This window comes from Hahella sp. HNIBRBA332, assembly GCF_030719035.1.
GTDB lineage: Bacteria > Pseudomonadota > Gammaproteobacteria > Pseudomonadales > Oleiphilaceae > Hahella.
The window spans coordinates 3,802,632-3,857,500 of the sequence record NZ_CP132203.1; the positions used below are offsets into that span (position 1 = coordinate 3,802,632).

The following is a 54,869-nucleotide window of genomic DNA, read 5'->3' on the forward strand; positions in this document are numbered from 1 at the left end:
GGCGTAAAAACGGCGGATGGCAAGGACTACCTGGTTGTAGCCACAACACGTCCGGAAACCATGCTGGGCGACACCGCCGTAGCCGTTAACCCGGAAGATGATCGCTACCGCGACCTGGTCGGCAAGTCCGTGATTCTGCCGGTAGTGAACCGCGAGATCCCGATTATCGCCGACAGCTACGTAGATATGGAGTTCGGCACGGGCTGCGTAAAAATCACGCCTGCTCACGACTTTAACGACTATGAAGTGGGCAAGCGCAATCAATTGCCAATGATTAACGTCTTCACCATTGACGCCAGCATCCGCGACGAAGGCGAAGTGGTGAACAGCGACGGCACGCCCAACACAGACATGCAAGCAGCGATTCCCGCTGGCTATCCCGGCCTGGACCGCTACGAAGCGCGCAAGAAAATTGTCGCCGACTTTGAAGCGCTGGGCTATCTGGAAGAAATCAAAGATCACGCCCTGAAAGCGCCTCGCGGCGATCGTTCCGGCGTCGTGATCGAGCCTTACCTGACCGACCAATGGTTCGTAGCGGTAAAAGCCCTGGCGGAGCCCGCCATCAAAGCCGTTGAAGATGGCGATATCCAGTTCGTGCCCAAGCAATACGAAAACATGTACTTCGCCTGGATGCGCGACCTGCAGGACTGGTGTATCTCCCGTCAGTTGTGGTGGGGCCACCGTATTCCCGCCTGGTATGACGACCAAGGCAATGTTTACGTCGCCCGCAACGAAGAAGAAGTACGCAGCAAGTACAGCATTGACGCCAGCGTCGCGCTGCATCAGGACGAAGACGTTCTGGATACTTGGTTTTCCTCCGCGTTGTGGACATTCGGCACGCTGGGCTGGCCGGAGAATACCCGCGAGCTGCAAACCTATCACCCTACTTCCGTGCTGGTGACCGGTTTCGACATTATTTTCTTCTGGGTGGCGCGCATGATCATGATGACCATGCACTTCATCAAAGACGAAGACGGTAAGTCTCAGGTTCCCTTCAAGACCGTTTACGTTCACGGGCTGGTGCGGGACTCGCAGGGCGCCAAAATGTCCAAGTCCAAAGGCAACGTGCTCGACCCCATCGACCTGATTGACGGCATCGAGCTGGAGTCGCTGGTCACCAAACGCACCAGCGGCCTGATGCGCCCTCAGGATGCGCCGAAAATTGAGAAGGCCACCCGCAGCGAATTCGCAGAAGGCATCGCTTCTTACGGTACTGACGCCTTGCGCTTTACCTTCTGCTCCCTGGCTTCCACCGGTCGCGACATTAAGTTCGATGTGGGCCGTATCGAAGGCTATCGCAACTTCTGCAATAAGATCTGGAACGCAGCGCGCTATGTGCTGATGAATACCGAAGGTCAGGATTGCGGCCAGAATAACGAAAGTTACGAGCTGGGTCTGGCGGAGCGCTGGATCATCTCCCGTCTACAGGAAACGGAGCAGCAAGTGGAGAAAGCGGTCGCAGCTTTCCGCTTCGACCAGGCCTCTCAGGCTATTTACGAGTTTATCTGGAACGAATACTGCGACTGGTACCTGGAGCTGTCCAAGCCGGTGCTGTGGGACGACACTGCTTCCGCCGAACTGAAGCGCGGCACGCGCCGTACACTGGTGCGAGTGCTGGAAACCGCTCTGCGCATGGCGCACCCGTTCATGCCTTACATCACGGAAGAAATCTGGCAAAAGGTGAAAGAGCTTGCCGGCAAATCCGGACCCACCATCATGCAGCAGCCGTATCCGGTGGCGGACGCCTCTCGCATCGACCCGGAAGCCGCCGCCTCTATTGAATGGCTGAAGGGCGTCATCTTGGCCGTGCGAAACATTCGCGGCGAAATGGACATCTCTCCCGCCAAAGCCATCAACGTCATTCTTGCGCAAGGCGATGACAGCGACAGAGCCCGCCTGCAAGCCAATCAGTCATTCCTGATGAAACTGGCCAAGCTGGAATCCATTCGCTGGCTGGCGGCGGACGAAGAAGCGCCTATGGCGGCCACTCAGTTGGTTGGAGCCATGCAGGTGCTCGTCCCCATGGCGGGCCTGATCGACAAAGAAGCCGAGCTGGCGCGCCTGGGCAAGGAAATTGACAAGCTTTTGAAAGAACAACAGCGCCTGCAAGGCAAGCTGGGCAACGAAAGCTTCGTCAGCAAGGCGCCCGAAGCCGTTGTAGCGAAAGAGAAAGAGAAACTCGCGGAAGCAGAAGCTGCGCTGGCTCAGCTACGCGAACAAGTCTCCCGCATTGAGTCGATCTAACTCTCACAGATCAAGAGGCGGCGACTGACGCACCAAGGACATACCGGTATGAGACACCGGATACATATACTGGGGAATGGATCGCTGGGAGGCCTACTGGCCTGCCGGCTCTCCCCATTCGCTGATGTGCGCCTGATTCTACGCAGCCCCCCTTCCCTTCACTCCCATGACGAGTTCATTGCATTAACGCTTAACCAAGCAGGCGAAAGCAAAACAAGGCGACTAAATTGGGAAACCGCAAACGCGGCGGAACCGATTTCCGCCCTATTTATCACCACCAAAAGCTATTCCGCCGCGGCCGCCTTGGACTCAGTTAAACACCGACTCACTCCGGCAAGTCGTATTCTGCTATGGCAAAACGGCATGGGTAGTCAAATGCAGATTGCACAGGAATACGCCAACATGGCGGTTTACGCCGCCTCCACAACAGAAGGCGCGAATCAGCCAAAGGCAGGACATATTATCCACGCCGGCCATGGTCAGACCTGGCTTGGCCCCCTCACAGCCAAAGCTACATTCCAGGAAGCGCAACACCTGACCTCCCTGTTGCAACAAGCGGGTTTCCGCAGCGATGCAACGGCGGATATTGGCGAACAGCTCTGGCGTAAACTCAGCGTGAATTGCGGCGTAAACCCCTTTACTGCACTGTTGAACTGCCGCAACGGAGACATTCTCGAACATCACTACTTCCAAGAGCGCATCGATGCGCTTTGTGAAGAGCTGTCGGCAGCGCTATTCGCGGCGGGATACGGCGAGCCCGCCGCCAGCATCAAAGCGCGAATCGTCGCAGTCGCTGAGGGCACTGCGAACAATATCTCATCCATGCTGCAGGACATTCGCGCCGGCAGACAAACGGAAATCAACGCCATCAACGGATTCATTTGCGATTATGCGGACGCACATGGCCAGCCTCATCCTGTCAATAGCGAGCTGACCGCAGGCGTCCTCGCTCTGAGCAACCATTCGGACCAGAGTGCGTAGACCACAATATTAATCAGGCAGACAAATAGCTTTCTTCTATTTGTCTGCAACGACAGGGCCTACACATGTCAGGCCCTGTCTCCCGCGGCTAACCGCCGCGCAGGCGCATCCATGCGCCTGATTATTAACATGCCAATATCATTGTCATATTAATAATTTCATCCAAGGGGGACATATGGGTAACAGGCTTTCCAAGATTTACACCCGAACAGGGGACAAAGGAACAACCGGACTGGGCAACGGCGAGCGTATCGCCAAAAATGCATTGCGGGTGGAGGCGATGGGCGCCGTCGACGAAACCAACAGCGTCCTGGGAGTGGTCATCTGCGAACTGACGCAGGACGACGTGCTTCACGCCCAGCTGCAAAGCATTCAAAATGATTTGTTTGATCTGGGTGGCGAACTGTCCATTCCAGGTCACCTCATTATTATTGATAAACACATTACACGACTGGAGGAGTGGCTGGACCAGCTAAATGAAGAACTCCCGCCCCTGAAGAATTTTATCCTGCCGGGAGGCGACCGCGCCGCCAGCCATTGTCATATGGCGCGCAGTATCTGTCGCCGTGCGGAGCGCACGGTCGTCAGCCTGGCGCAGCAAGAACAGTTAAACCCTTGCCTGCAGGGCTACCTGAACCGCCTCTCCGACTACCTCTTCGTCGCTGCGCGGACACTGGCGCGCCGCAAAGGCGGCGAGGAGATATTGTGGACCCAAACTAAATGGGAAGCGTAGCGCGCTATATTTTGAATCCTCCCAGTAGATCGTGAAGCGCCCCAGTGAGCGCTGACAGTTCACGACTGGACGCCAGGGTTTCCTTGGCGTTCTCCGCGGTCTCTCGCCCCAGACCACTGATGTGGCCGACATTTTCATCGATGGTCTTGGCGACGGCGGTTTGTTCCTCCGCCGCCTGAGAAATCTGATGACTCATATCCACAATACTGGCGATGGCCGTCACAATGTGATCCAGAGCCGCAGCGACATCACGGGATTGCGCCACCGTGGCGTCCGTCGCTGAGCGGCTGCTTTGCATCGAACTCACCGCTTCCTTAACGCCGGTCTGCAACTGCGAAATCATGGTCTCAATCTCCTCCGTGGATTTCTGCGTGCGTTGCGATAACGTGCGCACTTCATCCGCCACTACGGCGAAACCACGTCCCTGCTCACCGGCTCGCGCCGCTTCAATGGCCGCATTCAGCGCCAGCAGATTGGTTTGCTCCGCAATCGCCTTGATTTCCACCAGCACCTGAGAAATATTTTGCGAATCACGGGCCACGCGATTAATCGTCTCTACCGACGCCGCAATTTCCCCCGATAAACGGCTGATCGTCTGCAACGTCGCGTCTACAACCTGCTTGCCTTTGGTCGCTTCGGTGTCCGCCTGTTGCGCGGCATCTTCAACACTTTGCGAACTGCCCGCCACTTCCGCAACCGTATCCACCATCTGATGCATCGACTCGGATATCTGCCGGGTTTCCTGCATTTGCTTTTCCGAGGCTTCACTGCTCGACACCGCCACCGCATTAACCCGACGCGCCTGCTGGTCCACACTGCCCGCCGTCGCCACCAGATTGGTCATAAGGGTGTGCACTCTCTCTGTCATATGATTGAAAGCGCGAGTCAGATCGCCCATTTCATCCCGGTTATCCAGCTCTAGACGCGCGGTCAAATCTCCGTCGGACACTTTTCTGGCGCCGAGGGAAAAATGCTCGATGGTGGATTTCACCGACACAAAGAAGCCCATATACAAGTAAACAATGATCAGCAACAGAACGCCCTGCACCAGAAATATCCACAACATGGCGACCTCACGCTCCTGTAAACGCTGATCCAGGATAGTTTCAGTCAGGTTGTAAATGCGGTCATTAAATTGCAGCAGCGCATCAATGTTCGCAGTCAGCGCCTTGTCGAACACGGGCCACTCAATTTCAGGCGCCACAGGCGTGACAATGTTCTGATCCAGATAATCCCGGGTTTCAATAATCACATTGCGAACGCTGTCAGCGTCCGCCGCCAACCTCTCGCGAATCATGGGGCTGGCGTTGAGCGTGACCTCCAACTGATTGGAAAAGCTGTCGCCGAGAGAGGTCAAGTTATCGAAGATTTTGTTCAGGACGTCGCCCACGTCAAACCCCACTTGCCCCTCCAGCGCTGCATAAACGCCACTGGCGCGGGCGCGGGCCATGACATTACTGGCGCGAATGATCTGCCCGTCCGACAACTTCATTAAAAACTGCACTTCACGTGACAGGTCCTGCGCCACGCCGGAAACCTGGGTTGCGCTGCTGAGAAAACTCTCGACTTTGCTGACAAAAGAATTGAAGTAGGTAATCTGCGGATCAAGCGACATCTGGTTCTCATCCCCCTGAATCAGGCTGCGCCAGGAGGCGGTGAGATCTTCCAGTTGCTTACGCAAGTCATGATTAACGTCGAAGTGTAACTCCGCAGCATCCAACTTCGCCAAAACGTTATCGATAGAGGAACGGATTTCCATCGTGCGCCGCTCCAGCTCAGGCGCCTGTCGCAGCTTCGCCACGCTGCGATAGTCCCTGTACTGTTGCGCCAACTTCAACAGCTCAGCGGACTGCTTAATGACAGTCATACCTTCGACTTCATTTTCGATTTGTCTGACATCATCGTAGAGCTGACTGACCAGGCTATAACCCAACGCGATTATCGGAAGAAGAAACAGAATGCTGATCAGCAAAAATTTGTAGACCAGTTTCAACTGGTTCATGAGCCTGATGGCAGGCCAGAGAATCCGCCTCACTCGATCACCTCTCCGCCTTCTTAATATATGCAAGGACTTATTATTGGCCGCATTTCGACGCTCATTACGCGCCGCTTAGGTGTATCCGTATTTTTATCATTACTTCCTTTCTGCAAAGTTTAGCTTAAATATTGGGAGGAACTTGCAGGATCCCGGCGAGTCCTGCATTCTTTCGCAAGTTTTTTGTAATCTAACGCATCTTTAGAAAGGTTATATGGGCCAACATGAAGTTACTGCGCGCCTTGGCGAGCTGACCAATACGTTTATCGAGCGCCACCACTCTTCGTCGCGACAACGTCCCTGCATCCCACTCAATGAGGAGACTCGCTACATGCTGGATTCTCCCTGCGTGGAGCAAGTCGATGAAGAGGCCGGCGTGTTCTACTGGACGCCCAAGCCGCACATGGACTTCACTCTATTCGACGGGTTGGAGCAAGGCCTGGAAGTCGCCATTCATCCCTCCATCATCGCGTTTTACGGCAGCTATTGGAGCGATGGCCTCTGGTGCTCAAGTCCGTTTGGAGAAATCAGTCTGATTCAACTGTGGAATGAAGAAGACATGGAAACCCTGCGGGAAAATCTATTGGGACACGCCTTTCAGAAAAGCAAACGCCGTCAGGGATTAACTCTTTTCATCGGGCTTACTGCCGACGACCGTATCGTCACAGTGGATAATCATTCCGGCGAAGTCTATCTGGAAGAAGCCGGTCGGCCGCCGCAACGCACGCTCGCCGCCAGCCTCGGCGAATTGCTCAAAGAGCTGGAGCCGACGCTGACGCCCTACACAGCGTAAGACGTCCTCATCTGCGGGCCATTCACCCCATATGTCCCGCCACCGTCAGCAGCGCGATTAGAATAAACCAGATAATCATGGCGCGATTGAGCAAATCTCTAATCGCGCACATTTGCTTCACTTCCAAATCGACATCCTGAGCCGCCCCTGCGCTGGGCGCCCCCACCGGATAAATCTCCACTGCGCCGCCGGCCGCCTTGCGCAAAACGGTGAAAGCATCCGCATGGGGATCGATCATATCATTGGCGGATTGCTTAATGGCGCCGCCAAAGTTACCCGCCAGGGCAAAACTCAACGCCAACAGCCGGGAAGGTATCCATTCCAGCGCCTTGTATACGGTCGTCATCTGCTGCGGCACATAGACAGAAGGATCGCGCCCGGCGACGTGAGCCAGCCTTGCGAGCAGCGCCCCAACAGGTCCAATCGCCATATACCAGAAAATCACCATGAAATAACGCACAAAGGTTTGATACAGATACTGTGAACAGGCGGCGTAATGAAGCTGTGCAGGGCTCATATTCTGGGCGTCGTCAATGTGAATCTCCGCCTCTTCCAGAGTTCGAAAGGCCGACTGAAAACGGCCCTCCCGCCACTGCTGCAGGTAGATGTCCACCGACTGCTTAAGAAACCCGCATCCCAGACAGAGAAACAGCATGACAATGTGCACAAACAAAGTCAGAAAACCGAAGAATACCTCATCAGTCAGGCGCAGAACGATAAACAACGCCAACGCCGGCGCCGCCAGTGCGATCAGCAGATAGAAAGGCGCGCTGTTGCGAATTACCGGCAGGCGCAGCTCGAAAAAGGTCAGGAAGCTTTTCGCCCACTGGTCGTGCCGCCGACTCAGAGTCAGATTCAGCCTCTTCTGCATGATGTACGTCAGCAGCAAAACCAGAAATTTCATTTGATTATCCTTCTTCGTTCGACATCAGTTTTCTAAGTTTAGGCCAATCAAACTCGGGTCCGGGATCGGTTTTACGGCCCGGCGCAATATCGCTGTGGCCAACCACTCTATCCGTCGTTATCAGAGGAAAGGCCTTGCGTACGGCCTTCGCAATGCGGGCTAGTTGCCGATATTGAATCGCCTCATAAGGAATATCGTCCGCGCCTTCCAGCTCAACGCCAATGGAATAGTCGTTACAGTTATCCCGCCCAAGCCAGGACGAGCGTCCCGCATGCCACGCCCTGTCATGCAGAGACACGAACTGAATAACCTCGCCATCACGACGGACGAACAAATGCGAGGAAACCTGTAAATGACTGATCTCCCTGAAATAAGGATGAGCCGCACAGTCCAGACGATTCAGGAAGAAATCACAGACAAACTCGCCACGAAACTGAGCAGGAGGCAAGCTGATATTATGAACCACCAACAGACTGATCTCCGCATCTGTCGGTCGTTGATTGAAATTAGGCGAAGGCATTCGCTTCACCAGACTCAACCATCCCTGAGCGTCTATTGTAAATTCAGAATTTTCCACAGGTTTTGGCCCAGCTTAGGAAGCGCAGCGAAATCAGAACTTTAGATAGAGTTTAGGCGTGGATCAAGCCTGTCGAAAGAATTAGGCTGAGGAGAGCGGGTATGAGAGGGAATGCAATGAGGATAAAATATCACTTTTATGCCGACACCGATCCCCTCAATGGGACCGGTGGGCGAACTAGGATTTCTTAGGGGTTTCCTTGCGCAAGGTGCCGATAACGGACTCCAGCGCGCGGTCAAACAGCAGGCCGTCATCCAGCAGCGACATACCTCCGCTCTTCAGAGCGATCGCCAGCCCCATACGGCTCTTCTCCGCCACTTTAACACCCATGCGGTTTACGAAGATGTACTTGCCAGTTGTCTGAATAATCGCTACCAGCTTGCAGCGATACTTCTTGTCTTCGCCTTCGTTGATCTCCACCCAGGTGCCGATGTTCAGGCGATCAACCAGTTTCAGACTGTCTTCATCCGCTTCTACTTCCACCGCCGGCTCTTCGTTGTCTTCTTCAATCAGGACAATACGGGCTGGCGCTTGCGCCACTGGCTCAGGCTGCCTAACTTCAGCGACTTCCGTAACCGGTTCAGGCGCAGTTTCTGGCATCGGCTCCTGGGCTTTGCGTAACGCCACCGGCGGCTCTGGCGTTTTCAACACTCGCATGGCGGCCTGGATGTAAGCGTCTTCGTTCTTAACAGCAGGCGCGGACGTCACTTCCAGCGTTTCCACCTCCACCATGTCTTCATCATCCAGCGTCATCTCTTTCGCCAGACGTTGCTGTGTGGTTTCCGACAACACCTTCTGCAGCTGACGCAGGGTCTTATCCAGCTCGAACGGCTTGTATGCAGTTTGTTGCAGACCAGTGCGCAGTTCCTCCATCAACTTATCCACCGCCGCGACTTCCGGCGCTTCCGCGCTTGTATCTTCAGGATCGCACCCCTGAATCAGTCGCGCCGCCACAGATTGAGCCTGCAGCCAATCGGGATGCTCTCTACCGCTTTTCAGCTGCAGCAGCACCATATAATTGCTCCAGCCTTCCTTTAATACTTCCATCACCAGAGCAGGAATGTTCTTGCCGGCCAGCATATCGTTCAGAACATCCTGCACCACTTTCTTGGCGGCGTCGGATTTGGCGCGCCCGACTTCCGCGTCGCGAGTGCGCTGCTCCAGCAGGTGCCGACGCTTTTTATCGCTCTCGCGGAAACGGATGAAATCTTCCAGCACTTCGTCAAAGATGGTGATGTCGTTGTCGAACTCCGTCACCAGACGCTGCACCACTTCCTCCAGCTTGGCGAGGAACGGGTCAGGTTCGCCTGGCGCTTTTTCAGTCCAGCCAATAGAGGCGGTGGCCATTTCATTCAGCAATCTACGCGCAGAGTGACCGCCCTGATTAAAAAAGGTGCGATCCAGCAACGCCACTTTCAGAATGGGAATCTGCAAACGCGCAATCACCGCGCGAATCGCCGCCGGCAATTGACGGTCATCCAAAATGAATTCGAACAACATGGTGACCAGGTTCATCACATCCTGGTCCAAACGACCCACGGATGCGCGGGGCTGTCCTTCCTTGCTGAGGACCGCACGCTCCATCAAACTCATGAAGTTGATCAAGCCATTATCAGACAACGCCGCCGCCGGAGCCTTATTGTTTGTCTGCAGACGGGACAGTAAATTTAATAACGCAGTTTGCTGAACAACAGGCAAATTGGCCGCCGCTCCCGCCGCGCCCGCCAATTGAGCGTCAGAAAATTGACGCATATATTGCAGCGGATCAATTTGTGGATCCCACCCGCCTTCATTGTACTCACCCACCGCGCCGGTGTTCTGATCAATCACCGAGCCGCTGGCATGAGGCAAATTAACGCCAGTGCGACGCACGCTGCGGCTGGCGCTCAGATCAGGCATCACGCCCTGCTCCGCCAGGAATTTGTTAGCGGCTTCCAGCACGGCTTTATTCTGCGTCAGCACGTGTTTTTCAAATAGTTTGAAGAACACCAGCTTGGCGCGAATCCCCATATCCAGTTCGGCGCAGGCGGTAACGAAATTGGTGACCATGCGCTGGGGGCCAAGCGGGTTGTTTTCCTCTTCCACGCTGACGTCAAACAACAGCGAGTCCAAACGAATGGTCAGGTGCTCAAGGTCACGGCCAATTTCGCTTTTAAAGCGGTTCACCATATTGTCGATGGCGACCTGCTCCTCCAGCTTATCGTCCTGCACCAGCGTCAGATTTTGAGGATCGAAGTTGGCCTTCAGCATTCCAGGGGTTTGTGCGTCGGGAAACTGAAAGTCGCGATTGTAATACTGCATGAAAAGCGCAGCGATACGCTCTTTCTTCAGGCGGATTTCACGCATGGCGTCAAAGAACAACGCCTGCTCAGAGTTAGTCGCGGATTTGTCCGCCAAGTCAAAAAACGAGTCGTCAACTTGCTCAAATAACCTGTCCAGGAGTTTACGGTTGTGCTCGCCACAACGGTCGCGTAATTTGATTAACAGTGCCGGTAACTTCACACCCTTGACAGCCTCTTGCTGACTCCTTGAAACGTCAAGACGGACAACTTTTGAACTCGTTGACATACTTTCTCCCAACTAGCACTTCCTGACAACAGGTAACCACATGCATTGCTTGACAAAATACGTCACAAAGCGACGTAATATTGTCCACGGTGCAAGTATATACCGTCACCATACCGTCTTTTGTCACAAATTGTTGCCGGGTGACACTGATCACACATTAACCGATACCGCTTTGAAACCCTTGAATTAATTGCCTCTTGTGAGACTCCGTTTATAGGTTATTATGACCTGCCTTGAAGAATTATCCGGTATCCAAATCAAGCCCGCAGTTATGAGTCAAAATAATCCCTCACAGGTCCGCGGAATCGGAAAAGGAATGTTCATCGCCGCATGGATCGTCGGCATTCTCCTGCTAACCCAGTTTTTCGACTTTTGGGAAAAGAAGAGGCAGAATCCCAATCAGTCCCCCGTGATAATCCAGTCCGCCAATGGAGCGCAGGAATTGGTCTTACAATCCAATTATCAGGGCCACTACCTGACTACTGGACTCATCAACGGAGAGCAAGTGGACTTCCTGCTGGATACCGGCGCCACTACCGTGGCGGTGCCCGCCGAGTTGGCGGAGCGCTTGAAGTTGCCCAAGCTGAGCCGGGGCTACGTACAGACCGCCAACGGCGCCGTCGAGGCCACTCGCACCTATCTGAAAACGCTCACCATCGGCCCCTTCGAGTTGCATAACGTTGAGGCCAGCATTCTCTCTTCCATGACGGAAGAAGACGAAATCCTGCTCGGGATGAGCGCTTTGCAACGATTATCGTTCACTCAACGTAACGGCACGCTGATTTTATCGCCGAATTCACACACCACACTTTGAGCCTTTATATATGTTGGAACAACTCATTCAACCCGCCATTCAACAAGACGTAGAGAAAGCCCTTGCGGAAGACATCGGTTCAGGCGACATCACCGCCATGCTGATTCCTGCGGAACAGCGCGCCGAAGCAAGAGTCATTACTCGTGAAGACGCTATCATCTGCGGTGTGGAGTGGGTTAACGCTGTTTTCGCCAAAGTCGACCCGGACTGCAAAGTGGACTGGAAATTCAAAGACGGCGACCAGGCCCGCGCCAATGACGTATTGTTCACCGTCAGCGGACGCGCACGGTCACTGCTGACGGCGGAGCGCACCGCATTGAATTTCCTGCAAACCCTGTCCGGTGTGGCGACCCAGGCGCGCCAATACGCCAATATGGTCAGCCACACCAAAGCCAAAGTGTTGGACACCCGCAAAACACTGCCGGGCCTGCGGGTCGCGCAAAAATACGCGGTCTCCTGTGGCGGCTGCCGCAATCACCGCATCGGTCTGTGGGACGCGTTCCTGATTAAGGAAAACCACATCATGGCCTGCGGCTCCATCCATAACGCAGTGGAAGAAGCCCACCGCATCGCCCCCGGCAAACCGGTGGAAGTGGAAGTGGAAACCATGGAGCAACTGCAGGAAGCCCTTAACGCCGGCGCCGATATCGTCATGCTGGACAACTTCAGTATTGATCAAATGGCGCATGCTGTCGCCGTTAATAAGGGGCGCGCCAAACTTGAGGCGTCCGGTGGCGTCACTTCCGAAACCCTGGCGGCGATCGCTGAAACTGGCGTGGACTTCATCTCCATCGGCGGCGTCACCAAACACTGCCGCGCCATTGACCTTTCCATGCGCCTGATCTGAGGCGACAGCGCCAGCAAGCTCCCGACGACACACTGCAAATCCCTTTACGTTCAGTTACATGAGGATACATATCGTTGCAGTCGTGATGTCGTCGGAAGCAGTCTGATTACACTATAGTTTCCTTACACGGTCGCAAATTCGCGCTCAAACTGACTCAGGGACACAGGGAACAGCAGCATCCGGTTCCTAATACAACATGCCAGATGACAACGGCCTGATAAGCAACGACTCCCCATCATCGTCGGGACGCGGCGAATGGCGAACTTTGCTTATTATTGGCGCAGTCGCTGTTGTCAGCGCGCTTTCCGCCGGCTTATTCACTTCCGTTGAATCTCTTCCCTGGATCTGGCCCAGCGCCGCCGTTTGCGCCATTGCCTATTTCCGTTACGGGCTGCGCGCCCTGCCGGTTATCATTATCGCCACGTTTACCGGCGTGTTGGCGTTATGGCGCCAGGAAACCTCTCATCCGCTGATTGCCGCACTCCCCCTTATCGTCGCTATCAGCGCCGCGCTTTGCGCACAGCCAATACTATTGAAGCGCCTGTATCTGCTGTTGCAGACAAACGTCACTCCACCCCACTCGGAAACCCGGTTATGGAATCTGCTGGCCAGTCTGTTCCTGAGCGCCTTGGCGGCTGGCCTGCCTATCGCATTACTGGTAGGTGGAGCTATGCCTGGGGAAGTACTGCTGCAAACGACGCTTTATCTTCTGTACAGCATCGGCATGCCCATTCTGCTGACCGTCCCGATTTATACCCAGTGGCGTCGCAGGAAAGAGTTCTACGCTCTCGCCATCGCCCGGATCTGGGAGGTGCTGACATGGATCGCTTTACTCCTCATGGCGGGAGGTCTGCTGATTAAAAACGGCGGCATGGCTTTATTCTTACTCCTGCCACTATTCGCCTGGTCGAGCTTGCGCTTTGGCCGTTTCGGCGGGGTGCTCGCGATCTCTCTGTCCGGACTGGCCGCGCTGCTGGCTTATGGTTACGGCGATACCGGATATGGCTCTCTCGCCCGCTTTAATCTGTTTCACAGCGAAGTGGCGGTGATGACCATATTCAGCCTCTACCTGTCTGCGCTCGCCGATGATCGCTCGCGAGTGGAAGACGCTATTGAGCAACTGGTGCAGCGACGCACCCGCGAGCTTGAGGCCATCAATCAGGAGTTGCAGGACGAAGTACATATTCGCAAGCAGGCGGAGCGCTCATTCCGCACATCAACCCGTCGCTACCGCGCCATTATTGAAACAGCGGGAAGCCCCATCATTGTCATGGACAAGAACTTCCGCATCGTTCAGTGGAATGGCGCCGCCAGTCGACTATTCGGGTACCACCGGGAAGATATCTACGGCAAGAATTACATCACCTGCTTCGTGCCGAAGGCGTTTCAGGATGAAACCGCCTGGAAAATCACCAAGGTGCTGGAAACCGGCGTCCCGGTGGAAAATCTGGAAAGCGAAATGACTGCGGCGGATGGCGGCTCCCACGTCATGCTGTGGAACATCAACCGCGTGGTGGATGTGGACGAGGAGCTGACCCAGGCGATCATTATCGGCCAGGACATCTCCACCATCCGCGAAACCCAGAACCAACTGCACTTTCTCGCCCACTACGATGTACTGACGGGCGCCGCCAATCGTCGCCTGTTCGAGGATCGCTGCCGCCAGGCTTTGAAGCAGGCCTCCCGCCGGCAACATGACGTCGGCTTGATCAGCTTGGATATAGACCACTTCAAACGCATCAACGACACCCTGGGTCACGACGCCGGCGATACGCTGCTGCAGGAGATCTGCCGTCGTCTGGCGTCCTGTGTGCGGGAGGAAGACACTATCGCCCGTCTTGGCGGCGATGAGTTCGCCATCCTTCTGAACCGGGTCAACGGAGCCGAAGACTGTGAATTGGTGGGCCGCAACCTGCTGGAAGCCATTACCAAACCCGTCGAGCTGCCTGGACAGCAACTGGTGATCACCACCAGTATCGGCGTCACCGTGTCGCCCAGGGACGGCGTGGAATATTCTGTGCTGCTAAAAAACGCTGACATGGCCATGTACCGCGCCAAGAAAGCCGGTCGCAACAACATCCAGATTTATCAGAAGGAAATGAACGACGAGCTCACGCACCAGATCAATACAGAGCAAGAGCTGCGCGCGGCCATATCCGGACATCAGTTCGATATCTACTATCAGCCCCAGATCGACCTGGAAAACCAGCATATTGTCGGACTGGAGGCCCTGCTGCGTTGGCGTCACCCCAAGCGGGGCGTGCTGGCGCCGCATGAATTCATCACAGTGGCCGAACAAACCGGTCTACTGCCCGCCCTGGGCGAGTGGATCTTCTACAACGCCTGCCTGCAATGCAGGGCGATTCAGGCCATGAGCCGCTCTCACGTACAAGTGGCGATCAACATTTCCGCACGCCAACTGCATCACCCTCAGATGGTGGAGACGTTGAAGCGAGTCATCGCCGAAATACGCGTCAATCCCGCATTTCTAAACCTGGAGATCGGCGAGCAGGTGTTGGTGAACAATCCTGCAGAAGCAGCGGATATATTAGGCAGGCTCAAGGAGATCGGCGTCAATATCACCATCGACAGCTTCGGCTCCGGCCTTTCTTCACTGTCCAACTTGGCCCGGCTACCGGTGGACGCAGTAAAAATCGACCGCGCCCTCACCCGCAACGTACCGGGAGACGACTATGACGCCGCCATTCTTGAGACTTTGCTCAGTATCGCCAGCCGCATGAATATGCGCGTCATTGTGGAAGGCATAGAGAGAACAGAACAAGAAACCTTCTTCCGTAATCACAATGTTCGTTACGTACAGGGACATCTATACTCCCTGCCCATGCCTTCCGATCAATTGCCGGAGTTCTTTAACGCCCTGAAGCAAGGCGTGCTTAACCCTGAAGGAGGTCAGATCGGCCTCCCGCTGAACTGAGACGAGCCTTCAAAGCGAGTCGCTTATGCCCAAACGCTGGCCACCGTCAACGCCCCCACAAGATTGGTGGAGCGGCGCAAGCAAAGCCCCAAGCCAAACCGACGCCGACGGCGAACCCGCCAACCCTTGCGTGCGTAACTGCTGCCTCGATGAACATGATGTCTGCTGCGGATGTAAGCGCACATTGCAGGAAATCCTGGACTGGAGCAGCTATTCCACCGCGCAAAAGTGGGATCTGCTGAAGCAACTACAGCAACGCAAATAACCCTACAACCGCCATGAGATGCTTTTTTACCCTGGTTCCACCCCTTAGCGTCAAAGAGCGTCTGCTCTTGGACATGGAGCGCCTGCAAACACTGCATCCAGAGCTATCGCGCCACTATCGCTGGCAAACAAGGGAGCAGCTGCATATCACCCTGCATTTTTTTGCTGACCTTCACCCTGAGGTAGCGCAGCGTCTGGTGGAGGACGTCCGCGAGTGTTTACAGGGCTTCCCGCCTTTTTCTATTGTGTTCGAGACCATTACCCCCTTTCCCAGCGTCCAGCGCGCGGGATACCTGACTGCGCAGATTAGAGCCAATGATCGTTTGCTAGCGCTGCATGAACATATCAAATCCCGCATAGCACATGTTGGGGAGCCCGTCGACGAACGTGTTTTTCGCCCTCACCTTACCTTGGCCAGAGGACGTTCCCGACGTCAGCGTCTGGATTTGCGAGCCAACCTGATCGCTCCACTCCAATTTTACGTAGAGGCTGTTGAACTTTATCAGAGCACACAGGGAACAAACGGCTCCATCTATCACAGCCTGGCGACCATGGACTTGTGTACCCGCTCTGACGGTTGTGAGTTACAATCGGTTGTGAGTTACAATGGCGGGCTGAAACCTTAAAAGTGGCTCCGTCCCACACCATTTTTACCCGGAATTAACAGCAATGTTGTACCTGCTTTCAAAACTCCTTTTCAAATTCAGCGGCTGGACTTATGACGAAAAACCAGAGCTGTGGGAAGATAAGCAAGTGGTGATCGGCTTTCCTCACACCACAAACATGGACGGGGTGCGTATTCTGGCGCTGTTCTGTATTTACCGCCGCAAACTGCACACACTGGTCAAAAAAGATCTGTTTGTGTGGCCATTCTCCTGGTTCCTATCCAAATTCGGCTGTATCCCTGTAGACAGAGGCTCCAAAACCAATCTTGTCGATCAGATGCGTACGGAGTTCGCCAAACGCGCCACCTTTACCCTGGCCATCGCACCAGAGGCCACCCGCAACAAAATGCGGGAAGAGCGTAAACCCATACGCACTGGATTCTGGCATATCGCCAAAGCAGCCGGTGCGCCGATCATCCTGATGATGTCGGACAGCAAACGTAAGCGCGGCCGCATTCTGGGCAAAATCTTCCCCTCGGAATCCCTGCGAGACGACCTGCTAAAGATCAAGCAGATATATGCGGATCAGGGCGTAGATGTCATGATAGGCGCCTGAACCAACTACTGAGCGAGAATGCGCAAGCCCCTTTCCAGGAAAAGCCTTCGTTGTATGGATAATCGGGTTCGCCAATAACGAAGCCTTTATACCCCTGAGACGATGACACAAAGACGGATAGATACAACAGATAACGATAATGAATTAAGCCTGCTGTTGCGGGAGGTCCGGGCGTGCAGGCTGTGCGAACAGCACTTGGATCCCAACCCTGTTGTGAAAGTGGGCGCCGCCGCCCGTCTGATGATTATCGGGCAGGCGCCGGGGACTCGCGTGCACGCAACCGGCATTCCCTGGAATGATCCCAGTGGCGACAGGCTGCGCGCCTGGCTCGGTTTGGACAAAGGTATCTTTTACGACACCAGCCGGATCGCCATCATGCCGATGGGATTTTGCTATCCCGGCAAAGGCCGCAGCGGCGACCTTCCTCCGCGAAAAGAGTGTCATCAACACTGGCACCACAAAATTCTGGCGCACCTGCCTCGTCTGGAGACTTTCCTATTGGTGGGACAGTACGCGCAGCAAGCTTATTTGCCGAATGCTTACAAAAGCTTATCGGAAAACGTTATGCATTGGCGCGACTGGTTTCCCCGACTGGTTCCACTACCGCACCCTTCTCCTCGCAACACTTTATGGTTGAAGCAACGGCCCTGGTTTGAAGAAGAGGTGATTCCTCAGGTGCGGAATCACGTGCACGATTTACTTAGTTCCGACTGAATCCCTGACCATCCGGCAATACGTCCCGCGCGTTGTTGATGGCTTCGTCCACCTTGCGCAATGAAGCTAAAAGGCCAGCCACTTTACTCAGTTGCCCTTGATACGCCATTTCCGCCGCCGGCTCAATTCCACTACGCATAGGCGGCATGGGCGCACGGTATTCCACAATCACTTTCATGCGTTCAATAAATATGAATTGCAGCCACTCATGGAACTCCAGCGTGTCTGCGCAAAATGGCGTCACACTGGCGAGAGCCTCCTCGTGCGGCGGGTCTTCCCGCCACAAACCTAAATTTCGGAGTTCCAATTCCAGCCCCAACAGGACATCCGCCAACTCTACGTATACTCGATCTGTCACTACTGCCTACTCTTACAACAATTACGTGCTCAAAAAAACAATGCTCTGACACACGCTGATCAAGCCTCGGACAAGACAGACGCTCCTTGGAGCATCGTGTGCAATTCCTGAAACTGCTGTGTCAGCGGATGCTTGGGAGCGAAATGTATCAGAGGCTCATGCGCCTGATGAGATTCCTTCATCTTCACGGAGGCGTTCAGGCGCACCGGCAGTACCGGCAAGCCTTCTTCCTTCATGGACTCAATAATCTGCGTCGGCAGATTCGCTCGCGGTTGAAACTGATTCGCGACAATCCCTTCCACTTTAAGATCTTTGTTGTGGTCCTCCTGCAAATCCTGGATCTCCCCAAGAATGGAGTACAAGGCCTGCCGGGAGAAGTCGTCGCAATCAAACGGAATCAGACATCGCTGGGCGGCGATTAACGCCGATCGGGTGTAAAAATTCAAGGCTGGGGCGGTATCAATATAAATTCGGTCGAATACGTCACCCAACTTCACCAGCGCATCGCGCAGCTTATAAATCTTGTGCCGCGCCTCCAGCTTACGCTCCAAAAACTCCAGCTCAGGACTGGCGGGCATGACAAAAAGATTGGGATAACGAGTAGCGTGAATGAAATCATCCACCTTTTTATTGAATAAGTTGAAAGCCATGGTCTGCTCAAAAAAGTCCGCCACCGTGTCCTTCAACTCCATGACGTTGCGGCTCAGCAGATAAAGGCTCGAATTGCCTTGCGGGTCCAGATCCACAACCAAGGTCTTGGAGCCCTGCGCGGCGCTGATGGCGGCCAGATTACAGACAATACTGGATTTACCCACTCCGCCTTTTTGATTAAAGACTACTCTGCGCATAATCCCCCCGCTTATTTTTATATCCTGAAAATTCTTACTGATCAGGGGGGATTTTGCCAGCCAAACAGGCAAAAAGTTAGACCTTAAGGCCTGGAAGGGTCACCAATTCATCACAGATTTGACGAAAGGCACGGTTATGGGCCGTTTTTCCACCAGGGAAGCCTTGTCCAGTCGCTCCAAAATCAGAGAAAGCGAGCTTAAATCCCGTGGGGCGCGGCGCATAATGTACTGCTTAACCTCATCCGAAAGACGAAAGCCAATATTCGCCGCCTTGATATCCAGAACGTTAATGCGTTGCACCTCGTCCAGCTCAGGAAGGCGCACGCATTCTCCCCAAGCCAAGCGAGTCTTTAGGTCAGGTAACAAAAATGAGGTCTGGGAAGGCGCTTCCGCCGACGTGATCAGCCACTTGCAACCGCGATCGCGACAACGATTAAACAAATGGAACAACGCCTCTTCCCACTCCGGCTGCCCGGCGATGGCGTCAATGTCATCGAAACACAGTACATCGAAAGATTCCAACCCGGCCAGCACATCCACGCCAAAGTCCGCGTACTCACGCAAAGACAGATAAAAGCATTTCGCGTTGTGAAAGCCGTTACAGGCGGCCATCAGAAGGTGGGTTTTACCTTGAGCGGAGGCGCCGCAAATGGAAAACACGGTATCTTCAGACGCAGTGAGAAAGCGTTGAATGGACTGCACCACAACGCCGGAGGGGGGCTCGAAAAAGTTTTCCAGCGTAGCGCTTTCGCCATTCGACAGCCGCAGCGCCATTTGTGTGTTTTCTGATTTCCGCATCTTCTACGCAAAGTCTAATAAGCAGTTACAGCGCCTTCACTTGGCCAGTCCGTTGCGAGCGCGATAAAATCTGCCTCCCCACAGAATCACGTAGTGCGCGCCGCTGATGCAACTGGTCAGCGCGACAACCCAGACTCCGCCCTCAAGAGCCCATGGAGGCATGGCTATTCCCGCGAGATTCAAAATCACCGCAAGGATAAAGGTTATCTGGCTCAGCGTACTGAGCTTGCCCCACAGCGAGGGCTGCATTTTATAGGCGCCGACCAGTTTGTGGTAGGTCAAGGCTCCCGCCACTATGATCACATCCCGGGCGAAGACCAACAAGGTCAACCAAAGTGGTAGAACCTGATTGTAAGTCAACACGATAAACACCGTGACCAGCAAAGCTTTATCCGCCAACGGATCGGTCACGGCGCCGAAACGACTTGACCATTTGCAGGCCCGCGCCAGGAAACCATCCAACGCATCAGAGACGCCTGCGACAAAAAACAGCCACATGGCTTCCCGATATAGTTCACGGGCCAGACAGTATGCGATCGGCCCAATCAGGAAAATGCGCAACACGGTTATGACATTAGGGATATGTCTCCACTCTAATCGCAAATCCTGCTTTCCTCCGGCCATGAAAAAATCTGAAGTTATCCGGAAACCTGTTGCGTCGTCATTCCGTGTGACGGCCCGGCGTACGGGCGTCGCTCTAATTGAATACTGCTCTCTAGCTCACCCTGACGAAAGAGACCGCAGCTTGGGGAAACGCCAGGGCCTCTAGTCAGCCTAGCGGTCGCCCGCCCAGGAATAATAAAGTCTGCGTCCGACCTCTTCCTGAGTAGAAGGACCTAACTCAGGACGCAGTCTTGGCTGTAGCGCCAGATGTTCCGCCAGCTGTTCGGGGTAACCATTCAGCTTCAATTGAAAACGTACGATGTCTTCACCGACATACACAGGCTCCGCTTTCTTAACTGGAGCCAGTTGACGCATATACTTGAGAATATCCGCATAAGCGCGGAAATCCGTAACATTCGACACTTCCACGGTCACTTCATCACCCTGGGCGTCCACCCCCAGGTTAACCGCATACTTATGGGCCAGCGACAGCGCTACGGACTCCATCATCTTATCCGCCATAGCGCTGATTGTGTCCGCTTCGACATTCTCTTCCGCGATTTTCTGGCCACTGACGCGCAACTGCCACATGCCGCTCCAACGACCGCTTCTCGGATAGGCTCGCACCATCAGGATAGAGTCATGACTGTAACGCGTGGAAGACGCCTCAACAGGCTCCGCGAAAAAACCCCATAAATCCGAAGTATTCAGACTGGACGCATCCTGCAGATCCATCAACGGCAACAATAGAGGCACACCCCAACGCTGCGCGGAATATTTCACCGCAGCCACCAAGTTGTGAGAAGCGCCTTCGCCCAGGATCTCACGTCCGCGATCGCCTTCCACCGCCATCCATACCAGCACCTGCGGCCGATTGCGGCCCCATACGGGTACTTTGTACTGACTGAGCAGGTTCTCAAACCCCTGTGCGGAGTAATGCGCTTTCAATACAAGCAGACGACGCGGACCGGAACCTGAATCCACTACCGCGTATCCATAACTGTATTCCTCCAACAGACGCGGCGCCTGCTCCGCCAACACCGCCACATCCAAGACATTGCGCCAGCCGCCATTACCTGCGACGCGATCCATGACCATGCCTGCGCCTTTCTCGACAGCTTCGGCGCGTTCTTTCGGGTTCTGTCCGGAAACTGGCACTTCCACGTCATAAATATCGCTGATCGCGACAGCGTGGGCATATCCGCACAGTAAGAATAAAGATAAAAACGACAGTATCCGGCGTTTCAGGACGATCGCCCGGAACAACAATCTAGCGGCCTGTTTCAAGCCATCCTCCCGTATTTTTCAAACTACGGACGACCCGACGCAATCGCCCGGGAGCGCCCTTTTCGCCCCTTCCACCACAGTATCGTCAGGCGGGTGATATACGGAGCCTAAGCACGACAGGCAAGGATACACCATTTAACTTTTCTCCACTATTAAAGCCGATTAACTTCAATGCCGCCCGACTCTTCAGTCGAATAGCCGCTACGACTTATTGTTTACTGCATTGGCGCTGGGGGAACTGGGCTGTTAAAATACGCCTCCTTTCCGTGGACCTACGCTATAGGGCAGACACCTATTATGACCGCTTCCAATGACAAGCCTTCTTTAAGTTATCGTGACGCTGGGGTTGATATCGACGCTGGCAATGCGCTGGTGCAGCGCATCAAGGGCGCCGCGCAGGCGACGCGCCGTCCGGAAGTGATGGCCGGACTCGGCGGATTCGGCGCCCTGTTCGAACTGCCGAAAGGCTATCAGGAGCCGGTTCTGGTTTCCGGCACCGACGGCGTGGGCACCAAGCTACGACTGGCCATGCAAATAAACAAGCACGACACCATCGGCATCGACTTGGTGGCCATGTGTGTCAACGATCTGATCGTACAGGGCGCCGAACCTTTGTTTTTCCTGGATTACTACGCCACCGGCAAACTGTCCGTGGACGTGGCGGCGACCGTCGTCACCGGCATCGGCGAAGGCTGTCGTCAGGCGGGCTGCTCACTGGTCGGCGGCGAGACCGCAGAAATGCCCGGCATGTACGAAGGCGACGACTATGATCTGGCCGGCTTCTGCGTTGGGATCGTTGAAAAGTCCAAAATTATTGACGGCAGCCTGGTCAAACCCGGCGATGTACTGCTTGGACTGGCCTCCTCCGGCGTTCACTCCAATGGCTACTCTCTGGTGCGCAAGATCGTAGAAGTCAGCGGCGCAGATTTGAATCAGCCGTTTGGCGACGCCACCCTGGGCGAAGCGCTGCTTGCGCCCACTCGCATCTACGTTAAACCGTTGCTGGAACTGATCCGTCAGACTCCTGTCCACGCGCTATCCCATATTACTGGCGGCGGCCTGCTGGAAAACCTGCCCCGTGTACTGCCTGCGCATGCGAAGGCTGTCGTCGACGTCAGCGCCTTCGCGATTCCCGCACTATTCAGTTGGTTGCAGGAAAACGGCAATGTCGCTTGGAACGAAATGTTCCGCACCTTCAACTGCGGTATTGGCATGGTGGTTTGCGTACCCGCGGACAGCGCCGAAAAAGCGCAGGAGTTACTGAGCGCAGCAGGAGAGACAGTGTTTCGTCTGGGAACGATAGAAGCCCACACGGAAGAAGAACCCGTTGTCGAACTGAAAGGCTTGGTTGACTAAGCGTGACTATTGCAACTGAATCCGCGCCGCGGCGAATCGTCGTTTTAATTTCTGGCTCTGGCAGCAACCTGCAGGCATTGCTGGACGCCGTCACCGCAGATACCGTTCACGGCGAGATTGTCAGTGTCATCAGTAATAAAGAGAACGCCTACGGCCTTGAGCGCGCCGCCAAGACGGGCGTTCCCGCGACAGTAATCGACCATAAGCAATTTGAAACCCGGACCGACTTTGACCAGGCGCTGATGGCGGAAATAGACCGCCACACTCCTGATCTGGTGGTGCTGGCGGGCTTCATGCGCATTCTTACAGTCGAGTTCGTGCGCCATTATCATGGGCGCATGCTCAACATCCACCCTTCACTGCTGCCCAAGTATCAGGGGCTCAACACACATCAAAGGGCGCTGGAAGCTGGCGACACAGCACATGGCGCCACAGTGCATTTTGTAACGGAAGAACTGGACGGCGGCCCCAACATTATCCAGGCGGTCGTTCCCGTTCTGCCCGGCGACGATCCCAAGCGCCTGGCGGATCGCGTACAATTGCAGGAGCACCTTATATATCCGCAAGCCGTGCGCTGGTTCTGCGAAAGCAGGCTGGTCATGCGCGACGAGCGCGCCTATCTGGATGACGCCGAACTTCCTCCCGCCGGATTACAAATCAGCAATGCGATAACGCCTGGGGACGCTTGATCCCAGGCGCCTGAGCGCTTAATGTTGATCTGTCAGTTAAACAACGGAGAACCATATATGCGGGGACACCTCAGGGCGCTCGCAGATACACTAAGGCTTCCTGTTGCATGTTCGTTATTTTTAGTAGCGGCCTCTGCAGTAACAGCGCCGAGTCAGGCCTACGCAAATCAGGAGTTGATCCCCACCAAGGCGGAATATAAAGCTTCTTACAAAAAAGGCATTCCCATTCGCGGCACCGCCGTTAGAGAGTTAAAACAGCTTGAGGATGGCTCCTGGTCGTACAATTTCGATGTGAACTCGTTCATCGTGGATATTAATGAGCGCGTTAATTTCCAATGGGTTAACAACTACATCCGCCCCACCAACTACTCCTATGAGCGGAGCGGCTGGGTTAAGGACAAAAAAGCCACCGTGGATTTCAACTGGGACAAGATGTCCGTTCGCAACAATGTTGAGAACAAGCCATGGAGCATGACCATTCCAGAGCAGACACTGGACAAGCTCAGCTACCAGTTACAGCTACGTCTGGACTTGGCGAAAGGGATGACCGACCTAGTTTATAAGGTCGCAGATGGCGGACATCTCAAGGAATTCGTCTTCAGTGTAGTTGGCGAAGAAAAGCTGGACACCCGCCTGGGGAAAATCGACTGCATCGTCGTGGAAAAAGTTCGCAAGCCGGACAGCGATCGACAAACCCGCCTCTGGTTCGCTAAGGACTGGAATTACCTGTTGGTGCAAATGGTGCAGATTGAACCGGATGGAGAGAAATACGAAATCTATCTGGAAAAGGCCAAAGTGGGCGACCGGGTTATCAAACCCTGACGCACCACTCTTAGTTACTCATCCGTACAGAGCGAAAGCGCTCGCTCCGTACGGATTTCATCAATCAGGACTTTTCTGCGTAAAGGCGACGGATCTCTTCCGCCATAATCTTCAAGCCCTTCTCCACCAACTCCTCGTCCTGCGAATAAGTAATACGCAGACACTCATGAGTATGCTCCCACTCTTCCTGCAATCCCGGGAAGAAATAGTGGCCAGACACCACCAACACACCCTTTTGCTTCAGGCGCTGGTAAAGCTCATGACTGGAAAGCGGGAAATCGCGCAGCCATAGCCACAGAAACATGGCGCCCTCCGCTTTGTGCAACGCAAAAGGCAACCCATCCAACTCTCGATGCAGCGTCGCCACCGCCTTCTCAGCCTTAGCCTGATAGCATGGCTTAACCACTTCACGGCTGATTCGCAGAATTTCGCCGCTGCGGACAAAGTCTTTGGTCAACATAGCGCCGAAGCTTCCTGGCGCCAGATTAACGATGGCATTAACCGACGCCACAGCTTTGATGATTTCCGGTTGAGCGATCACGATCCCCGTTCTGACCGCCGGCAAGCCCAGCTTGGACAGGCTCAAGCACAATATCAAATGCTCATCCCAAACGGGTTTGGCGTCGATGTACACCAAGTCAGGGAAAGGCAGGCCGTAAGCGCCGTCGACAATGAGCGGCACATCATGCTCCTTCGCCATAGCGATCAAGCGCGCCATTTCAGTGTCGGTCAATACATTGCCCGTCGGGTTGGTGGGACGGGATACGCACATGGCGCCGACATTCTCGTCAATATTGAGATGGTCAAAATCAACGTGGTATTTAAAAGTATGCTCATCCAGCATTTCGATGGTCGGCCTGGATGAGATAAAGAAATCTTCACTGAGTCCAGCGTCCGCATAGCCAATGTACTCTGGCGTCATCGGCAACATAATGCGTTTATGACCACCATCGGGATAACGCCCGGCGAACATGTTGAAGAGAATAAAAAAGGCGGACTGACTGCCATTGGTAAGAGCGATGTTTTCCGGCTTGATCGGCCAACCGTACTCCCGGCTCAACAACTCCGCCAAAGCGGCGATAAATTGCTTCTCCCCTTGAGGCGGGTCATAGATGCCAGTCAATTTACGGAATTCGTCTGCGTCAGCGCTGATGCGCGCCAACTGGTCTTGGAACGCGGCTTGAACTTCGGGGATGTTGCCTGGGTTGCCGCCCCCCATCATGATCATGTCGCCTCCGGCAAGGGCGTTCCCCAAATCCTCCATTAACGAATTGATGCCAGCTTCCCTGGTAAACTTGGTTCCAAATTCCGATAACAACATGACACTCCCCTTACGCTCGACTCATTATTTTAATGGCGTCCGGCGACCGGAAAACTTCGCCGAACCGATAATAGTTTAAGGCTTTTTCCCGCAGAGAACCTCTACGGGGAGCGTCAGAGACTACAATTTTTAGCTGAATGCAGACAATTGTATTTTTACGGATGCGCTTGCTGGCACGAACGATTATCCATCCAGAGAAATACCAATATTACTCACGCCACCCTGGCGACTGAGCTTACGTATCTCCGCCAGCCCTTCGGCAGTGGGCGCGCGTAGCTCCTGCAGTTTGGCGTAAAGTTCATCATGAAATGCTAATTCATCCTTCACCAAGGGATGTTTATCCCACAAGGCCACCAGCTCGTCGTCGGAAAGCCCCTCGCCTTCGGAGAACTCAACAAAATCCGTCACTGTGCGGAAGGAGATTTCAGAAGCTTCGCGCGCCTTTTTGGTTTTCTCATCATCCCACAACTGCAGCCCAAGCAGGAGCAACTGGGCCCAGTCAGACGCCGGGCGCGCGCCATAGGCGTCAATGTCGCTGAGTTGATCGAGGAACTCTTCCAGCTTTTCCACGTAGGGCAAAGTTTGCAGCTTGGCGTTTTCCTGCACCGTTTTCCACAATGCGCCCAGAACCCCTTTCACTTCACGGGACAGCGCCAACTCCTGAGACTCGACGAACAACTTCAGGTTCGGGGTCGCCCGTTCCGCCAAAGATAAGACAAATACAACTTGCCGCCAGCCACGCAGACTTTCGAGTTTTTTAAAATGCTTTAAAGACGCCACCAGGAGTCTCCTTACCGGGAATAGTTAGTCAGAGTTAAATGAATGGGCCGAATGCTTCGGCTCCAGTATAAGGGAAATCAAAGACGGCGGTCGCCGCCGGGTGAGGTTGGAACGCCGAATATTGCTTGGTGATGAGCGTTCAAAATAATACCGGTCGCCGCCCTTAACGAGGATCCGAAAGCCACCACGCCATCCTGGTGTCCCAGCATGACAAAAACGCCGGGCGTCTTCAGCTTACCGTCACGCCACAATGACTTAATGGCGTCGACCAGATCCATACTGCCATACTCCGCGCTTTCTGGCGTTGTCGTCAGACCAAGAGCCGCTGCGTTATGCCAGATTTCCGGCGAATGCACATGCGCCACCGCCTTGATCTCGGGGTCAAGCGCATACAACAACGCATGGGTCAGGGATTCTGAGGAAGGTTTTATTTCACCAAGTGACGTCAGGCGATTGGCGTCCACTTCAGCTTCCGTCACGAGGGCATACTGGTTCGCCTCAAGCTGAGAGGCGCCTCCCGTTTGGCTGCCTGTGACGATAAACGCCCCTTCCGGGCTGGCGCGCATACTGATGTTGCCGTAGCCCAAGCCGTCATAACGAAAAGGATCCTGCCCGATCAGACCATGCTCAAACAGCACGCCCCGCCAGGCTTCAAGCTCGCTAAGATCCAAATGCTCAGGCAGCGTTTGCTGCGTGTGCCGCAGATCAAATTTAATGACACCCTCTTGCGCCATGTTGCGAACCAATTCTTCAGAGATACACCAACACCGCAGGCGGCGAACCAACGTGTCGTCGGCGCGCCGCCTGCATCATAGAAAGGGATCAGGCTTTCGGTAGCGTAACGCCAACCTGCCCTTGATACTTGCCGCCGCGGTCCTTGTAGCTGACGTCGCACACTTCGTCTGACTCAAAAAACAGCATCTGCGCCACACCTTCGTTGGCGTAGATCTTGGCGGGCAGATTGGTCGTGTTGGAGAACTCCAATGTCACGTGCCCTTCCCACTCCGGCTCCAGCGGAGTGACGTTGACGATAATGCCGCAACGGGCGTAGGTTGATTTGCCCAGACAGACAGTCAGCACATTGCGGGGAATACGGAAGTATTCGACTGTGCGCGCCAGGGCGAAAGAATTGGGAGGAATAATGCACACGTCCCCGACGAAATCCACAAAACTCTTCGAATCAAAGGCCTTGGGATCAACGGTGACAGAATGGACATTGGTGAAAATTTTAAATTCGTTACTGCAGCGGACATCGTAGCCATAACTGGAAACGCCGTAGGAGATGATCTTGCCATTCTCCGACTCGCGCACCTGGTTCCCTTCGTACGGCTCGATCATGCCATGCTCCAGGGACATTCTACGAATCCACTTATCCGACTTAATCGCCATAACTCTTACTCATTCTGCACTGGTTGATCGATAAGCGCGCAATCATACATGGATAGCCGGTTTTAGACAAAGGTCCCATACCGGAACAGCGCGCTATAGCAACTATTAACGGGACATCAGTCCGATTTGATAATGATCTCAGGAAACATTTGCGCCTGATTTTTGGCCCGCTGCGACAATATCGCCCCCAGCTTGCGCGCTATATCCCGATAAATCAGGCCAACTTCGGAGTCCGGCTCCGCCGCCACGGTCGGCGAACCGGAATCCGTTTGCTCGCGGATAGTCATGTGCAAAGGCAACTGCCCCAGCAACTCCGTATCGTATTCTTCCGAGACGCGCTCGCCGCCGCCGGCGCCGAACAGGGGCTCGTGGTGACCGCAGTTGCTGCAGATATGAATGCTCATATTTTCTACGACGCCCAGCACCGGAATATCCACTTTACGGAACATTTCAATGCCCTTCTTGCAATCCAGCAGCGCGATGTCCTGAGGCGTGGTGACAATGACGGCGCCGGTCACTGGCACTTTTTGCGCCAGCGTGAGCTGAATGTCGCCAGTGCCAGGGGGCATGTCCACAATCAGATAATCCAGATCTTCCCACAGGCTTTGCGTGAGCAATTGTAGAAGCGCGCCGCTGACCATCGGTCCGCGCCACACCATCGGCGTTTTTTCCGTCACCAGAAACGCCATGGACATCACCTGCATGCCGTGAGCGCGAATAGGGATAAAGAACTGGCCGTCCTGCACATCCGGACGGGCGCCGTCGGCCACGCCCAGCATCATGCCCTGACTGGGACCGTAAATATCCGCATCCAGCACGCCCACCTTGGCGCCCTCTTTCTGCAGCGCCAACGCCAGATTTACGGCGGTGGTGGATTTCCCCACACCGCCTTTGCCGGAGGCGACCGCAATGATGTTTTTCACGCTCTTGATATTCTGCAGATTGCGCTGCGCCTGATGCGGCAGAACTTTCCAGCTGACGTTCACCTCTGCGCGCTCGACGCCATCCACATCTTCAATCGCCAAACCGACGATCTGCTTCAACCCGCCGGCGACGCCCGCGGCCGGATAGCCCAACTCCACCTCCAGCTTGACGGTGCTCCCTTGAATATCCAGCGACTTTATCGCCTCAATAGCGAAAAGATCTTCTTTCAGATAGGGGTCCTTATAGCCCTTGATGGCGGCTTCCACTGCAGATCTGTCAATGCTGCTCATTCTGTTCTCCGGAAAAGGTGGGATATATAGAGGAAAGATGGGGCAATACTATACTGAATCAGTATGGTTTTATTCAATTTAATCGCGCCCGGCAGGATGAAAATCAGGCTTCCAAACGGTATCATATGCGCCCTCGCGGGAATCCTGATGACAACATCCGTCCCGCGTTTTGTCACCACCGCCGACGCATCGACGTCGACGGCCATTGTCCATGGCTTGGCGACAAGCCTTATATGAGTAATAACGGAAAGAATTATGTCCGGAGAGCCTAGAAAAATTCTCGTCACAAGCGCTTTACCGTACGCGAACGGCCCAATTCACCTGGGGCACCTGTTGGAATACATCCAGACCGATATCTGGGTGCGCTTCCAAAAACTTCGCGGACACCAATGCACCTATGTCTGCGCGGACGACGCGCACGGCACAGCGATAATGCTTAAAGCCGAGCAGATGGGTATCACTCCGGAGCAATTGATCGATCAGGTCAACGCCGATCACCGTCGTGACTTTGCAGAGTTTCTGATCGAGTTCGACAATTATTATTCCACGCACTCGGAAGAAAACCGGGAGCTGTCTTCGTACATTTACAAGGCCTGTCTGGACGCGGGTAAGATCGCCACGCGCACTATCACCCAGGCTTACGACCCGGAAAAGAACTTGTTCCTGGCCGACCGTTTCATCAAAGGAACCTGCCCCAAATGTAAAGCGGAAGACCAGTACGGCGATAACTGTGAAGTATGCAGCAGCACTTACTCGCCCGCTGAATTGATCAATCCCCGCTCCGCCATTTCCGGCGCGACGCCCATTGAAAAAGACTCCACGCACTTCTTCTTCAAACTGCCTGACTTCCAGGAATTCCTGCAACAGTGGACACGCAGCGGCGCCCTGCAGCCGCAGATCGCCAACAAGCTGGCGGAGTGGCTAGACGCAGGCCTGCAGGAGTGGGACATCTCCCGCGACGCCCCCTACTTCGGCTTCGAAATTCCAGATCAGCCTGACAAGTTCTTCTATGTCTGGCTGGATGCGCCGATTGGCTACATGGCGAGCTTCAAGAATCTGTGCGCGCGGCGCGCGGATCTGGACTTCGACGAATATTGGAAGAAAGACTCCACCGCCGAGCTGTATCACTTCATCGGCAAGGACATCATCAACTTCCACGCGCTGTTCTGGCCGTCCATGCTGAGCTGCGCGGATTTCAGAACGCCCAGCGCTGTTTATGCGCATGGTTTTGTGACGGTGGACGGGGCAAAAATGTCCAAGTCCCGCGGCACCTTCATCATGGCGCGGACGTATCTGGAGCACCTGAATCCTGAGTACCTGCGTTATTACTTCGCCGCCAAATTGACCTCCAATGTGGACGATCTGGACTTAAACCTGCAGGACTTCACGCTGAAAGTGAACGCCGACCTGGTTGGCAAACTAGTCAACATCGCCAGCCGCTGCGCCAAGTTCATTACCAAAGCGGGAGGCAAACTGTCGTCTAAGATCAGCGAGCCGGAATTGGTGGAACAGTTCCTGTCCAAATCCGACTTTATCGCCCAGGCGTACGAAGATCGCGAATATAGTAAAGCGGTCAGAGAAATCATGGCGTTGGCCGATCTGGCCAACAAATACATCGATGAAAAAGCGCCCTGGAAACTGGCGAAGGAAGAAGGTAAAGAGCAGGAAGTGTTGGACGTCTGCTCTGTCGGCGTTAACCTGTTCCGCATCCTGATCACCTATCTGGCCCCAGTGCTGCCGGGCGTCGCTGCGGCTTCGGCGGAATTCCTGAACACACCCATCGTCTGGAACAAACCGTTGCAGCCGCTGACCGACCATGCTGTCAATGAGTTCAAGCCAATGATCTCCCGGGTCGATCCAAAGGCCGTGGACGCCATGGTGGAAGCCTCTAAAGACAACATGGCGCAGGCGCCAAAAGACAACGGCAAAGCGAAAAAGGACAAGAAAGAGGCGAAATCCGAAGAGGAGATTGCGCCAACGATCAAGTTCGACGACTTCGCCAAAATCGACCTGCGCATTGCCAAAATCGTCTCCGCGGAGCACGTGGAAGGCGCGGACAAACTGTTACGCCTGCAACTGGATATCGGCACTGAGCAGCGTCAGGTGTTCGCCGGCATCAAATCCGCCTATGCGCCGGAAGACCTGGTGGGCCGCCTGACGGTTATGGTCGCCAACCTGGAGCCGCGCAAGATGAAGCTCGGCATGTCCGAAGGCATGGTGCTGGCGGCGGGCCCCGGCGGTAAAGATATCTGGTTGTTGCAGCCGGACAGCGGCGCGCAGCCGGGCATGCAGGTTAAATAACCGACACAACGGCGCTTTCAGGCGCCGTTTTGCTGCGCCAGCTCAATTTTGCGCTAAATCCGCGCAAGGGCGACAGGCGCAGCCTTGAACGCACTGCGACACAACCAGATAATAATCGCCGGAACCAGGGAATTCCGGAAGCTGGCGACCTGTTGCGCGGCGAGCTTCCATAAGCGACGCTTTGGCTAGCATTAGGATACAGCCGGTGAAGATCCTGAATAAGAGGCGCTGATGACTGAATACCTGTTGATACTGGTGAGCACCATACTGGTCAACAACTTCGTACTGGTCCAATTCCTGGGCCTGTGCCCTTTCATGGGCGTTTCCAACAAGCTGGAAACCGCCATGGGCATGTCCCTGGCCACTACCTTTGTGCTGACGCTCTCATCATTATGCAGCTATCTGGCGTACGAATATCTTTTGGCGCCCCTCGGCATGGAGTTCTTAAAAACCATTACGTTTATTCTGGTGATCGCAGTCGTCGTCCAGTTCACGGAAATGGTGATTAAAAAAACCAGCCCCCTGCTTTATCGCGTCCTGGGTATTTTTCTGCCGCTGATCACCACTAACTGCGCCGTGCTTGGCGTAGCGCTGTTAAACATCAAAAAGCAAAATGATTTCATGGAGTCGATCCTGTACGGGTTCGGCGCCGCTGTCGGTTTCTCCCTGGTGCTGACGTTGTTTTCCGCTATGCGCGAACGCATCGCCGCCGCGGATGTGCCGGAACCGTTCAAGGGCGGCGCCATCGGGATGATCACCGCCGGCCTGATGTCACTGGCGTTCCTGGGCTTCACCGGCCTGGTTAATATCTAGGGGCCTTCCGCAGATGAGTATTGTCGTCTTAGCCGTATTGGCGCTCTCCGCGCTGGCGCTTACCTTCGGAGCCGTACTTGGCTTCGCCTCCGTCAAATTCAAAGTGGAAGGCAACCCCATCGTCGACCAGATCGACGGCCTGTTGCCGCAAACCCAATGCGGACAGTGCGGTTACCCCGGCTGCCGCCCTTATGCGGAAGCTATCGCCAACGGCGACGCCATCAATAAGTGCCCTCCCGGCGGGGAAGCCACCATTACGGCCCTGGCGGATTTGCTGGATGTTGAGGCCATGCCTCTGGATTCCGAACATGGCGAAAGCAAGGGCAAACAGGTGGCCTATATTCGCGAAGATGAGTGCATCGGCTGCACCAAGTGCATCCAGGCCTGCCCGGTGGACGCCATCCTCGGCGCCGCCAAACAGATGCACACAGTGATCGTCAGCGAATGCACGGGGTGCGACCTGTGCGTCGATCCCTGTCCCGTGGACTGCATAGATATGATTCCCGCCCCCAGCGGCATCCGCGATTGGGCCTGGGATATGCCCAAGCCGCCGACAAATGGCGGCGCGATCATCGCGACAGATCAGAATAACGGTATGGCGGCGTGAGGAAGTAAGGCCTGAGCATGAGACAAATCTGGGATTTCCACGGCGGCGTACACCCTCCGGAAAATAAAAGCCAATCCACCAGCCGACCGATCCGCAAGGCGACGCTGCCGAAAACGTTGATACTTCCGTTGAGCCAGCATATTGGCCAGCCCGCCAAAGCCCTGGTGGAGCCGGGTCAAAAAGTATTGAAAGGCGAAGTCATCGCCGCTGCGGAGGGGCCGGTCAGCGTAGCGGTTCATGCATCGTCTTCCGGCACGGTGACGGCCATAGAAAGACGCCCTGTGCCGCACCCTTCCGGTCTCAACGATATCTGCATCGTGATCGAGACGGATGGGAAAGACGCCTGGACGGACCTGACGCCATGCGAAGACTACCGCTCACTTAGCCCAGAACAACTGCTGGAGCGCGTCCATCAGGGCGGTATCGCCGGCATGGGCGGCGCAGGCTTTCCCACTGCGATCAAACTGCACCCGCCTCGCAACGACAAGGTCAATGCGCTGATATTGAATGCGGCGGAATGCGAGCCTTACATCACCGCCGATGACATGCTGATGCGTGAGCGCGCCGACGAAGTCATTCACGGCATGGAAATCATGGCTCAGCTTCTGGAGCCTGAAGAATGTCTGATCGGCATCGAGGACAATAAGCCGGCAGCCATCGCCGCACTGAAGCAGGCCGCCGCCGGCACTCATATCGAAGTGGTTGTGATTCCCACCAAATACCCATCCGGCGGTGAGAAACAACTCATCAAAATTCTCACCGGGCTGGAAGTGCCGCATGGCAAGATCCCCGCGGATATTGGCGTGATGTGCCAAAATGTAGGCACCGCCGCCGCAGTTTACCGCGCCGTCCGCTTCGGTGAGCCGCTAATTTCTCGCATCACCACAGTGACAGGCGACGGCGTTGCTACGCCCGGTAATTTTGAAGTTTTATTAGGCTCGCCCATGTCTGACCTGTTGCAGCAGGCGGGATTCGACGCGAGCAAAACGGATCGTCTGATCATGGGCGGCCCCATGATGGGCTTCACCTTAACAGATCCAGAGTTGCCGCTGGTGAAGACCAGCAATTGCATTATGGCGGTATCGGCCAGGGAATTTCCCAGACCCGATCCCGCTCAGGCCTGTATTCGTTGCGGCCTTTGCGCCGAGGCCTGTCCGGCGGAACTGCTGCCGCAGCAGCTCTATTGGTTTTCCAAAGCCCAGGAATTTGATAAGGCGGAGAACTATAACCTGTTCGACTGCATTGAGTGCGGCGCCTGTTCTTATGTCTGCCCCAGCAGCATCCCACTGGTGCAATATTACCGTTACGCCAAGAATCAAATCCGGGTAGCGGCGCAGGAGCAACAGAAATCCGACAAGGCGCGTGAGCGTTTCGAATTCCGACAAGCCCGTCTTGAACGCGAGAAAGAAGAGAAAGAAGCCAAACGCAAGGCCCGTGCGGAAGCCGCCGCTAAAGCGCAGGCGGAAAAGGCGGCCCAGCAACAGGATGCGCCGGCGGAAGTAGACCCGAAGAAAGCGGCGATAGAAGCCGCCATCATGCGCGCCCAAGCCAAGCGCGCACCGGCTCCCACCCTTCCCCAGGTCAATATCGCCGAACTGCAAACCAATGTAGACAAGGCCAGGGAGAAACTGGAAAAAGTACGCGAGACGCTGGCGGAATCCGATGGAGCCAATACCGCCATGCAGGAAAAGCTGCGCAATGCGATCGCCAAAAACGAAGAACGTTTGGCGGCGGCGGAAAAAGCCCTTCACGTCGCTCAGAACTCAGCGACAGCAACATCTGTCGCCTCAAACACCGGGCCTGCGACCCAGACAGACCCTGAGCAACAGGTGCGCGCTATCGCCCGCACCCGGGACAAGATAAAGACTCTGACCCAAGCGATAGAGGCCTGTCGCGAAACCGACCCACAGCGGGCGGCGCAACTGACCGAAACCGTGGAGAAAACCAGGGCGAAGCTGGCGGAGTTGGAAGCGGAGTCAGTCCCGACAGATAAAGCGACCGATAAGCCGCCGGAGCCCAACCTGGAAGAACTGAGTTCTCAGGTTGATAAAGCCCGTGACAAGCTGAGCATGATGCAAGGCATGTTGGAGGACGCCAAAGCAGAGCAGCCGTCCGACGAAGCCAAAATCGCCAAGTTGCAACGCGCCGTGGAAAAGAATCAGGACCGTTTGGCCGCAGCGCAAGAAACGCTGCGGGAAGCCCAGACACAAGCCGCCAGTTCTGGCGTCAAAGTGGCGTCTCCTGAGGAAATTGAGGCTCTGACCTCCGCGCTGGAGAAAGCGCAGGATAAACTTGTCATGATGCAGAACATGCTCAACGAAGCCCAACAGGAATCCCCCGTAGACGAGGCGAAAGTGGCGAAACTCACCAGAGCGGTGGAAAAAAACCAGGATCGGGTCGCCGCCGCCCGCGCCACACTTAACGAAGCTCGCGGCGACGCAGCGGAAAATCAGACCAGCACTGACGGAGCGGGCGCTTAACCCATGGCATTTCTTCGCATCACCTCCCCTCACTTGAAAGGCCCTGCGCGCACGACCGCTATCATGCAGTGGGTGATCCTGGCCACCGCGCCCGGATTACTGACCATGACCTGGTTCTTTGGCTGGGGAACCCTGATCAACGTCATTCTGGCGTCATTAACCGCAGTGGCGGCGGAAGCCTTTGTGCTCACGCTGCGCAAACGCCCCCTGGCCTTTTATCTGCGGGACTACAGCGCCGTTCTCACCGGGGTTTTGCTGGGACTGGCGCTGCCGCCTTACGCGCCCTGGTGGGTCACATTCGTCGGGACGGCGTTCGCCATCATATTCGCCAAGCAGATTTACGGCGGCTTGGGCAATAATCCATTCAACCCCGCCATGGTGGGTTACGCGCTGCTGCTGGTGTCATTCCCTGTGGCGATGACCACTAACTGGGCGACGCCGCGTCCCCTGGCGGAAATTCCGGGATTCATGGACGCTTTCGCTCACATCTTCTGGGGAGCGGAAATCGGCGTGGACGGCTACACCATGGCCACGCCTTTGGACACCTATAAGCACGAAATTGTCGCCGGCACTTCAGAAGCAGTCTTCGCCATGCCCGTCTTCGGCGCGCGCACTGCGCTGGGCTGGGAGTGGGTTAACCTGGCCTTCCTCGCCGGGGGACTACTGCTTATCTGGCGCAAGATTATAACCTGGCATATTCCAGTCAGCATGCTCGCCGCTCTGGCGCTGTGCTCTCTGTTACTAGGCTGGGATGAAGACAAATATGCGCCGCTGCAACTGCATCTACTCGCCGGAGCCACCATGCTGGGCGCTTTTTTCATCGCTACAGACCCGGTTTCCGCCGCCACCAGCAAACTCGGCAAGCTTTATTACGGCGCTGGCGTCGGCATTCTGGTTTACCTGATTCGCACCTGGGGCAACTACCCGGACGCCGTGGCCTTCGCCGTACTGTTGATGAACTTCGCCGCGCCGTTCCTCGACTATTACACCCAGCCCCGCACTTACGGACACCGCAAAGCCCGTCGCGGCGTGAAACAGGATTAGGAGACGCCAATGAACGCATTACAGGCATCCATTCTTCGGGGCGGCATCGGGCTCGCGATATTCGCTGTGGTGACCGCCGGGTTGATCGCGGTCACTCAAGTCAGCACTGCTGATCGTATCGCAGATGCGGAAAAACACGCCCGCGCCAAGGCGCTGTATGAAGTGGTTCCACGTACCGAGCACGATAACGACATGCTGGCGGCGCCCATCCTCTTGCACCCGGACCCTTTGCTCGGAGCCAAAGACACAACGGAAGCCTATCTGGCTACCCGTCACGGCTCGCCGGTGGCGGTGATTCTGCCTTTTGTCGCGCCGGATGGCTACACCGGAGAAATCCAGGGTATCGTCGGCATTCAGCCGGACGGCGTCATCAAAGGCGTACGCGTCACCGCTCATAAGGAAACCCCGGGGTTGGGCGATAAGATCGAAGCGCGGAAATCTCCCTGGGTGGAACAGTTTCCCGGCCGCTCGCTCAGCTCTCCTGCGGAAGACCGCTGGAAAGTGAAAAAGGACGGCGGCGATTTCGATCAGATGACCGGCGCCACCATCACGCCCAGAGCGGTAGTGAAGGCGGTGCGTAATGCGCTAACCTATTTTCAAAGCCATCGTGATCAACTCTTGCGTAGCAATAGCGGCGTCAATACCGCAACCGCGACACAGGAATAGCCGGACTGGCGAGCGTATCGAACATGAATGACCGAATGAACCCAGGATCTGCATAATGGCGAAAAGCTATCAAGAAATAGTTCGTGACGGATTGTGGAAAAACAACCCGGCATTAGTGCAACTGCTGGGCCTCTGCCCCCTGCTGGCGGTGACAGGCACCGTGGTCAACGCCATCGGCCTGGGATTGGCCACGACTTTGGTGCTGACCGGCTCCAACGCCGCGGTTTCCATGATCCGCAACTACGTGCCCGAATCCGTACGCCTGCCCGCATTCGTCATGATCATCGCTTCTTTCGTGACCTGCGCCGAGCTGCTGATGCAGGCCTTCGCCTATGAGCTGTATGAAATTCTCGGCATTTTTATCCCTTTGATCGTCACCAACTGCGCCATTCTTGGACGCGCAGACGCTTTCGCCTCCAAGAATCCGATTCTCCCCTCCCTGCTCGACGGCTTTATGATGGGCTTGGGTTTCAGTCTCGTGTTGATAGTGTTGGGCGGTATGCGTGAAATCATAGGACAAGGCTCTCTGTTTTCTGGAATGGACCTGCTGTTTGGCGAATCTGCACGGAGCTGGAAGCTTGAGTTGTTCGCCGACTACTCAGACTTTCTTTTCGCCGTGCTGCCCCCCGGCGCCTTTGTCGGCATGGGCCTGTTGATTGCGCTAAAAAATGTGATCGATAAACGCATGAAGGAAGCCGCTGCAGTGAAACTGGAGAAGCCTATCTCTGGCGGCAAGCGGGTACGGGTCACCGGAAAGATATCCTAAACCGCTGACGCCGACTTTCTCGCCACCCGTCACGCAAGCACGCGACGGCGCTTTTGACTGTGAATACAAACCATAAGAAGACTGATGAATAAGCAAAAACGAGCGGAGATATTCGCCCGCCTAAAAGCGGAAAATCCCAACCCGACCACGGAGTTGGAGTACAACACTCCCTTTGAACTACTGATTGCAGTGGTTCTGTCCGCTCAGGCCACCGATGTGAGCGTTAATAAAGCCACCCGCAAGCTTTACCCCGTGGCGAATACGCCGGAAGCCATTTACGCGCTGGGTGTGGAGGGCCTTAAGGAGTACATCAAGACCATCGGCCTGTTCAACAGCAAAGCGGAAAACGTCATCAAGACCTGCAAAATCCTGATCGACCAACACAACTCAGAAGTGCCGCAGACCCGGGAAGCCCTCGAAGCGCTGCCAGGAGTCGGCCGTAAGACCGCCAATGTCGTTCTCAACACCGCTTTCCGTCAGCCGGCCATGGCGGTGGATACACATATATTCCGGGTCTCCAACCGCACCAATATCGCCCCCGGCAAAAACGTGCTGGAAGTGGAGCACAAGCTGATGAAACACGTCCCCAAAGAATACTTGATGGACGCTCATCACTGGCTGATTCTCCACGGCCGCTATATCTGCACCGCCCGCAAACCCCGATGCGGCGCCTGCGTCATCTCCGATCTGTGCGAGTTCAAAGAAAAAGTGCTGGATTGATGGCGTTCGACTTCCACCGCGATGGTTTGGAATGGCTGCGGGACGCACTGCCTGCATCATTGATCAACGCCATCCTGCAGGAAGTTGCCTGCGATGACGAGGTTAACTCCGGCTCCGGCGTGCGTAACGCGGATCGCAAGTACAAAACATTAAGGGAGTGGCTGGCCGGCGGCGATCTCACGCAACTGGCCTCCCGCTACTTGCAAGATGCTCCACAACGGGTCCGAGCGATCCTGTTCAATAAAACGCCCCGAAAAAACTGGCTGGTCACTTGGCATCAGGACAGAACCGTTTGCGTCAGTGAACGGTTTGTTGCGCCAGACTGGAGGCCATGGTCAGAGAAAGAAGGCGTTCTCCACGTCCAGCCTCCTATTGAGGTGCTGGAGCGCATGCTGGCGTTTCGCATTCATCTGGACCCTACCGATGAGAGCAACGGCTGCTTGAAAGTCATCCCGGGATCTCACCGCGAGGGACTGTTATCCCATGAACGTATCCAGCAAGTCGCCGCATCGTCTAAGCCTCTGTCCTGCATCGCCCGAGCGGGCGACATCCTGGTGATGAAGCCTCACCTGCTGCACGCCTCCAGCAAGGGAACGACGCCCAACCAGCGTCGTATCCTCCACGTAGAGTTCAGCGACTATCCGCTACCGGCAGGCGCGCAGTGGGCGAGTTAATCTCTACTGCCCTGTGGCCAGGTGTCGCAGGTAATCCGGCAGCCTGACGTCACTGCGGGTTTCCGGGTCCACCTCAGGCATTCCATACACCGTGCGCATGGGCACCACGCCCGCCCAGACCGGCTGATCCATATCCTCTTCTTTGTCTCGGGGTGGGCCGCTGCGAACTTTGGCGCTCGCCTCCACTATCGGCATGGCCAGCACCGCCGTCGCCGCCAGTTCGTTGCGGGTGTTGGGAATGATATCGTCCGCACAGCGACCCGGGATAATGTGATCCACCAACGCATTCAGTGCTTCATTCTTCATATCCGGATCCTCTATCGCCTCGAACTGTCCAAACAAGACAACGCTGCGGTAGTTCATGGAGTGATGGAACGCCCGCCGGGAGAGCACCAGACCATCCAGTAACGTGACGCATACGGACGCCTCACGCCCATCCGCAAGGCTTTTAAACAGACGACCATTGACCGCGCCATGCACAATCAAGTTATCGCCGTAGCGGCAGTAGGCGGTTGGCAATACAAAGGGCGCGCCGTCAAACATAAACGCCACATGGCACAGAACAGATGCATCCAATATGCCGTAGATATCGCGGCGATCGTAACCCGCCCGGTCCCGTTTGCGAGTAAAGGCGGTCTTAGGGGTTATGGGCAGTACATCGTCAGTCATCGAACTTACTCCTTCCAATCACATCAAGCTATTGATGTGGGCAGATTAGCTTGAAATTGGATACACATTAATGTCCACTTTACATATTTATAAAGAGTCCACTTTAGAGAAAAACTAGATGACCGACCCGACGCAAAGTGCGAAGTCTCGCTATCTATCGCTGTATGAAGAGTTGAAGCAGTCCATTCTGGCGGGCCTACTGCCGGAAGGAGAACGGCTGCCGTCCTCCCGAAGCATGGCGGACGCGCGAGGCCTGTCCCGCACCACCGTTACCAGCGCTTACGACCAGTTGCTTAGCGAAGGCTATATCGTCAGTCGTCGCGGATCGGGTTGCTATGTCGCCTCACCGCTGCCTGGGGTAGATTTTCCCACCGCCTCGCCGCCACAGGCGCAGCATTCCGGCCCAGCCCCTGCCCTGTCGTCCTGGGGGGACGCATTAATGCTGCAACGCCCAGTCAAAGCCATACCACCGCCGGCGGCGATTGATTTCCAATATGGCAACGTGGACCTTGATGAGAAAAGTCAGCATATCTGGACGAAATCCGCCCGCCACTGGGCGTATCGGCAAAGCCGTCATTATGGCGACACACTGGGCTTACCCGCCTTGCGAGAAGCGATATCCGCTTACCTGCAACTCAACCGCGCATGCCGCAGTCATCCCGATAGAGTCGTTATCACTTCCGGCGGACAACAGGGGTTCGATCTGATTACGCGACTGGCGATCAATCCGGGAGACAGGGTTGCGGTAGAGAACCCAGGCTATCCTAGAGTCAAACAATTGCTCACCGCGCTTGACGCCAAGTTGATTCCGGTCGCTGTCGACGAGGAAGGATTAAGAGTAGAGGATTTGCCGCACGGCGTGGAAGCGCCCAAGTTGGTATACGTCACGCCATCGCATCAGTTTCCCAGTGGATGCGTCATGTCCCTGCGCAGGCGGCTGGCGCTGCTGGAATGGGCGCAGGCGAACGACGCCTGGATTATCGAGGACGACTACGACAGTGAGTTTCGTTATTGCGGCAAGCCAATTGAGTCACTGCAAGGACTCGACCTTCACGAACGAGTCATCTACGCCGGCACCTTTTCCAAAGTCCTGTTCCCCGCCATAAAACTGGGCTATCTGCTGCTCCCCAAAAGCTGGTTGGAGCCGTTCACTTACGCCAAGCAAGTGACCGACCGCCACTCTCCCTGGTTAGAGCAGCATATTCTTGCTGAGTTTATGCAGACGGGGGAATTCGAACGCCATCTACGCAGAATGCGCAAACGTTACGCCATTCGCCAACAGACTTTGGCGACGGCCTTACAGCGCCAGGAGGGGGACAGAGAGATTCTGGTGGAAGGAGACAACGCTGGCTTGCACTTGGTGTGCTGGATGCCCAGCCTGCCGCTGAGCGCCGTTTCCGCGTTCATTGAACAAGTGCAGGCGCAAGGCGTACGCGTTTATCCCATACACCCTTTCTATCACGGAGAGCCTCCCGCAGCAGGTCTGTTACTGGGATTCGCCACCCTGACGCCTGCCGAGATCACACAGGGAGTCGGGATAATCAAACGGACATTGCGGGAGTTCTAAATAGCCCCGTATACAATTCGAAACAGCGAGCCAGTCCGATTACAGGCATGATGAAGTCGTTGTGGAAGCAACGCTTTCCTTAACAAAAACAATAACCAATAGGGATATTCGCATGACAGTTCAAGCTAATAACGGAAATAACCAAGATTACTCCGTCGGGTTGGTCGCCGTCTCCAGTTGGCAAGGTTGGCTGCGGCACACGCCTCGCCGGCTGAATGTTCAGCAGGAAGGCCATGGCGCCAGCAACCTGTATCGCTTATGGTCCACCTTTTCCTGGCAATCACCGAAAGGCTGCGTCGGCTACTTCAAAAATGGCCATACCGCTCTGGTCGCTCGACAAAGAGGCGTCGTCACCCATGTGGTGGGATTTAATCCTGAGTCCTACCTGCTCGCCGGTTTGTTGCAAACTACCCGCGGCAACAACATCACCGTCAGAGGACTATGGTACGACGACTTCGCCATGATTCAGGACCCAACGGCGATCAGCTACGAAATCAACGTCACCCAGAATCAGGCCAATGACTTCGACGCCTTGATCGCATCGCTTATCGGCAGGTCCGACCTGGGACCGCACTCTCCCACCGACACGCCTTACTTCTACAGTTTCCGGCCCGCAGACATGGAAGCGCGAGTCAGCGGTCTGACCGGTAACTGTGGCAATATGGCGCTGGTGATTCTCTGCCAGTTTCTCTATGACTGGCGCAAGGGGGAATATGCGGAGATGTTTCGCTCCTGGGTGAACCAAAACCGCAACACCCGCAATTTTGGACAAGGCCCGTTAATGGGCGCCATCACCCAAGGCTTCGCCTAAGCAAAACGCGCTGTTCATAGCAAAGAGATTCAAGTGACAGTTAGATGACAGTAAATTGAATCTTTTATGAACAGCGTGCTCTTATACACCATCAATATTACAATTTGATGGTGTTTTAGTTTCAACCCCGCCCAAGTTGTCCAAAAAATGACTGTTGAATATGCTGCTGTTGGCGATATCCAGCTCGCCTATGAAACCTTTGGCTCACAAAAAGATCCCTGCATCCTGCTGATCATGGGCCTTGGCGCTCAGATGCTGGTGTGGCCGGACGCTCTGTGCGAACGTCTGGCTGCAAACGGGTATTTTGTCGTGCGTTACGACAATCGGGATATTGGTCTCTCCAGCAAAAGCAATGGCGCAGGACATGCCCGTCCAGTCACCAACTTTCTCCGCAAGCAGTTCGGTTTGCGGGTGAAAAGCGCTTACACACTGAGCGACTTGGCCAACGACGCCATAGGCCTGCTGAATCACTTACGGGTCGCCAGCGCTCACCTTATTGGCGCGTCCATGGGCGGTATGATCGCGCAAATCGCCGCCGCCAAATATCCTGAGCGGGCGCTCAGTCTGACCTCCATCATGTCCGCTCCCGGTTTTAGCCGCCTCCCCGCCTTGAACCCGGCCAATCTGCTGGCGCTTATCAAGCCAACGCGTCCCAAGTCGCGGGCGGAGGTTATTGAGAGCAAAATCAGTCAGATACGTCGCATTGGCAGTCGCAGCTACCCGTCCTCCCGCTCAGAGTTATTAGGGCGCGTGGGCAAAGTGCTCGACCGGTGCAACGTCGATCACGAAGGCCTGCAAAGACAAGCCAGCGCCATTCTTGCTGAAGGCTCTTTAGTCGAGCTACAAAAGCGCATCATCACGTCAACTCTGGTCATCCATGGCGATGAAGATTCTCTCATCCCTCTCTCTGAGGGCGTCGCCTGCGCTCGCAACATCCGCGAGGCGCAGCTTGAAGTCATCGCCGGTATGGGCCACGACTTCCCGTCTCCGCTGATAGCCCGCGTCGCCAAAGTCGTGTTGCAGCATGTTGGACAAGCCTCTGCTCGCCCAGGGAACGCCTATGAGCAAGCTTGATGTTCGCCCGCCCCCCCCATTTGCAGCATTGTATTTAGGGTGAATGGACAGCTTGCCAGCGTCCCTGCTACGCCTCTACCATGAGCTGGCGCGTCTGCGCATTGCGCCCTCAGCTAGAACAGGAGAGTCAAGCCATGAGTAGAATCCAAAGCGTTAAGGACCGTCTGCAGGACACCACTGAGAAGTCCCTGATCAGACTTGAAAGCATTCACACATCCATTGCGGAAAAGCCGCTGCTGGCTCTGGGCAAGATCCAGCCTTTTGAAGGCGTCGCCCATCAGGCCAGGGTATTGCAGCAAAATATGATTCATAAAACCTATCGGGGCATTCGCGACCTGACCGAAATGCAAGGTCAAATCGCCGACCAATTTATTCGTCTGATCCCCTGAACAGCGTCAGCATCGCCTGATTTTTTTAATCACGTAGTTGTATTCTTGGCTACAGACGCAAAAAAGGCGGTAATACCGCCTTTTTCATTTCGCCAAACAGTGATCGCTTACGCGCCAGGGTGTAGCGTCAGTAATGCGTTGATATCCAGCTCCCCGCCTCTTCCCAGCTCCAGCTCAAGGTACTGGCGCATTTTGTCCGCCAGAAAGCCGTCCACACCGGGCGAACCGGCTACGCCATGGGCTACCCAGGCGTCGAAACGGTCGTCGTTACCCACCACCTGCGCTGCTTCCAGCAACAACGACTGCTTATAGTCCGACACGAGGGCTTTAAGTCTGTTTTGGGCGGCGATACGCACCTCACTATTGAGGCGGCTTTCCATATCCAGATCGGACTCCACCATCGCCGATTTACGCGCCAAGCCTATCGTGTAGTGGTCATCGTAATAATCGTCTTCGGAAACCACATTCACCGGCGTTTCGCTACGACGGCCATCCACTTCCGCCACTAATGCTGAACTGGCGGTCTTGGTCAGAATGTATCTCTCGTAGTGATAGTCGGAATAAACATCTTCCAATACGGTCGGCGGAACAATCGAAAACTCAGTCAGCAAAGAGTCAAGCTTGTGGTCCGCCCGATCCAGTTTGCGGCCTCTTTTATCTACTTCATCATCAGCTCGACGCACGTCTTCCCGGTGACGGGAAACCTTGTCTTTCAGACGGTCAACTTCCCTCTTTTGTGAGTCATATTGTGGATCCGTGGGGCTAAGCTTGTTCAGTGCGCTTTCTTCTCTCGCCAGATCCCGTTCCGCCGCCTCCAGCTCACGACGCTCACGTTTGAAGTCGCGGCGGGCGTCACGCAGATTGTCTTTCGCGCGATCCAGCTGATATCGCTGATCAGACACATCTCCCTGCAGACGAATAAAGTCCGGATTGCTCACCATCACTTGCCCGCTGACATACTGCTGCACTTCCTGCACAACAGACTCGCTCAGATTATAGTGAACGGGCGCCCGAGACATGCTCACGCGCGCTTCATTGCCAAGCTTGCTGTTAACCTTATTGACCAGCTGCAGGCCGGCTACGCCATACCCCAAATCATCTCCGAAAACGCGCCTGTCGCTGTCCAACTGAATCCGGAACTGGTGCTGCGTCGCTATCGTTTGGTAAGCGGAGTTATATCTGTCCCAGGCGAACTGCTCATGCGTCGCCTGCGCCACTTTGCCGTACAGCAGCATGGCCTTACCCAGGTTATTGCGGTCATAGGCCGTGTTGGCGGCGCTTCTCACCTGATTCAGCCACGCGGTATAATTTCCTCGCGCCTGTTGCAGCCTATTCTGGGTATCCTTATCGTTGGGCTTTAACTTCAAGGCTTCTTCATACCTCTCAACCGCCAGTTCATAACGGCCTTGAGCGTAATACTCCTCCCCATCCTTGATCAGGTTACGGTGCGCGCATCCTGTTACAGCTAAAGCCACCAACGCCACTCCCGCGAGCCTTTTGAAGCGATTCGACAACATTATCTTCCTACACCATTCTCATATTTTTCGAAATTGCGACGGGACCTGATTTCACTACTCGACCCCATCGCCACTGCCTTTATGTGAGTCTATTTATACCCTGCGGCAGCTTAACCCTAACTGAATAAAAAGGGCGAAATCGCCAATAGCGCTCATCAGCGACGGTAAATTGAGGCATCAGCGGGGAACGTTGGAAATGAAAAAGGCGGGAATCCCCGCCTTTAACCAGAAAAGCCAGCCGCCTTCGGCTGTGAAATGTGATAAAGAAGATATTGCCGCGACTATTTTGCGCCCAGCATCGCCTTCTTGAGGTCTTCCTGAGCCGGCTTGTCGGATAACCAAATACCAAACAAGGCTTCTTTGAAAGCAACGCCGCCATCAATAGTGGCTGCAAGCGCGTCGTTTTTGTACACCTCTACGCCCTTGCCTGGGAGATACACCAAGTCAAACTCGTCATTCTCCTGGATCTCCTCATCGAACACGCCAATAAACTTATCGATATTTGCTTTAATTGGAGCCGTATTGCCATTGGTCGCGTTTTCGAAACCCTCGGTGGTGGCCTTCTGCATCTTTTCGCTGGTCACCATACCGGAAACCATATGCAGCTTGATCGCCATAGGCTCGTCCGCTTTCACAATCGCAGAAGCATCCTTATTCGCCTGCGGCAGATATAAACCGCTCACATAGACGTCAATGAACCATTTGGAGCGCACGCCGGCGCCATTGAGCTTTAATTCAGAACCCGCCGCGCTAAGCGTGTCGGGAATATCGACGCCAGCCACTTTGGCGGCCTGCGAGGAAGGGGATAGAACCAGCAAGAGCACAAGTGCAGAGATTAGTTGTTTCATATTTCATCCCTAGTTGCATTGATTGTTATTTAAATTATTTGCTGCTTATTGTTTGTAAGCGCTCGATGGTGCGGCGTAATACCGAATCGCCGAGCGGACACCATTATAGGCAGCCCGCAAAAGCAGTAGATAGGGTAAAAAGGGCAGTTATACCGGGTTATGCGAGCTGGTTCGCAACTATAGGCGCAAGACATTCCTGACAGCAAGTCTAACCGGACCATTAAAAAAGGGCGCTGGATGCGCCCTTTTTACTGTTACGACTGTGTAACCAAAAGTTACTTAAACAGCGTGTCTCCGGTCAAACCTTCTTTCTCCAGCAGTTCGCGCATGCGCTTGAGCGCTTCCACTTGAATCTGGCGCACTCTTTCCCGAGTCAGGCCAATTTCCTGCCCTACTTCTTCCAATGTGCTCATGGGATAACCGCGCAATCCGAAACGACGGGCGATCACTTCCTGTTGCTTGTCAGACAATTGGTCAAGCCAACGGTCCAGGCAGCCTTTAAGATCGCTATCCTGCAACAACTCGGCAGGATCATTGCTCGCCTCATCGGCGACGGTATCGAGAAGGGATTTTTCCGCGTTGCCGCCAATCGGCGAATCGACGGAGGTGATACGCTCGTTCAAACCGAGCATACGTTTGACATCCTTCACCGGCTTTTCCAGCAAGTCGGCGATTTCTTCAGCGCTGGGCTCATGATCCAGTTTCTGGGTCAGTTCGCGTGACGCGCGAAGATACACATTTAATTCCTTAACTACGTGAATCGGCAAACGGATCGTCCTTGTCTGATTCATGATGGCGCGCTCAATCGTCTGACGAATCCACCATGTCGCGTAGGTTGAAAACCTGAAGCCGCGCTCGGGATCAAACTTTTCAACGGCGCGAATCAGACCCAGGTTGCCTTCCTCAATGAGATCAAGCAGGCTCAGGCCTCTATTCACATATCTGCGGGCGATTTTCACGACCAAGCGCAAATTGCTCTCAATCATGCGCTTACGGCCTTTCTCATCGCCGCGACGCGCCATGCGCGCAAAATGAACTTCTTCTTCCGGGGTTAATAATGGGGAGAAACCGATTTCGTTCAGATAAATCTGAGTGGCGTCGAGGTTTCTGTAGGATTGGCCTTCGCCTAGGGAGAAACGACCGGTACGTCCTTGATCAATCGAGACAACAACATCACTTTCATCGTCTTCAAACTCTTCAGCCTCAATTTCGGCCAAATCGATATCAACATCGTAAGCTAAATCTTCTGCGTAAGATTCACGTTCTGCTGCCATGATGATGCCCTGCTCTCGTTAACCCCTTGCGGGGTATTGATGACGTTTTGCACTTGCTCAGGCGCAAGTTTTATCGTTTTGGTAGGTATTTGAGAGGGTCAACCGGATTGCCGTTTTTTCTTATTTCGAAGTGCAACATCGGTCGGTTGGTCCCTGTCTCACCTATCTCGGCTATCTTCTGCCCGCGATTTATGAGGTCTCCCTCCTTGACCAGTATCTTGCTGTTGTGCGCGTAAGCGCTGATGTATTCATCGCCGTGGCTCAGAATCACCAGCTTGCCATAACCTAGCAAACCATTACCCGCATACACTACTTCGCCACTGGCCGCTGCTAAAACCGGGTCGCCGATTTTACCGGCGATATCGACACCTTTATTGATATCGCCTGCAATAGAAAAAGTATCAATAATCGGGCCATGATGGGGCCACCCCCATCCGGTAACAATTCGATCAGTTTTGCTGGTTACAGGAGCTTTTTTCTTTTGTGTATTTTTGTAAACGGACGCTTGAGCAGTTTTAGATTGAGTGGTTTTCTTGGGTTTAACAGGTGAAGTCTTCTTGGTTTTAGTGGTCGTTCTTTTGGTTTTCTTGGATGGCTGCGTGCTCGCAGTCTGGTAGCCATCAGGTACAACCAATGAAATCCGCTGTCCTGGCTTAATCATGTAGGGAGCGGATATCCGATTGATACGAGCCAACTCTTTATAATCTCGACCATATCTCCAGGCGATGGAATAAAGCGTGTCGCCTTTCTCTACAACATGGCTTCCCCAGTACACGGGAGGGTTAAAAGCAGGGTCTCTATATATAGAAGGAGACGTGCAGGCGCACAGGAAAATCGTGATCGACAAAGCGACCGATCTCAAAGCATAAAAAATGCCATTACCAGTATACAGTCTGTTACAAAACCTGTGTTTTTGGGATTTTAGACAATGCACTTTTTAGCTTTTTTTAAAACAAAAAGGAATTAATACAGCCTAGATTATTCTCATTATTTACAAAAGTTTCTAAATTGGCCTCCTAAGTAGTTAAATTACAACTATATTCTGTAGAGTTATAGATCCAATGCCGTCGGGTGCGCTCGTTATACCTGATACCGGAGGTAACACAGGCAAGGAAAATAAGTAACACTAACGTGACTTAATTTCCTAAAAGTGAAGTCTCATTTTTGATAACCAAGTCTCACTTTCTCCAGCGCAACCACCATCAGTGCGCCAATAGCGAACAATGCCGCCACCATTAACACTTGCGCCGGCTCACCGGTAATCACCTCGTAACGAGAGGGGAAAACGTTCGCCTGCACAAGAGGGACCTGAGCCCCATGAGAATCAATACGATATTCCAGCGTATACTTCCATGGCCAGACTTTGTTGAGAGCGCCCAGCATAAAGCCGGTCAGAACAGCGAGGGTGTAATCGTGGTAACGTCTTAATAACCAGCTTAGCAGGTGAGTGAAGGACAGCAAGCCAATCAGACATCCTGAAGCGAAGATGGACAAAGGCAGGATATCAAAACCTTTCACCGCCGCCAGGACCGGACCGTAAATGCCAAGAAGTAAAAGCAGGAAACTACCTGAAACACCAGGTAGGATCATAGCGCAAATGGCGATGGCGCCGCTTATGAACAAATTCAGATAGGTCGGCTCCAGGCTGGTGGGACTCAAAGCCGTCAACGCATAGGCCACCGCAGCGCCCAATCCGATTAACAATGCGCTAAGCGCATTCTTTTCTCTGATCGCCTTACCAACAAACCAAACGGAGCCAAGAATCAAACCGAAGAAAAAAGCCCATATCAGACTGGGGTGGCTCTGCAATAGAGAGCTAATGATTCTGGACAGCGTAAAGACACTGGTGAGAATGCCTGCGAATAATGTCGCCAGAAAAGTACCATCAATATCTTTCCAAACCGCTGCAAATCCTTGCTTGCGCCAGATACTAATCAGCCCTGGCCGAACACGCCCAAGAGCTGAAATCAGCCGTTCGTATATACCGGAAATAAATGCAATCGTACCACCTGACACGCCAGGAACTATATCCGCAGCTCCCATGGCCACGCCTTTCAGATAAGTCTTCCACATGTTATCGAACAACGCCTCCTAACAAAGGCACAAATCGAACCTGCTCCAAACTGCTCTCCTCTATTTCAGCGCCTTGCCTTTTATAGACCTTCAGCATCTGTTCGCTTCCGCCGCCAACCGGAATGACAAGACGTCCGCCATCCGCCAGTTGCTCCAGCAACTCCGACGGCGTCTGCTCCGGGGCTGCAGTCACCATTATTGCGTCGAAAGGCCCCTGTTCAGGCCACCCCCAACGCCCATCGGACAACTTCGCGCTAACGTTATTTAACTTTAGCGCCTTGAATCTCAGTTTCGCTTTTTCCAGCAGCGGCGCAATCCGCTCAACGGTATAAACCTGTGTGGATAACCGCGCCAGAATAGCGGTTTGATAACCGGAGCCGGCGCCAATTTCCAACACTCGTTTCGGCTTCCAACCGCTGCACAGCAGCTCAGTCATACGAGCCACAATATAAGGCTGCGAGATCGTCTGGGAGTGTCCTATCGGCAGAGCAGTATCTTCATAGGCCCGATGCGCGAGAGCCTCATCGACAAAAATATGCCGAGGAATTTCCGTCATCGCCTCCAACACTGCTTCATTCTGAATTCCGTTTTTCCGCAAGCGCTCAATCAAACGCAGACGCGTGCGCCGCGATGTCATGCCTATGCCTTGCAAGTCGAAGTTCACTCAGTCTCTCCCAGCCAATCCTGTAGTTGGTTAAAGGCGTCATAGCGAGTCATATCAACATGAATAGGCGTAATGGAGACATAGTTGTGCTCTACTGCATAAAAATCCGTACCCGGTCCAGCGTCGTCCCCTTCCCCCGCCGCTGCAATCCAGTAACGCTTGCGGCCTCTGGGATCCACAATTTCATGCGGCTCTCCGCCTTTCAAACGGTGTCCCAAACGGGTCAGCTGAATCCCGCGAATATCATCCAAAGGCACGTCAGGAACATTCACATTCAGTACTGTGCGCGGAGCGATGGGGGACTTCAACTGCCTGAGCAGTAAGTTAGCGACCACTTTCGCTGCTGTAGCGTAGTTCTCTAGCCCCCTGTTTACCAATGACACAGCAATTGCAGGTTGCGCCAGGAAACGTCCTTCCATCGCCGCAGCAACAGTGCCGGAATACAAAACGTCATCTCCCAGGTTGGCGTGAGAGTTAATGCCTGAGACAACCCGCTCCGCGTCATAACCGAACATTTCGCTCAGCCCCATATGCACGCAGTCTGTCGGCGTACCGTCAACAGCAAAAAAACCTTGTGAGGTTTTCTGCAGAATCAGAGGACGCGTCAACGTCAGCGAGTTACTCGCTCCGCTATGATCTCTATCTGGCGCAATCACTCGAATTTCAGCAATATTCTTTAGCTCATCCGCCAGAGCTGACAAACCTGGCGCATGCACGCCATCGTCATTGGACAATAATAATTTCACTACCGCTTTTCCTTTTTTCGCTACTCCCTCATCACCTGCCTTTTGCAGTCAATTGCATCAATGATAGTGGCAATGGGAGGAGCTATTAGTAAACAGGTTTGGCTGGAATCAGTTTAATCTAAATACTTGGTCCAGCAATACAGAGGCGAAACAGCCGGAGCCAAGAGAAAACGTCAACTCAATATCGTTATTGAGCCACTGCCAGCTCATATCTACAGGCTTGGCGACAAAAGGCCTCCTCGCTGTACGCGCGCCGTCTTTGTGAATTGCGGTCAGCCACTCTGATAAAGACGCCGTTCGCTGTTGCTCAACCTCTCCGGCCATCCCGGACAAGAACTCAGCCCCCCCTAGCATAGGGCCAGTGGGAACGATGATTTCGCACGCCACAGAACTAGCGGCGGGAGCACCTTCATCCCCCTCAATCATTGTCGACCAGTCACCTCGTCGAACGCGCTCAGCCAGAACTTCATTAAACAAGTAAGAACGCGCCGCAGATAAATACATACCCAGATGGGCCTTCTTTTTTGGTTTTTGGCCTTCTACGAACCATGCATGCGCACGTTGTAAGTTATAGCCATCATGACCAAAGCGCTGATCTCCGAAATAGTTAGGAAAACCATTCGCCTTAATGAATGACAGCTTTTCATCGATTTGCTCGTGGGCGCCTTCCACCTGTCTAACCCAAATCTTAAAAGCATTTCCTGAGTGATCTCCACGGCGTAATTTTTTTTGCGTACGAGTAACGCTGAGAACCTCTACACCTTCAATCTGTAACTGACTCCAATCTGGCTCAGGACGTTTCCCTAAATAAACGGAAAACCATTGTCTCGTCACTGCATGACGATCCTTCAATCCCATCAGTCCGATATCGAAATCACGCACGCCACAAAAGCGCGCGATATTGCGAGACACCCACTCGGTATTCTGCCCGCGTTTTTCAACATGTAATAAAATATGCTCTCCTCCTGAATCCGGAGGCGTCCATAATTCATTCACGCCGAAGTCTTCCGGTGTTTGACGCCATATTCCAGGCGCCAAGTCAGTCCAAAGTCCAGGGAAGTTAAGATCAAAATTCATATCAGTTCTTTTGCGCCTCAAGCAATGCTACCGCATGACAGGCAATGCCTTCCTTACGGCCGGTATAACCCAGTTTTTCTGTGGTAGTGGCTTTTACGTTTATACAATCAATCGGAACATTGCAGTCAGCAGCAATATTGATCCGCATACTTTCTATATGTGGGGCCATCTTAGGGGCTTGCGCAACGATAGTTCCATCAATATTCCCTACCTTATAGCCCTTCTCATGCAGTTTGCTAATCACAGACCGAAGCAGGTTTCTGCTATCTGCGCCGGAAAACGAAGGATCTGTATCAGGAAAATGCTTACCGATATCTCCTAAGGCCGCCGCTCCCAGTAATGCGTCACATATCGCATGTAGTAAGACGTCGCCATCTGAATGGGCTTTCAAGCCGCGTTCGTATGGAATGCTCACACCCCCAATGACAATAAAGTCGCCACTTTCGGAAAACGCATGGACATCGAAGCCATGGCCGACTCGAAATAAACTCATTCTTCTTCCTGCATAATACGGCGTAAGAATATCTCCGCCAGAAGTAAATCTTGGGGATGGGTAATTTTGATATTATCGCTATGCCCCTCTACCATTAACGGTCTCAAGCCCTGAGCTTCGATGGCTGAGGCTTCATCAGTGATGTTGACGCCTTTTTCTATCCCCTGCCTTAAAGCCGCCAATAAAGCGCCAAACCGAAACATTTGTGGGGTATACGCCCGCCAGAGATTAGTTCGGGGCACAGTGTCTAACACTTCGCCCGCCTCACTAGTCCTTTTTACTGTGTCTGCAACAGGTACGCCTAAAAGCCCGCCGGGTTGAGTATTCCATAACGACTGCATCAGGTTGGAAATGTCGTTGATGCGAAAACAGGGGCGAGCTACATCATGGACGAGCACCCAATCTTCAATAGTGGCATGAGGCTCTATCTTCTCTAGGGCATTGAGCACTGAACTCGACCGCTCCGTCCCACCGGCTACCGGTATTGCTTTTCCAATATACTTGTCAGCAATCTCAGGCCACCATTTGTCTTGCGGGTGAAGAGGCAAATAGATCTGTGATATTCCTGGCGCTGATAATAGTCGATCCAGCGTATGTTCAAGAACGCTTCGATCAATCAATTTCAAATACTGCTTAGGGCGTTCGCCTCCCATGCGAGAGCCAACGCCAGCGGCGGGCACTATCACCCAAAGCTTATGCTCTTCCATACTGTCTACTAATACTAATCAAGCTCGATTTCTGCAAAAACCGGGCTAGTATCAGTGATGCGAATAAGGAAAATCAAGAAAGGTTCAATTTTCGATGAGCAAATAAAATTGTTCGTCAGGGTATACCATCCCCAACTGACTGCGGGCTCTCTCTTCTATCGCGCTCTGCGCGAGTTTCAGCTCCATTACTTCAGCCTCAAGCCTGCGATTCCTTTCCGCCAACTGCTCGTTCTCTTCTTTCTGGCTCGCAACCTGACGATCAAGCACCCAGGCCTGCGCGAAAGACCCTTCGCCCACCCAAAGACGGAATTGAAGGACGCCAATAATCAGCGCCAAAACTGTCCACAACCAATTTACACGCATAGCAGAACGACAATGAGGTTATATTTCCGTCGTCAATGACATTTTGCGTCCCTGCTGATTCAAGCAAGCTCCGCCATGACAATACTTTTTTTAGTGGCGGAATCGCTTATTTTATAGACTCTAATATTTATAGTCGATAAGTGTTGATAATTTCCAGTAAAAAACACTTATAACTACATAAATTTAATGATATTTCTTTTTCGAAATTTAGTCCGGTTGAAACGGATTAGAGTAATTAGGGGTAGATGAAGCGCTCTACGGGAATAGTAAGAGGGGCTCTGACGCCTGGCCTGGGCATAAACTCCAGGCATAAAAAAACCCGTCACGAGGACGGGTTCTTCGTATTAAGAGCCTGACGACGACCTACTCTTGCATGGGAATCCACACTACCATCGGCGCTGGACTGTTTCACTTCTGAGTTCGGAATGGGATCAGGTGGTTCCAGTCCGCTATGATCATCAGGCAAAACCGTTAAGCTTTGTCTTAGTTCTAGCTTGTCTAGTTGGCGCTTGGTCAGAAGACCTTTAACTTGGATAAGCAGTTATACTCAATCAATACCGGTAAATTACTTCGGTGTTATATGGTCAAGCCTCTCGGGCAATTAGTACTGGTTAGCTCAACGCCTCGCAGCGCTTACACACCCAGCCTATCAACCTCGTGGTCTACAAGGGCCCTTTAGGAGGATCAAGTCCTCAGGGAGATCTTATCTTGAAGGGGGCTTCCCGCTTAGATGCTTTCAGCGGTTATCCCGTCCGAACATAGCTACCGGGCAATGCGATTGGCATCACAACCCGAACACCAGCGGTTCGTTCACTCCGGTCCTCTCGTACTAGGAGCAACTCTCCTCAAATCTCCAACGTCCACGGCAGATAGGGACCGAACTGTCTCACGACGTTCTAAACCCAGCTCGCGTACCACTTTAAATGGCGAACAGCCATACCCTTGGGACCGGCTTCAGCCCCAGGATGTGATGAGCCGACATCGAGGTGCCAAACACCGCCGTCGATGTGAACTCTTGGGCGGTATCAGCCTGTTATCCCCGGAGTACCTTTTATCCGTTGAGCGATGGCCCTTCCATACAGAACCACCGGATCACTAAGACCTACTTTCGTACCTGCTCGACGTGTTTGTCTCGCAGTTAAGCGCGCTTTTGCCTTTACACTAACCGTACGATGTCCGACCGTACTTAGCGCACCTTCGTGCTCCTCCGTTACTCTTTTGGAGGAGACCGCCCCAGTCAAACTACCCACCACACAGTGTCCTCGACCGGGATTACCAGTCAGAGTTAGAACCTCAAACATGCCAGGGTGGTATTTCAAGGATGGCTCCACGAGAACTGGCGTCCTCGCTTCAAAGCCTCCCACCTATCCTACACAAGCAGGTTCAAAGTCCACTGTGAAGCTATAGTAAAGGTTCACGGGGTCTTTCCGT

At 54.1% G+C, this 54,869-nt stretch carries 53 protein-coding genes and 2 rRNA genes (2 of these 55 cut by a window edge); 27 read left to right on the forward strand and 28 right to left on the reverse strand.

The features are described from left to right. The 3 genes from O5O45_RS16805 to O5O45_RS16815 form a co-directional block, all read left to right on the forward strand. Nucleotides 1-2,244: the 3' portion of a valine--tRNA ligase gene (locus O5O45_RS16805; RefSeq protein WP_305906217.1), read on the forward strand. The gene continues 612 nt to the left of window position 1, outside the view; the window shows 2,244 of its 2,856 coding nt (coding positions 613-2,856); its start codon lies off the left edge, out of view; it ends in the stop codon at nt 2,242-2,244. A gap of 48 nt (nt 2,245-2,292) precedes the next feature. Next, nucleotides 2,293-3,225: a putative 2-dehydropantoate 2-reductase gene (locus O5O45_RS16810; protein ID WP_305900539.1), complete on the forward strand. Its 933-nt coding sequence runs from the start codon at nt 2,293-2,295 to the stop codon at nt 3,223-3,225. A gap of 175 nt (nt 3,226-3,400) precedes the next feature. After that, the gene (locus O5O45_RS16815) at nt 3,401-3,958 is read left to right on the forward strand and encodes a cob(I)yrinic acid a,c-diamide adenosyltransferase (protein ID WP_305900540.1); all 558 of its coding nucleotides are present in this window, start codon (nt 3,401-3,403) and stop codon (nt 3,956-3,958) included. 4 nt (nt 3,959-3,962) lie between these two features. On the opposite strand, the gene O5O45_RS16820 is transcribed toward O5O45_RS16815, so the two are convergent. Next, nucleotides 3,963-5,960 carry a methyl-accepting chemotaxis protein gene (locus O5O45_RS16820; RefSeq protein ID WP_305900541.1) on the reverse strand — a complete coding sequence of 666 codons (1,998 nt, stop codon included), beginning with the start codon at nt 5,958-5,960 and terminating at the stop codon, nt 3,963-3,965. A 247-nt stretch (nt 5,961-6,207) separates the two neighbouring features. Between O5O45_RS16820 and syd the strand changes: the two genes are divergently transcribed. Continuing rightward, nucleotides 6,208-6,786, forward strand: coding sequence for a SecY-interacting protein (gene syd / locus O5O45_RS16825; RefSeq protein ID WP_305900542.1), 579 nt, complete (start codon nt 6,208-6,210; stop codon nt 6,784-6,786). Nucleotides 6,787-6,808: 22 nt separating this feature from the next. Here syd and ampE read toward each other — a convergent pair whose 3' ends face one another. The 3 genes from ampE to O5O45_RS16840 all read right to left on the reverse strand — a co-directional run bounded on the left by ampE (nt 6,809) and on the right by O5O45_RS16840 (nt 10,769). Continuing rightward, a complete protein-coding gene (ampE, locus tag O5O45_RS16830) occupies nt 6,809-7,690 on the reverse strand; it encodes a regulatory signaling modulator protein AmpE (protein ID WP_305900543.1) in 882 nt (293 codons plus the stop codon). A 4-nt stretch (nt 7,691-7,694) separates the two neighbouring features. Then, complete coding sequence (gene ampD / locus O5O45_RS16835) at nt 7,695-8,267, reverse strand: 1,6-anhydro-N-acetylmuramyl-L-alanine amidase AmpD (protein ID WP_305900544.1); 573 nt, start codon at nt 8,265-8,267, stop codon at nt 7,695-7,697. 177 nt (nt 8,268-8,444) lie between these two features. Beyond that, nucleotides 8,445-10,769 carry a DUF1631 domain-containing protein gene (locus tag O5O45_RS16840; RefSeq protein ID WP_305900545.1) on the reverse strand — a complete coding sequence of 775 codons (2,325 nt, stop codon included), beginning with the start codon at nt 10,767-10,769 and terminating at the stop codon, nt 8,445-8,447. A 382-nt stretch (nt 10,770-11,151) separates the two neighbouring features. On the opposite strand from O5O45_RS16840, the gene O5O45_RS16845 reads away from it, so the two are divergent. The 7 genes from O5O45_RS16845 (at nt 11,152) to O5O45_RS16875 (ending at nt 17,630) form a co-directional block, all read left to right on the forward strand. Further along, nucleotides 11,152-11,649: a retropepsin-like aspartic protease family protein gene (locus O5O45_RS16845; protein ID WP_305900546.1), complete on the forward strand. Its 498-nt coding sequence runs from the start codon at nt 11,152-11,154 to the stop codon at nt 11,647-11,649. A 10-nt stretch (nt 11,650-11,659) separates the two neighbouring features. Next, entirely contained in the window at nt 11,660-12,496 is an 837-nt protein-coding gene (gene nadC / locus O5O45_RS16850; protein ID WP_305900547.1) for a carboxylating nicotinate-nucleotide diphosphorylase, read from the forward strand. A 196-nt stretch (nt 12,497-12,692) separates the two neighbouring features. Further along, entirely contained in the window at nt 12,693-15,431 is a 2,739-nt protein-coding gene (locus O5O45_RS16855; RefSeq protein ID WP_305900548.1) for a putative bifunctional diguanylate cyclase/phosphodiesterase, read from the forward strand. 25 nt (nt 15,432-15,456) lie between these two features. Beyond that, the gene (locus O5O45_RS16860; RefSeq protein ID WP_305900549.1) at nt 15,457-15,696 is read left to right on the forward strand and encodes a DUF1289 domain-containing protein; all 240 of its coding nucleotides are present in this window, start codon (nt 15,457-15,459) and stop codon (nt 15,694-15,696) included. A gap of 13 nt (nt 15,697-15,709) precedes the next feature. Next, nucleotides 15,710-16,321 carry an RNA 2',3'-cyclic phosphodiesterase gene (thpR, locus tag O5O45_RS16865; RefSeq protein ID WP_305900550.1) on the forward strand — a complete coding sequence of 204 codons (612 nt, stop codon included), beginning with the start codon at nt 15,710-15,712 and terminating at the stop codon, nt 16,319-16,321. A gap of 43 nt (nt 16,322-16,364) precedes the next feature. Beyond that, nucleotides 16,365-16,916 (forward strand): 1-acyl-sn-glycerol-3-phosphate acyltransferase, encoded by a 552-nt coding sequence (locus tag O5O45_RS16870; RefSeq protein ID WP_305900551.1) that lies wholly within the window; start codon nt 16,365-16,367, stop codon nt 16,914-16,916. A 102-nt stretch (nt 16,917-17,018) separates the two neighbouring features. Next, nucleotides 17,019-17,630, forward strand: a complete 612-nt coding sequence (locus O5O45_RS16875) for a uracil-DNA glycosylase family protein (protein WP_305900552.1) — start codon at nt 17,019-17,021, stop codon at nt 17,628-17,630. On the opposite strand, the gene O5O45_RS16880 is transcribed toward O5O45_RS16875, so the two are convergent. From O5O45_RS16880 to O5O45_RS16900, 5 genes are all read right to left on the reverse strand, one after another. Then, nucleotides 17,617-17,988: a YqcC family protein gene (locus O5O45_RS16880; protein WP_305900553.1), complete on the reverse strand. Its 372-nt coding sequence runs from the start codon at nt 17,986-17,988 to the stop codon at nt 17,617-17,619. The two genes, O5O45_RS16875 and O5O45_RS16880, sit on opposite strands and share 14 nt — an antisense overlap. Before the next feature lie 59 nt (nt 17,989-18,047). Beyond that, nucleotides 18,048-18,836, reverse strand: a complete 789-nt coding sequence (locus tag O5O45_RS16885) for a ParA family protein (protein ID WP_011395816.1) — start codon at nt 18,834-18,836, stop codon at nt 18,048-18,050. Between the two features lie 99 nt (nt 18,837-18,935). Next, complete coding sequence (hda, locus tag O5O45_RS16890) at nt 18,936-19,634, reverse strand: DnaA regulatory inactivator Hda (RefSeq protein ID WP_305900554.1); 699 nt, start codon at nt 19,632-19,634, stop codon at nt 18,936-18,938. 36 nt (nt 19,635-19,670) lie between these two features. Further along, nucleotides 19,671-20,237 (reverse strand): CDP-alcohol phosphatidyltransferase family protein, encoded by a 567-nt coding sequence (locus O5O45_RS16895; RefSeq protein WP_305900555.1) that lies wholly within the window; start codon nt 20,235-20,237, stop codon nt 19,671-19,673. Between the two features lie 171 nt (nt 20,238-20,408). Beyond that, nucleotides 20,409-21,524, reverse strand: coding sequence for a DUF2066 domain-containing protein (locus O5O45_RS16900; RefSeq protein ID WP_305900556.1), 1,116 nt, complete (start codon nt 21,522-21,524; stop codon nt 20,409-20,411). Nucleotides 21,525-21,821: 297 nt separating this feature from the next. On the opposite strand from O5O45_RS16900, the gene purM reads away from it, so the two are divergent. From purM to O5O45_RS16915, 3 genes are read left to right on the forward strand one after another with little or no spacing between them, the layout of a single operon-like run. Continuing rightward, nucleotides 21,822-22,880, forward strand: a complete 1,059-nt coding sequence (gene purM, locus O5O45_RS16905; RefSeq protein ID WP_305900557.1) for a phosphoribosylformylglycinamidine cyclo-ligase — start codon at nt 21,822-21,824, stop codon at nt 22,878-22,880. 2 nt (nt 22,881-22,882) lie between these two features. Beyond that, a complete protein-coding gene (purN, locus tag O5O45_RS16910; protein WP_305900558.1) occupies nt 22,883-23,569 on the forward strand; it encodes a phosphoribosylglycinamide formyltransferase in 687 nt (228 codons plus the stop codon). Between the two features lie 57 nt (nt 23,570-23,626). Then, nucleotides 23,627-24,391, forward strand: coding sequence for a DUF3108 domain-containing protein (locus tag O5O45_RS16915; protein ID WP_305900559.1), 765 nt, complete (start codon nt 23,627-23,629; stop codon nt 24,389-24,391). A 64-nt stretch (nt 24,392-24,455) separates the two neighbouring features. Here O5O45_RS16915 and O5O45_RS16920 read toward each other — a convergent pair whose 3' ends face one another. The 5 genes from O5O45_RS16920 to apbC form a co-directional block, all read right to left on the reverse strand. Beyond that, a complete protein-coding gene (locus O5O45_RS16920; protein WP_305900560.1) occupies nt 24,456-25,712 on the reverse strand; it encodes a valine--pyruvate transaminase in 1,257 nt (418 codons plus the stop codon). Between the two features lie 183 nt (nt 25,713-25,895). After that, the gene (locus O5O45_RS16925) at nt 25,896-26,492 is read right to left on the reverse strand and encodes a YjaG family protein (protein ID WP_305900561.1); all 597 of its coding nucleotides are present in this window, start codon (nt 26,490-26,492) and stop codon (nt 25,896-25,898) included. Nucleotides 26,493-26,569: 77 nt separating this feature from the next. Continuing rightward, nucleotides 26,570-27,226, reverse strand: a complete 657-nt coding sequence (locus O5O45_RS16930) for a class II aldolase/adducin family protein (protein ID WP_305900562.1) — start codon at nt 27,224-27,226, stop codon at nt 26,570-26,572. Between the two features lie 88 nt (nt 27,227-27,314). Continuing rightward, nucleotides 27,315-27,881, reverse strand: coding sequence for a dCTP deaminase (dcd, locus tag O5O45_RS16935; protein WP_216739791.1), 567 nt, complete (start codon nt 27,879-27,881; stop codon nt 27,315-27,317). 116 nt (nt 27,882-27,997) lie between these two features. Then, nucleotides 27,998-29,095, reverse strand: a complete 1,098-nt coding sequence (gene apbC, locus O5O45_RS16940) for an iron-sulfur cluster carrier protein ApbC (protein WP_305900563.1) — start codon at nt 29,093-29,095, stop codon at nt 27,998-28,000. A gap of 255 nt (nt 29,096-29,350) precedes the next feature. Between apbC and metG the strand changes: the two genes are divergently transcribed. From metG to O5O45_RS16985, 9 genes are all read left to right on the forward strand, one after another. Then, complete coding sequence (gene metG / locus O5O45_RS16945; RefSeq protein WP_305900564.1) at nt 29,351-31,396, forward strand: methionine--tRNA ligase; 2,046 nt, start codon at nt 29,351-29,353, stop codon at nt 31,394-31,396. A 231-nt stretch (nt 31,397-31,627) separates the two neighbouring features. Further along, entirely contained in the window at nt 31,628-32,209 is a 582-nt protein-coding gene (rsxA, locus tag O5O45_RS16950) for an electron transport complex subunit RsxA (RefSeq protein ID WP_011395801.1), read from the forward strand. A 13-nt stretch (nt 32,210-32,222) separates the two neighbouring features. Next, the gene (gene rsxB, locus O5O45_RS16955) at nt 32,223-32,816 is read left to right on the forward strand and encodes an electron transport complex subunit RsxB (RefSeq protein ID WP_305900565.1); all 594 of its coding nucleotides are present in this window, start codon (nt 32,223-32,225) and stop codon (nt 32,814-32,816) included. 17 nt (nt 32,817-32,833) lie between these two features. Continuing rightward, entirely contained in the window at nt 32,834-35,296 is a 2,463-nt protein-coding gene (rsxC, locus tag O5O45_RS16960) for an electron transport complex subunit RsxC (RefSeq protein ID WP_305900566.1), read from the forward strand. Between the two features lie 3 nt (nt 35,297-35,299). Continuing rightward, nucleotides 35,300-36,340, forward strand: a complete 1,041-nt coding sequence (gene rsxD / locus O5O45_RS16965; RefSeq protein WP_305900567.1) for an electron transport complex subunit RsxD — start codon at nt 35,300-35,302, stop codon at nt 36,338-36,340. Nucleotides 36,341-36,349: 9 nt separating this feature from the next. Next, nucleotides 36,350-37,006 carry an electron transport complex subunit RsxG gene (rsxG, locus tag O5O45_RS16970; protein WP_305900568.1) on the forward strand — a complete coding sequence of 219 codons (657 nt, stop codon included), beginning with the start codon at nt 36,350-36,352 and terminating at the stop codon, nt 37,004-37,006. A gap of 55 nt (nt 37,007-37,061) precedes the next feature. Next, the gene (locus tag O5O45_RS16975) at nt 37,062-37,772 is read left to right on the forward strand and encodes an electron transport complex subunit E (protein ID WP_305900569.1); all 711 of its coding nucleotides are present in this window, start codon (nt 37,062-37,064) and stop codon (nt 37,770-37,772) included. An 84-nt stretch (nt 37,773-37,856) separates the two neighbouring features. Then, on the forward strand, nt 37,857-38,492 hold the full coding sequence (nth, locus tag O5O45_RS16980; protein ID WP_011395795.1) for an endonuclease III: 636 nt from the start codon (nt 37,857-37,859) through the stop codon (nt 38,490-38,492). Next, on the forward strand, nt 38,492-39,166 hold the full coding sequence (locus O5O45_RS16985) for a phytanoyl-CoA dioxygenase family protein (RefSeq protein WP_305900570.1): 675 nt from the start codon (nt 38,492-38,494) through the stop codon (nt 39,164-39,166). The genes nth and O5O45_RS16985 overlap by 1 nt, the downstream gene beginning before the upstream one ends. 3 nt (nt 39,167-39,169) lie before the next feature. Here the strand turns inward: O5O45_RS16985 and O5O45_RS16990 are convergent, their stop codons facing one another. Continuing rightward, nucleotides 39,170-39,835 (reverse strand): pyridoxamine 5'-phosphate oxidase family protein, encoded by a 666-nt coding sequence (locus tag O5O45_RS16990; protein ID WP_305900571.1) that lies wholly within the window; start codon nt 39,833-39,835, stop codon nt 39,170-39,172. Between the two features lie 118 nt (nt 39,836-39,953). On the opposite strand from O5O45_RS16990, the gene pdxR reads away from it, so the two are divergent. The 4 genes from pdxR to O5O45_RS17010 all read left to right on the forward strand — a co-directional run bounded on the left by pdxR (nt 39,954) and on the right by O5O45_RS17010 (nt 43,676). Further along, the gene (gene pdxR, locus O5O45_RS16995; RefSeq protein WP_305900572.1) at nt 39,954-41,402 is read left to right on the forward strand and encodes a MocR-like pyridoxine biosynthesis transcription factor PdxR; all 1,449 of its coding nucleotides are present in this window, start codon (nt 39,954-39,956) and stop codon (nt 41,400-41,402) included. Nucleotides 41,403-41,514: 112 nt separating this feature from the next. Continuing rightward, nucleotides 41,515-42,213 (forward strand): hypothetical protein, encoded by a 699-nt coding sequence (locus tag O5O45_RS17000; protein WP_305900573.1) that lies wholly within the window; start codon nt 41,515-41,517, stop codon nt 42,211-42,213. Nucleotides 42,214-42,360: 147 nt separating this feature from the next. Then, nucleotides 42,361-43,287 (forward strand): alpha/beta fold hydrolase, encoded by a 927-nt coding sequence (locus tag O5O45_RS17005; protein WP_305900574.1) that lies wholly within the window; start codon nt 42,361-42,363, stop codon nt 43,285-43,287. Nucleotides 43,288-43,421: 134 nt separating this feature from the next. After that, entirely contained in the window at nt 43,422-43,676 is a 255-nt protein-coding gene (locus O5O45_RS17010; RefSeq protein ID WP_011395789.1) for a hypothetical protein, read from the forward strand. A gap of 107 nt (nt 43,677-43,783) precedes the next feature. Here the strand turns inward: O5O45_RS17010 and O5O45_RS17015 are convergent, their stop codons facing one another. From O5O45_RS17015 to O5O45_RS17075, 13 genes are all read right to left on the reverse strand, one after another. After that, the gene (locus O5O45_RS17015; protein ID WP_305900575.1) at nt 43,784-45,151 is read right to left on the reverse strand and encodes a tetratricopeptide repeat protein; all 1,368 of its coding nucleotides are present in this window, start codon (nt 45,149-45,151) and stop codon (nt 43,784-43,786) included. A gap of 323 nt (nt 45,152-45,474) precedes the next feature. Then, nucleotides 45,475-46,041: a chalcone isomerase family protein gene (locus O5O45_RS17020; RefSeq protein ID WP_305900576.1), complete on the reverse strand. Its 567-nt coding sequence runs from the start codon at nt 46,039-46,041 to the stop codon at nt 45,475-45,477. Nucleotides 46,042-46,316: 275 nt separating this feature from the next. Further along, entirely contained in the window at nt 46,317-47,315 is a 999-nt protein-coding gene (gene rpoS, locus O5O45_RS17025) for an RNA polymerase sigma factor RpoS (protein WP_011395785.1), read from the reverse strand. Between the two features lie 70 nt (nt 47,316-47,385). Beyond that, entirely contained in the window at nt 47,386-48,162 is a 777-nt protein-coding gene (locus tag O5O45_RS17030; RefSeq protein ID WP_305900577.1) for a peptidoglycan DD-metalloendopeptidase family protein, read from the reverse strand. Nucleotides 48,163-48,473: 311 nt separating this feature from the next. Next, nucleotides 48,474-49,388 (reverse strand): polyprenyl-phosphate transporter, encoded by a 915-nt coding sequence (locus O5O45_RS17035; protein ID WP_305900578.1) that lies wholly within the window; start codon nt 49,386-49,388, stop codon nt 48,474-48,476. A 1-nt stretch (nt 49,389) separates the two neighbouring features. Next, nucleotides 49,390-50,052, reverse strand: a complete 663-nt coding sequence (locus tag O5O45_RS17040; protein WP_305900579.1) for a protein-L-isoaspartate(D-aspartate) O-methyltransferase — start codon at nt 50,050-50,052, stop codon at nt 49,390-49,392. Then, nucleotides 50,049-50,798: a 5'/3'-nucleotidase SurE gene (gene surE, locus O5O45_RS17045; protein ID WP_305900580.1), complete on the reverse strand. Its 750-nt coding sequence runs from the start codon at nt 50,796-50,798 to the stop codon at nt 50,049-50,051. Before surE ends, O5O45_RS17040 begins: the two co-directional genes overlap by 4 nt. Before the next feature lie 108 nt (nt 50,799-50,906). After that, nucleotides 50,907-51,875, reverse strand: coding sequence for a tRNA pseudouridine(13) synthase TruD (gene truD / locus O5O45_RS17050; protein ID WP_305900581.1), 969 nt, complete (start codon nt 51,873-51,875; stop codon nt 50,907-50,909). Nucleotide 51,876: 1 nt separating this feature from the next. Further along, nucleotides 51,877-52,368 (reverse strand): 2-C-methyl-D-erythritol 2,4-cyclodiphosphate synthase, encoded by a 492-nt coding sequence (ispF, locus tag O5O45_RS17055; protein WP_305900582.1) that lies wholly within the window; start codon nt 52,366-52,368, stop codon nt 51,877-51,879. Then, a complete protein-coding gene (gene ispD, locus O5O45_RS17060; RefSeq protein WP_305900583.1) occupies nt 52,365-53,075 on the reverse strand; it encodes a 2-C-methyl-D-erythritol 4-phosphate cytidylyltransferase in 711 nt (236 codons plus the stop codon). Before ispD ends, ispF begins: the two co-directional genes overlap by 4 nt. Before the next feature lie 84 nt (nt 53,076-53,159). Continuing rightward, the gene (locus O5O45_RS17065) at nt 53,160-53,411 is read right to left on the reverse strand and encodes a septum formation initiator family protein (RefSeq protein WP_459077232.1); all 252 of its coding nucleotides are present in this window, start codon (nt 53,409-53,411) and stop codon (nt 53,160-53,162) included. Between the two features lie 377 nt (nt 53,412-53,788). Continuing rightward, nucleotides 53,789-53,901, reverse strand: a 5S ribosomal RNA gene (gene rrf, locus O5O45_RS17070). 117 nt (nt 53,902-54,018) lie between these two features. After that, nucleotides 54,019-54,869: ribosomal RNA gene (locus O5O45_RS17075) — 23S ribosomal RNA — on the reverse strand; it runs 2,040 nt beyond the window's last position.

What these genes read in the sequence shown, in the direction of transcription:
- O5O45_RS16810 (WP_305900539.1), top strand. Translation starts at nt 2,293, where the DNA reads ATGAGACACCGGATACATATACTGGGGAATGGATCGCTGGGAGGCCTA.
- O5O45_RS16815 (WP_305900540.1), top strand. Translation starts at nt 3,401, where the DNA reads ATGGGTAACAGGCTTTCCAAGATTTACACCCGAACAGGGGACAAAGGA.
- O5O45_RS16820 (WP_305900541.1), bottom strand. Translation starts at nt 5,960, where the DNA reads ATGAACCAGTTGAAACTGGTCTACAAATTTTTGCTGATCAGCATTCTG.
- syd (WP_305900542.1), top strand. Translation starts at nt 6,208, where the DNA reads ATGGGCCAACATGAAGTTACTGCGCGCCTTGGCGAGCTGACCAATACG.
- ampE (WP_305900543.1), bottom strand. Translation starts at nt 7,690, where the DNA reads ATGAAATTTCTGGTTTTGCTGCTGACGTACATCATGCAGAAGAGGCTG.
- O5O45_RS16845 (WP_305900546.1), top strand. Translation starts at nt 11,152, where the DNA reads ATGTTCATCGCCGCATGGATCGTCGGCATTCTCCTGCTAACCCAGTTT.
- nadC (WP_305900547.1), top strand. Translation starts at nt 11,660, where the DNA reads ATGTTGGAACAACTCATTCAACCCGCCATTCAACAAGACGTAGAGAAA.
- O5O45_RS16855 (WP_305900548.1), top strand. Translation starts at nt 12,693, where the DNA reads ATGCCAGATGACAACGGCCTGATAAGCAACGACTCCCCATCATCGTCG.
- O5O45_RS16860 (WP_305900549.1), top strand. Translation starts at nt 15,457, where the DNA reads ATGCCCAAACGCTGGCCACCGTCAACGCCCCCACAAGATTGGTGGAGC.
- thpR (WP_305900550.1), top strand. Translation starts at nt 15,710, where the DNA reads ATGAGATGCTTTTTTACCCTGGTTCCACCCCTTAGCGTCAAAGAGCGT.
- O5O45_RS16870 (WP_305900551.1), top strand. Translation starts at nt 16,365, where the DNA reads ATGTTGTACCTGCTTTCAAAACTCCTTTTCAAATTCAGCGGCTGGACT.
- O5O45_RS16875 (WP_305900552.1), top strand. Translation starts at nt 17,019, where the DNA reads ATGACACAAAGACGGATAGATACAACAGATAACGATAATGAATTAAGC.
- O5O45_RS16885 (WP_011395816.1), bottom strand. Translation starts at nt 18,836, where the DNA reads ATGCGCAGAGTAGTCTTTAATCAAAAAGGCGGAGTGGGTAAATCCAGT.
- hda (WP_305900554.1), bottom strand. Translation starts at nt 19,634, where the DNA reads ATGCGGAAATCAGAAAACACACAAATGGCGCTGCGGCTGTCGAATGGC.
- purM (WP_305900557.1), top strand. Translation starts at nt 21,822, where the DNA reads ATGACCGCTTCCAATGACAAGCCTTCTTTAAGTTATCGTGACGCTGGG.
- O5O45_RS16915 (WP_305900559.1), top strand. Translation starts at nt 23,627, where the DNA reads ATGCGGGGACACCTCAGGGCGCTCGCAGATACACTAAGGCTTCCTGTT.
- O5O45_RS16920 (WP_305900560.1), bottom strand. Translation starts at nt 25,712, where the DNA reads ATGTTGTTATCGGAATTTGGAACCAAGTTTACCAGGGAAGCTGGCATC.
- O5O45_RS16930 (WP_305900562.1), bottom strand. Translation starts at nt 27,226, where the DNA reads ATGGCGCAAGAGGGTGTCATTAAATTTGATCTGCGGCACACGCAGCAA.
- dcd (WP_216739791.1), bottom strand. Translation starts at nt 27,881, where the DNA reads ATGGCGATTAAGTCGGATAAGTGGATTCGTAGAATGTCCCTGGAGCAT.
- apbC (WP_305900563.1), bottom strand. Translation starts at nt 29,095, where the DNA reads ATGAGCAGCATTGACAGATCTGCAGTGGAAGCCGCCATCAAGGGCTAT.
- metG (WP_305900564.1), top strand. Translation starts at nt 29,351, where the DNA reads ATGTCCGGAGAGCCTAGAAAAATTCTCGTCACAAGCGCTTTACCGTAC.
- rsxA (WP_011395801.1), top strand. Translation starts at nt 31,628, where the DNA reads ATGACTGAATACCTGTTGATACTGGTGAGCACCATACTGGTCAACAAC.
- rsxB (WP_305900565.1), top strand. Translation starts at nt 32,223, where the DNA reads ATGAGTATTGTCGTCTTAGCCGTATTGGCGCTCTCCGCGCTGGCGCTT.
- rsxC (WP_305900566.1), top strand. Translation starts at nt 32,834, where the DNA reads ATGAGACAAATCTGGGATTTCCACGGCGGCGTACACCCTCCGGAAAAT.
- rsxD (WP_305900567.1), top strand. Translation starts at nt 35,300, where the DNA reads ATGGCATTTCTTCGCATCACCTCCCCTCACTTGAAAGGCCCTGCGCGC.
- rsxG (WP_305900568.1), top strand. Translation starts at nt 36,350, where the DNA reads ATGAACGCATTACAGGCATCCATTCTTCGGGGCGGCATCGGGCTCGCG.
- O5O45_RS16975 (WP_305900569.1), top strand. Translation starts at nt 37,062, where the DNA reads ATGGCGAAAAGCTATCAAGAAATAGTTCGTGACGGATTGTGGAAAAAC.
- nth (WP_011395795.1), top strand. Translation starts at nt 37,857, where the DNA reads ATGAATAAGCAAAAACGAGCGGAGATATTCGCCCGCCTAAAAGCGGAA.
- O5O45_RS16985 (WP_305900570.1), top strand. Translation starts at nt 38,492, where the DNA reads ATGGCGTTCGACTTCCACCGCGATGGTTTGGAATGGCTGCGGGACGCA.
- O5O45_RS16990 (WP_305900571.1), bottom strand. Translation starts at nt 39,835, where the DNA reads ATGACTGACGATGTACTGCCCATAACCCCTAAGACCGCCTTTACTCGC.
- pdxR (WP_305900572.1), top strand. Translation starts at nt 39,954, where the DNA reads ATGACCGACCCGACGCAAAGTGCGAAGTCTCGCTATCTATCGCTGTAT.
- O5O45_RS17000 (WP_305900573.1), top strand. Translation starts at nt 41,515, where the DNA reads ATGACAGTTCAAGCTAATAACGGAAATAACCAAGATTACTCCGTCGGG.
- O5O45_RS17005 (WP_305900574.1), top strand. Translation starts at nt 42,361, where the DNA reads ATGACTGTTGAATATGCTGCTGTTGGCGATATCCAGCTCGCCTATGAA.
- O5O45_RS17010 (WP_011395789.1), top strand. Translation starts at nt 43,422, where the DNA reads ATGAGTAGAATCCAAAGCGTTAAGGACCGTCTGCAGGACACCACTGAG.
- O5O45_RS17020 (WP_305900576.1), bottom strand. Translation starts at nt 46,041, where the DNA reads ATGAAACAACTAATCTCTGCACTTGTGCTCTTGCTGGTTCTATCCCCT.
- rpoS (WP_011395785.1), bottom strand. Translation starts at nt 47,315, where the DNA reads ATGGCAGCAGAACGTGAATCTTACGCAGAAGATTTAGCTTACGATGTT.
- O5O45_RS17035 (WP_305900578.1), bottom strand. Translation starts at nt 49,388, where the DNA reads ATGTGGAAGACTTATCTGAAAGGCGTGGCCATGGGAGCTGCGGATATA.
- truD (WP_305900581.1), bottom strand. Translation starts at nt 51,875, where the DNA reads ATGAATTTTGATCTTAACTTCCCTGGACTTTGGACTGACTTGGCGCCT.
- ispF (WP_305900582.1), bottom strand. Translation starts at nt 52,368, where the DNA reads ATGAGTTTATTTCGAGTCGGCCATGGCTTCGATGTCCATGCGTTTTCC.
- ispD (WP_305900583.1), bottom strand. Translation starts at nt 53,075, where the DNA reads ATGGAAGAGCATAAGCTTTGGGTGATAGTGCCCGCCGCTGGCGTTGGC.